Origin of the sequence: Nocardia thailandica NBRC 100428 (assembly GCF_000308795.1) — a bacterium.
GTDB classification, from domain to species: domain Bacteria; phylum Actinomycetota; class Actinomycetes; order Mycobacteriales; family Mycobacteriaceae; genus Nocardia; species Nocardia thailandica.
The window spans coordinates 1-52,464 of record NZ_BAGK01000045.1; the positions used below are offsets into that span (position 1 = coordinate 1).

The following is a 52,464-nucleotide window of genomic DNA, read 5'->3' on the forward strand; positions in this document are numbered from 1 at the left end:
GTGGTCGCCGCGGCCGCGCACAGCGGTGCCCGGCACGCACACCAGGAGGCGGCCCCGCTCTGGCGCGCCGCCCTCGACCTGCACGTGCGCGCGGGCCACGAGGACCCGTCCGCCGCCCGCGCCGACCGCCTGGCGGCGCTCGACGCGCGCTGCGCCCTGGTCGACGCGCTGGCCCACGGCGGCAACGACGAGGAGGCGCGGGCGCTGCGCACCGCCGCGCTGGCCACGGCCCGGGCGCTGGGCGCCGCGCGCGCCCCCGCGTCCGGGGACGTGTCGTGGGTGGCCGGGCGGGTGACGGCCGCCGAGGACCCGGTGCTGGCGGTCCTCACCGCGTGGCGCGCGCCCACGATCTGGACGACCCGCCGTCGCGGCCTGCCCGAGGACGAGCTCGTCGCCGCGCTGCTCGCGGCGCTCGACCGGGTGCCCGCCGGGCCGGTGCGGGTCCGCCTGCTGGTGACCACGGTGTTCGAGGTGGAAGGCGCCGACGACGAACGCGCCTTCCTGTTCTCGGCGCAGGCGCTGGCCCTGGCCCGCGAGCTGGGCGACCCCGAACTCCTGTGCGCGGCCCTCAACGCCCGCGCGTTCGTCTCCCTCGGCCCCGACCTGTGGGCCGATCGCGCGCCGCTGGCGGCCGAGCTGCTCGAGGTGGCGCGGGCGGCGGGCCTGCCGGAGTTCGAGGCGGTCGCGCGGTTCCTGCTGTTCCTGGTCGCCGCGGGCGAGGGCGCGCTTGTCCGGGCGCGCGCCGAGATCGATCAGGCCGTCGCCTGCGGCTCCGGCGGGCAGCTCGGGCCGCTGCTCGTGGTGTCCACCGCGTTCCGGGCGGTGCTGGCGGTCCTGCGCGGCGACCACGACAGCGTGCGGACCGTGCTGGCCGGGCTCGCCGCCCACATGACCGCCTCCGGTCACGCGAACGGCGAGGAGCTCCGGATGGTGGGGGAGATGCAGATCGGCTGGGCGGAGGGCGACCTGTCCGGCGCGCTCGATGTCTACGCCGCGATGTACGAGGCCGCGCCGAGCGTGATCGCCTACGTCTACGCCCTCGCCCTGCTCGACGCGGGCGACGCCGCAGGCGCGGCCCGCGTGGTGGAGCGGGGCCATCCGGTGCTGCGCGACTACTACTGGAGCGCGATGTCGATGTTCGCGGCCCGGGTCGCGGCGCGGCTGGGCGACACCGCGCGCGCCCGCCGCCACTACGACGACCTGCTGTGCCGCGCGGGCACCATCGGCGGCCTCGACTCGGGGTCGGTGGCGCTCGGCCCGGTCGACTCGGTGCTGGCCGAACTCGCCGACGCCCTCGGCGACCCGGCCGCCGCCGCGGCCCACCGCCGCGACGCCGACCGGGTGCGCGCGCGGATCGCCGCCGAGCTCGCCGCGTCCGACGCGGCGTACCCGGCCGGGTGAGCCGGGGCGCTACCCGCCCGCGATCGCCCGCCGCCTGCGCCGGTGGCCGACCCCGAACACGGCGAGCATGACCCGCAGCGTCAGCCCGCCGCCGCCGGTCGCGCGCGCCCACTCTTCGGGCGTGCACACCGCGGCCATGCGCGGCAGCTCGAAACGCATCTTCGCGCCCGCCCGCGCGGCCGCCTCGACGTCGGCCCACCGGTCGGGGTGGACGTGCGCGCGCACCGCGGGAAAGACGGTGCGTTCCTCGTCGGCGATGTGCTCGGTGAGGACGTCGTCCAGCCTGCGCAGCGCCTCGGCCAGCGCGGGGGCGCCGGCCGCGCCGCGGGCGACGAGCCCGGCGGCGGCGGTGTCGACCTCGGCGAGCAGCGGGTCGAGTTCGGCGTGGTCGTCGCTGAGCTCGCGCAGGTCGACCGCGGCGCCCGCGGCCTCGGCCAGCACCGGCCACAGGACGGTGTCCTCGATCCGGTGGTGATGGTGGACGGAGGCGCACAGGTCGCGGAGGTAGCCCGCCACGGCGGCCGCGCGGCGCGGTCCGCACGCCGACCGGCCGCGGGCGATGTCGGCCGCGACGGCGGCGAGGTGGGCGGTGTCGGCGAGCATGGCGCGATGGGCGAGGGAGATGCCGAGCAGGTCGGGCACGGCGGTGGGATCGTCGGTCATGACCCGACGGTGCCGCGCGCCGCTTGCGGCCCACTTGCCGCCCGCTCGCGGCGGGCCGCCGACCGGCCCCGACCAGCGATCCTCTACCGTCGAACCCGACGTCTGCGGTCGTCGGCCACCGGCCCGAATTCCGCACAGTGGACCATCCGGTCGCGGTGAGGACGACGGCAGCAGTACGCTCGTCTTGTTTGCACCACACGTCCCGCGGACAACGCGGGACATATACGTTGTCTGTTGGAACAGCTGGGGTCCGCTCACAAGCGTGTTCGCCTGGCCGTGCAATGAGGGCACCATCCTAGGAGGACACGAAGATCCATGTCCAAGATCAAGGTTGAAGGCACCGTCGTAGAACTCGACGGCGACGAGATGACCCGGATCATCTGGCAGTTCATCAAGGACAAGCTGATCCACCCGTATCTCGACGTGAACCTCGAGTACTACGACCTCGGCATCGAGTACCGCGACAAGACAGACGACCAGGTCACCGTGGACGCCGCCAACGCGATCAAGAAGCACGGCGTCGGCGTCAAGTGCGCGACCATCACTCCCGACGAGGCCCGCGTCAAGGAGTTCGGCCTCAAGAAGATGTGGCGCTCGCCCAACGGCACCATCCGCAACATCCTGGGCGGCACCATCTTCCGCGCGCCCATCATCATCTCCAACGTGCCGCGACTGGTCCCCGGCTGGACCAAGCCGATCATCATCGGCCGCCACGCGTTCGGCGACCAGTACCGCGCCACCGACTTCAAGGTGTTCCAGGGCGGCACGGTCACCCTGACCTTCACCCCCGACGACGGCAGCGAGCCGATCGTGCACGAGGTCGTGAAGATGCCCGAGGACGGCGGTGTCGTCATGGGGATGTACAACTTCCGCAAGTCCATCGAGGACTTCGCGCGGGCCTCGTTCAACTACGGCCTGCAGCAGAACTACCCGGTGTACCTCTCCACGAAGAACACCATCCTCAAGGCCTACGACGGCATGTTCAAGGACACCTTCCAGGAGATCTTCGACGCCGAGTTCAAGGCCGAGTTCGACGCGGCGGGCCTGACCTACGAGCACCGCCTGATCGACGACATGGTCGCCTCCTCCATGAAGTGGGAGGGCGGCTACGTCTGGGCATGCAAGAACTACGACGGCGACGTCCAGTCCGACACCGTCGCCCAGGGCTTCGGTTCGCTCGGCCTGATGACCTCGGTGCTGCTGACCCCGGACGGCAAGACCTGTGAGGCCGAGGCCGCGCACGGCACCGTGACCCGCCATTACCGTCAGCATCAGCAGGGCAAGCCGACCTCGACCAACCCGATCGCGTCGATCTTCGCCTGGACCCGCGGCCTCGAGCACCGCGGCAAGCTGGACAACACCCCCGAGGTCATCGGCTTCGCGCAGACCCTCGAGGACGTCGTCATCAAGACCGTCGAGGGCGGGCAGATGACCAAGGACCTGGCGCTGCTCGTCGGCGGCGACCAGGGCTACCTCTCCACCGAGGAGTTCCTCGGCGCGCTGGATGTGAACCTGGCTCGCGCGCTGCGCTGATCTCCCGCTCCGACAAGGGCGCCCCACCTACCGGTGTGGGCGCCCTTCGCCGTCCGGGCGGCCGAGGCCGAGCCGGCGCGCGAGCCGGGTGCACAGCCGCGACATCCGCGCGGGGAACGAGTCGGGGGCGGGCACCGTCACCGGCCGTACCCGGCCGTTGTGGATGGCCGAGATGCGCCAGCCCGCGGCGGTGCGCACCAGCACCAGCGTCTGGCGGGACAGTCGGCGCCGCGGCAGTCGCCGCCGCCACGGCATGAGGACCGAGGCGTTGCCGTGGACGAGGGCCACGTCGGCGGTGACCGGTCGCACGGATTCGATCTCGCCGACCAGGGCCGAGCCGGCCAGCACGCCGCGGAACAGGCGGTCGTGGTTGTCCTGGTGCGCGGCCCGGCCCGTGGCGCGGGTGCCGTCGTAGGAGACGTAGTCGGAGTCCTCGGTGAACAGCGCGCCGAAGGCGGCGGCGTCGTTCGCGGTCCACGCGGCGAGGAACCGGTCGAACAGCGCCCGGATGGCGGCCTCGTCGTCGACGGTCGGGGTGGTGGGCATGGCGGCCTCCCTGCGGTAAGGTTTCGATGGTCGAATATTACTATGACAGAAAGGTTCGAATGTCGAAAGATGAGCGGATCGCCGAGATCGGCGCGACGCTGCGCGGGCTCCAGCAGAGTTTCGACCTGTTCGACGAGGTGGTCGCCGAGCGGCTCGGCATCAACCGCACCGACCTGCGCTGCCTCGACCTGGTCGCCGAACGCGGACCGGTGTCCGCGGGCGAGCTGGCCGTCGCCCTGCGGCTGAGTCCGGCCGCCACGACCACGGTCGTCGACCGGCTGGTCAAGGGCGGCCTGGTCACCCGCGCCCCCGACCCGCTGAGCAGGCGGCGGGTACTGGTCCGGGTCACCGGACGGGCCGAGGAACTCATCGCCGGCATCTACGGCCCGTTCGCCGCGGCGGGCGCGGGCGCGCTGTCCCGGTTCACCGACGCGGAACTGGCCGTCATCCTCGACTTCCTCGCGACCGCGCGCACCGTGCACGAACAGCAGACCGACCGGGTCCGCGCGGGCTCCTGATCGCCGGGGTGGGGCAACTCACGCCCCGCCCGGGAGGCGGAGCGGGGCCGGTGGCTGTTGCATGAAGGCGTGACCGCCGTATCCACCGCCGCCCCGGACCGTGCCGAGCTACCGCGCGACAGCTGGCACGTGCCCGCAATGCTGGCGCTGGCCCTCGGCGGCTTCGGCATCGGCACCACCGAATTCGTCACCATGGGCCTGCTGCCCGACATCGCCGCCCGGTTCTCGGTCTCCGAGCCGACCGCGGGCCACGCGGTGTCGGCCTACGCGCTCGGCGTGGTCGTCGGCGCCCCCGTGATCGCCGCGCTGTGCGCGCGGGTGCCGCGCAAGGGGCTGCTGATCGCGCTGATGGCGGCGTTCACCCTCGGCAACGTCGCGACCGTGCTCGCGCCGACCTTCGGCACGCTGGTCGCGGCGCGTTTCGTCTCCGGGTTGCCACACGGCGCCTACTTCGGCGTCGCCTCGCTGGCGGCGGCCACCCTCGCGCCCGCGGGCATGCGCGCCAAGGCGGTCGCCGCGGTCATGCTCGGCCTGAGCGCGGCCAACGTCGTCGGCGTGCCGGCGGCGACCTGGCTGGGCCAGCACTTCGGCTGGCGGGACGCGTTCGTGGTCGTCGCCCTGATCGGCCTGGCGACCGTCGCCGCGATCGCCCGGTTCGTCCCCGCCCTCACGGGCATGAAACTCACCAACCCGATGACCGAGCTCGGCGCGCTGCGCCGCCCGCAGGTCCTGCTCACCCTGGCCGTCGGCGCGGTCGGCTTCGGCGGCATGTTCGCCGTCTACACCTACATCGCCACCACGCTCACCGACGTCGCGGGCATGGCCACGGGCGCGGTGCCGATCGTGCTGGCGCTGTTCGGTCTCGGCATGGTCGCGGGCAACCTCGCCGGCGGCGTGCTCGCCGACCGGGGTGTCGACCGCGCGATCCTGACCGGGCTGGTGGCCATGGTCGTCATCCTCGCGGTCTTCGTCGCCGCCGCGCACAACCCGGTCACCGCCGGGATCGGCGCCTTCTTCGTCGGCGCGTCCGGCGCGGCCCTCGCCCCCGCCCTGCAGACCCGCCTCATGGACGTCGCCGCCGACGCGCAGACCCTCGCCGCCGCCCTCAACCACGCCGCCCTCAACATCGCCAACGCCGTCGGCGCCTGGCTCGGCGGCCTCGTCATCGCCGCCGGGCTCGGCTACACCGCCCCCGCCGTCGTCGGCGCGGCCCTGGCGACCAGCGGCGTCGTGCTGTTCGCGATCACGGTGCGGATCGCGCGCGGGTCGGCCGGGTACGCCGCGGCCTGAGCGGGTCCCCGCGCACGCCGCGCCCCGAACCTCGCCGGCGACCGCCGGGGAGCGACTAGCGTGCAGCCATGGAATCGCTACGCCACGCACCGGACCGTTTCGCGCCGGGGGCTGTCTCGTGAGCGGGGGAACGGTGCTGATCACCGGCGCCAGCTCGGGCCTCGGCGAGGAGATGGCCCGCCAGTTCGCCGCCCTCGGCTACGACCTCGCCCTCTGCGCCCGGCGCACCGAGCGGCTCGAGGAGCTGCGCGCGCAGATCCTCGCGGCCCATCCGGACCGGACGGTGTCGGTGCGGGGTCTCGATGTCACCGACGACGACGCGGTGGCGGCCGTCTTCGGCGAGTTCGCCGCGGAGTTCGGCACTATCGACCGGGTCGTGGTCAACGCGGGCCTCGGCAAGGGCGCGCCGCTCGGCACCGGCAGGCACGCCGCCAACCGGCAGACCGCCATGGTCAACTTCGTCGCCGCGCTGGCCCAGGCCGAGGCCGCGCTCGAGATCTTCCGCGCCCAGGGCCGCGGCCACCTGGTGATGATCTCCTCCATCTCGGGCCTGCGCGGCATGCCGAAAACCCTGACCACCTACGCGGCCACCAAAGCGGGCGTCGCCGCGCTGGCCGAGGGCCTGCGCGCCGAGGCGATCCCGGGCGTCGACGTCTCGGTCGTCTACCCGGGCTACATCCGCTCGGAGATGACCGACCGGACGCAGCACGCGCCCAAGTTCATGGTCGACACCGAGACCGGCGTCCGCGCGATGGTCGCCGCGATCGAGAAGCGCCGCGCCAAGGCCTACGTGCCCGGCTGGCCGTGGATCCCGTTCGGCTACGCGCTGCGGCTGCTGCCCCTCCCCGTGGTCCGGAAGATGATCTGAGGCGGCGGGCCGCGGCCCGCCGCCTCGGCACTACCGCTGCGGCGGCAGCAGATGCCGACCGTCGCGGTCGGTCGAGAGCGCCAGCGAGCTGATGTACTGGATCTCGCCGGCGGGGCCGGGCAGCGCGGAGGCGATCATGTCCGGCCGCTCGAACTCCATGCCGGTGACCGCGCAGGTCAGCGTCGCGCCCGACGGGTTGCCGTGCTCGTCGAACATGGGCGCGGCGATGCCGTCGTCGGTGCGGCGCAGGTAGTAGCGGCCCTTGGTCGCGATCGCGGTCAGCGGGGTCGCCACGAACGCGACCGCCACCGCGACGAGCGGGGAGTACGGCTTCAGCAGCTCGCCGAAGAGGCCGAAGAAGGTCAGGATCGACAGCACCGCCGACGCGCCGAAGCCGACGAGCCCGACCGGGTTGTAGTCGTAGAGCATCCCGCGCCGGAACTCCGGCACCTTGGGCGAGATCTTCAGCAGGTACTTGTTGACCGCGATGTCGGTGGCGACGGTGACGATCCAGGCGATACCGCAGTTGGCGTAGAAGCCGAGGATGTTGTTGAGGAAGTCGAACATGTTCGCTTCCATGAGGATCAGCGCGATGGCGAGGTTGACCACGAGGAACACCAGCCGCCCCGGGTAGGTCTTGGTGACCCGCGTGTAGGAGTTGGTCCAGGCCAGCGAGCCGGAGTAGGCGTTGGTGACGTTGATCTTGATCTGGCTGATCACCACGAGGACGACGGCCAGGGTCATGGCCAGCCAGCCCGGCACCATGTCGCGGTAGATCTCGAGGAACTGGTGCACCGGCTGGTTGGCGATGCCCTGGGCGGCGGGCAGATTCGCGATCAGGTACACCGCGAGGAACAGGCCGACGATCTGCTTGAGCGCGCCGAAGAGCACCCAGCCGGGACCGGCGAGCAGCATCCAGCCCCACCAGCGGCGCGCGTTCTCCGGGGTGCGCGGCGGCATGAAGCGCAGGTAGTCGATCTGCTCGGCGATCTGGGCGATGAGCGACAGGCAGACGCCCGCGGCCAGCAGCGCGCCCGACAGGCTCACCCCCGAGCCGTTCTCCCCGCCGTAGGCGAAGAAGGCACCCACCGAATCCGGGTGCCGCACGAGCAGGAAGCCGAACGGCAGCACCATCAGCAGCAGCCACAGCGGCGTCGTCCACACCTGCAGTTTCGCCAGCGTGTTCATCCCGTAGATCACCAGCGGGAAAATGATCAGCGTGGAGGTGAGATAACCCAGCCAGAGCGGGATACCGAGCCCCAATTCGAGGCCCTGCGCCATGATCGAGCCCTCGAGCGCGAAGAAGATGAACGTGAACGAGGCGAACACGATATTGGTGACGATCGACCCGTAGTAACCGAATCCGCTGCCGCGCGTGATGAGATCGAGATCGATGTTGTAGCGCGCGGCGTAATAGGCGAGCGGGAAACCGGTGAGCATGACGACGACGGCGAAGATACCGATGCCGATCAGCGCGTTTCCGGTGCCGTGCGCGATACCGATATTCGCGCCGATGGCGAAGTCGGCCAGATAGGCGATACCGCCGAGGGCGGAGATCCCGACCACCGCCGGACTCCACTTGCGATAGCTGCGCGGCGCGAACCGCAGGGTGTAGTCCTCCAGCGTCTCCTTCGCCGCGGCGATCCCGTCGGCATTCGGCGGGCGGATATCGACTTCGGTCACGGAACAGCTCCCTCGACGGCATCGGGTAATTCGGCTGACCCGTCGAAGGTTCTCCATCGATGTGCCCGCGGCGTATCCGGTCGATTGCCACGGTGTTACGCCGACCTCACTGTGGCGCGGCTCACAGCGGGATCGGCGGGGCGGTGATCAGACCGCGCGCAGGTGGGTGCGGCTGGCGTAGATGTGCTCGGCGATGAGGGTGGCGATGCGGTCGGGCGCCTCCAGCATCGGCACGTGCCCCACCCCGTGTACCAGGATCCGGTCGGTCGGTTCGGGCAGTTCCCGCAGGTAACGGCGGGCGTAGGTGCGGTTGGGGATGATCCGGTCGTGCTCGGCGAGCAGCAGCCGCACGGGGGTGGCGAGCTCGCCGAGATCGTGCATGGCCGGCGTGCGCAGGCTGCCCAGGATCATCGGGACCATCGCCCGGCAGTGCACCGCCGCCTCGATGACGGTGGCGACGTCGCGGCGGTCGGCCGCGCCGGTGTTCTTCGTCAGCAGCAGGGCGACGGCCTGCTGGACGAGCGCGTTGTTCCAGGCCAGGCCGCCCAGCATGCGCCCGATCTCCACCAGCGGGACCATCGAGGCGAACTTCAGCCCCACCCGGACCTGGGTGAACGACGGGCTCTCCCAGCCGCCCGCCGGGGCGATCGCGGTCAGGGTGCGGGCCCGGCCGCGCCGGGCCAGTTCGAAGCCGACCCACCCGCCGAGCGAGTTGCCCGCGATATGACAGGTGCGCCAGCCGAGGGCGTCGAGCTGGTCCTCGATCCGGTCGGCCAGGGTGTGCACATCGGCGGACCAGCCGTCGATCGGCGCGCCGCCCCAGTGGCCGGCGAACGCGGGCGCGTAGACCTCGCAGTGGCCGGACAATCGGCGCGCGACCCGCTCCCAGCAGTGCGGCGAGAGCATGAACCCGTGCAACAGCAGCACCGGGTCGCCGGACCCGAGATGCAGGGCCTCGACGGGCCCCGGGCGGGCGGTGGTTCGGGTCTGTGACGACGGCATTGTCATCACCCCTTTCCTGGACGACGGTGTCCTCAGGGTGCGTTCCTGACCTGCCATTGTACGGTTTCGGGGTGTCGAAAATCGTGTCAACAGACAATTGTCAATAGGGGGAGTACGGTAGACCCATGTCTACCAGGCAAAACGCGACCGGCGATGGCGGACAATGGGTCTTGTACGTCCGCAAGTCGGGCCCCGGGGACAAGTCGGTGGCGGACCAGGAGCGCGTCGGCCGCCGCGACATCGCGGGCATCGGCGGCGAGGTGGCCGCCGTCTTCAAGGACAACCTGTCGGCCAGCCGGTACCGCCGTGTGCAGGACCGTCCCGGCTTCCAGCAGACCCGCGAGCTGATCGAATCGGGAAAGGTTGTCGGGCTGTGGACCTTCGCGAACAATCGCGCCCATCGAGACCTCGACGACTATGTCGCGCTGCGACGCCTGTGCATCGAGACCGGCACCCTGTGGCGATACGGCAACCGCACCTACGACCTGGCGAAGGCGGGGGACCGGCGCAACGCCAACGCGGATGCGCTGCGCGCCGAGGAGTTCTCGGACGACCTCAGCGAGGCGATCCAGCGCGGCATCCAGACCGCCCTTGAGGACGGCCAGGCGCACGGCCGACTCCCTCGTGGCTACCGCATCATCCGCGACGAACTGACCGGCGCGCCGATGACTCGCGTCCCGATCCCCGAGCAGGCTGCCGTCATCACCCGGTGCTGCGACCTCGTCCTCGGCGGGGCGACCATGAGCGCGGTGACGCGCACCTTCAACGAGGAGTGGGCGCGGGCAACCGGCGCGGCGCTGGACCTCTCCAGCAGCCAGGTCCGCCGCCTGCTGATGTCGCCGACGTACGCGGGCCTGCGCACATACAAGGGCAAGGTGGTGGCGCAGGGCACCTGGACTCCCATCATCGACCTGGACACGCACGAGGCGGTGGTCCGGATCCTCAGCGATCCCGACCGGCGGATGCAGCGCGGGACCGAGCCGAAATGGCTGCTATCCTACCACTCGCGCTGCGGGGAGTGCGACAGCCGGCTGACCGTGCACCGCGAGCTCGGGTACGCCTCGAAGGAACGCCCGCCGACCTACCGCTGCCCGAAAGGGCACGTCGGCCGCCGGGTATCCATCGTCGACCCGCACGTGACCGCGGTGATCCTCCGGCTGCTGAGCAGGCCGGACGCCTACAAGCTGCTCGCGACCGACCCCGAGGCGCCGAAGGCGTCGCTGAAGGCCGACATCGCCGAGCTGAATCGCCTCCAGGCCGAGCGCGACTCGGCGCTGCGCGACGCGGGCCAGGCCGGGCTGACGATGGCTGAGGCCGCGGTGTTCGTGGCGGGACTCAAGCAACAGATCCAGGTGGTGCAGGACCGGATCGACACGGTCACGCGCGCGGTGCCGCCGGACGTGCGGCGGCTGATCGAGGAGGGGCCGGACCTGTGGAACAGTCCCGACTTCACCCTCGCGCAGAAGCGTGATGTCATCCGCACCACCTTCTACGTCAGGATCTCGCCGATCCCGCGCGAGCTGCGCGGCAAGGCGGGCGTGCATGGCGTCGAGGTGCTACCGGCGCGCTTGGCGCCGGGCCGCAGGTCCGGGTCCCTGAAGTAGGCCGGCCACGGTGATTCCCACCAGCCCGGGGATCGTCCAGTACTGCCCGTATCTGGTGAGCCAGTCGGCCATTCCGCCGTGGTCGGCTGCGAACCGGCCGAGCACGTAGGCGGCGACGAGCGCGCTACTCGCCCCGGCCGTGCACATTGCTACGAGCTGGCTCTGCGGGCCGAGGTCGATGATCGAGTACGAGGCGGCCGTCGTGACCAGCAGTGCGGTCACGACGATGACGCACCAGAAAACCAGCGAATAGCTGCGTCCTGCCACGTCGTCGAAGACGAAGTCACTCGCGGCCGGTGTTGTCCTGGACTCGGACAGGCGCGACAGGATGATGAGCAGGACAGCAACGACCGCGCACACGATCAGCGCTAATCGCCGCACGTCGTAGTTCTTGTCGGTGATCCGCTCCTGAATCACGACGGCCGATTGTCCCGCGAAAAACGCACACGCGAGTACGAGCCACACGGTCTGTGCGAGATCGGAGATATTCTCGCCCAGACCAATTCGTGCGAGGGCGGGGTCGATTACCTCGTCTCCGGCGTCGGTGATACCCAGTGCGGTCGCGGCGATGACGGTGGCGATCGCAGTGGTGAAGCGCGCCGCGTCGATGTCCGGCGCGAGATTGACCCCGGTCGGCCTGAAGGTGCGCCACCGGTAGACGACGACGGCGGCCGACGCGAGGAGCAGTGCGCAGATCGGTAGCCAAGGTAACACTCCGCGAGCGTATCCCCTGGGTGTGACACGTGAAGGTGGATTCGCTCGGCTACCAGCCGAGGAAGTTGCGCCAGGACTCGGCGGCTCGCTCTGCCTGCGAAGGGATTTCGCCGTCGGCGACCATGGTGCGCGCCTCGCTGGCGAGCACCTCGGTTTCGACTCCGTACACCCCGGCGATGATGTCGAGCTCGGGGGCGGTCACCTCGCGCTCGCCCATCTCCGTCCGGCGATAGGTGTTCATGCTGAGGCCGACCGCGCTCGCGGCTTGCTTCATGTTCCATCCGCGATCTTCGCGCAGCCGCCCGAGTACTCTCCCGTAGGCGATTCTCAGTTGCCGTCGTAGCTCTCCGAAATCGCTCATAGCGCACCGGCTTTCAGCTCCGTATGGTTCCGGGTGGTATCGGTAGCTATTTCCCAGCGTGACGTCTGGTCGCTGGATTGTGACGTTTCCGGAATTCCATTTCTGGAAACACGGGTTTGCCACGGACTAGCGTGTTCGTCAACGAGATCGCTCCCATCGTTGAGGGCGGCGGAAGTTGCAGGGGAAATCGTGCACGGTGCAGGGGAATCCGATTCAATCGCCGGTTTGCTGGGCGTCGTCGAGCTGACGCCGGCGGGACACATGACGATCGAGCGAGACGGCCTCCTCGTGATCGGCGCGCTGATGCTGCGCGACGGGCGGGTCTTCATACTGCCCCGGCTCGGTGTGACTCATGAGCACTTCCGATCACTCCGGACAGAGGCCGAGCACGCGGTGCTCAACGGGCCCGGGCCGGACTGGAACCACCGCGATGGCGTGTGGATCACCGGCGTGCGCGCTCACTCCTCGGGGGGTAGTGCGGCGAGGGCTGCCTGCTCCTCATCGGCCGGCAGTGGGCCGAGCTTGGCGCGCCGGTTCCAGGCGAGGTCGTAGTCGTCGCCCCATCGGGCATCCCAATCGCTGTACCGGGCGCGGCCCAGTTCGTCGATGAGATCCTGCACCGTCGCGATGTCCTCGGCGGTCAGGGCCTCCATCCGCTCGGCAGCCACCGCGATGTTCGCCGCGCGCAGCTGATCGGCTGCGGTTCGCCCGTCTGGGGCGGCGGCCGCTGGTCCTCCGACTGCGGTCTCTACTTGGGCACTCGGCGTCTCGGCTAGGGGTGGTTCGGTGCCGTCGTACCAGCTCTCGATGGTGCCGATCGGCAGCTCGAGGGCGACTTCGATCTTGCGACGGGTCAGGTCTCGCGGCCATTGCGTGCCGTTCTCCAGTGCGCGCAGGGTCTTCGGATCCACCTTCGCGACGCGCGCGAGGGTGGTCGCATCGATGCCCCGCTGCATGCGGGCAATTGACACCTTCCTGCCAGCCTTGCGCAGCTGCGGGTTCGGCTCATCGTCCCTCGTCACCCCTACATCTTGGGGGGAAACGTAGGGAACATCAACCATCTCAAGGGGGAAATGGCGGTAACTTCTCGCACCTCTGGCCTGCGGCGATGGCGCAATCTTGCGTTTCGCTCGGCCGATCCTCGCCTGCTGCTGTAGTCGACTTCGGGGAGCTGCCGGTAGAAATGTGGATGTATGTCCACCTGCGGCAGTGCGACATGCGGAAGTTGTGGGAGTCACAGTCTTGCAAGTTCCCTATAGTTCCCTTAATCTCCTAACTGTGGCTAATCGCACGATTCGAGACGGGCAGGCGAGCACGCCGTTCCCGCGAGAGACATGGGAACGCGTCGGAGAAACGCTGCGCACCATCCGCGAGCTTCGCGGGATGTCGCCACGACAGCTGGCGGAAGCCATGGGGATCAGCACGGTCTACCTCCACAACATCGAGGCAGGTCGCAAGAAGTTGACGAACTTGCTCCTCTCTCGCGCTGCCGAGGCACTGGCGATCCCTCAGATCGCCATCATGCTGCCCAGCGCGCCGCCGAACCCGACCGCGAAGGAGCAGTCATGAGCAGGTCGCGTGAAGGGGCGCAGGCAGTCCCGAGCTGCGGAGAGTCCGAAGGCCTCGATGAGGCGTGGATCGCCGAGCAGATGTCGCACTTCACCCTGACTGACCTGCTGCCCGCGATCCAGATCCTGCGCGACTTCGCGCGGAGCCGCCCGCAGCCCGGCCGGACGGAGGCGGCGTGATCGCGCTCCTGATTCTCGGCGGCCTGTTCATCGGCTGCCTCTGCGTGGCCGGCGCCGCGGTGATCACGCTGCTCGCCGCCTACACGTCCTCCGGCCCGGTGCTCACACCCGAGCTGGAGGAAGGCCCTGTCGCGGGGGATGCGGCAGGGCTCACCAACTTTCACCACCACTGAAAGGAGTTCGGCCGCCGGGTGGCACCCCAGCGGCCGAGCGTCACAACACTCACAGAGGAGTCTACCCAATGACGCCGACCCAGTATTCCACCAGCCTCGACGCGGCGCTGCGGTACGTCGGAGCTCTGCTCACCGCGCCCATCGGCTCGACCGAGTTCCGCGTCGGCCGCGCCCTGGCGCCGCTCACCGACACCGAGCGCGTCCGCTACCTCGCCCGGCTCAAGCAGTCCACCTCGTCGCGGGAGTCCGAGATCGGCCTGGACCTGTGGATGATCCTCGCGGGCACCCAGGAGACCCAGCTGGCCACCCTGACCGGTCAGGCGGTGGCGCTGTGATCGGCATCTTCCGCCCGGGCCGCCGGGCCCGGCACACCGTGGACACCCGGCCGACCGTCGCCGAGATCGAGGAGCGCATCGACGCCGAGTACGCGCACGCCGTCGGGCCGGACGAGTACCCGACCGCCAAGCTGCCGGTCTACACCGCGGCCGTGATCCGCACCCGCGCGCTGGCCGTCGACCCCGAGGACGAGATGCGCTGGACCCCGGCCGACCTCGGCGCGGGCGCGATCGACCCCGACGGCACGCCGGTCCGGCCGCGGCCCCGCCACGAGCTCGACGCCGCGATCGGCGGTGCGCGATGACCTGCAAGCACTGCGGCACCAGGTGCCGACGCCCCGACCCGATCCTGGCTGGCGCGACCCTGGCGACCTGCACCGAGGGGCGCGCCGAGGACCGCCGCCTGCGCGGCTGGGACATCCAGTCCGCACAGGGCGGCCGCGTCCTGCTGGCGGTGCGCAGTGCCTGACTACACCGAGGCCGAACGCGCCGACCACGTCGACGAGATCCACCGGCTACGCGCCGAGCTGGAAATCGCGACCGCCAAGAACTCGCACCTCGCGATGAAGGTGCTCAAGCTGACCGGCTCCCTGCAGACCGCTCACGGCCGCCGCGACGCGGCCGAGCGCGACGCCCGCCGCGCCCGCGCGCGCTGGCACGAGATCGACCGCAAGCTCCAGGCGCTCACCGGCGCCGCTGATCCCGGAGGTGCATCGTGACCCCCCTCTCCATGTTCCTGAACGGCGCCGCCTTCGGTGGGGTGCTCTCGGCCGTCGGCTGTTGGCTGATCGCCCTGGTCAGGTCCGGCCTGCGCGCCAACCCGCCGAGGGAGCGCGCGGCCGAGTGCGACGGCGACGCGGCCGTCAACCTGCAGGAGGCGGTGTGAACGCCGAGGACTGGACGACCGTGGCCTGCCGCAGCAACCCCGAGCTGTGGTTCTCAAAGCAGATCCACGACAAGGCCAGGGCCAAGCGGTACTGCGGGGATTGTCCGCTGCGCCGCGCCTGCGCCGAGGCGATCGTCCCGAAGACGCGGTACGGCATATTCGCCGGTTTCGACCTGGAGTCGCCCGCCGAGCGCCGCGGACTCGACGCCTGGTTGAACGGCGTGGAGCCCGTGATTCCGCCCCCGCCCGCGCTGGCCCACTGCGAAGTGTGCGGGCAGGAGTTCCGCCCGGGCGCGCAGCGCTCGCCGAAGAAGTGCATGCCGTGCAGCTCCGGCTTCGTCGACGCCCGGCCGCTGTGGCCGTTGCTGGACATGCTGATCAACGCCGGGTGGAGCCGCAGCCGCATCGCCCGAGAGGCTGACGTCAGCGCCAACAGCGTGATCGGGCTTTGCAAGAAGGACGATCGGCAGCGCTGGGCGTCGCCGCAGACCTTCGCCGCGATCGAGGCCGTGTTCGAGTCCGCGGTCGAGTCCGCCGTCGCGAAGGCGGTGGCCTGATGCCTGTCGAGGATCTGCGGTCCGGTGCCGTCATTGAGATCGCCGAACTGTCCGAGGAGTTCAAGCAGCGCGCCCGGCTCACCGTGGCCCGCAACGCCACCGGCCCGGCCGACGGGCTGCAGCTGCTGCGGATGCTCGGCCTGGACGAGGTGCCGCGATGAGCCAGACCTTCCGCGACGGCACACAGTCCCTCGTCATCAGCCCCGAGCCCGACGGCCGTGTCGCGGTCGAGGTGTTCGACGGCGAGCTGCCGCTGGCCCGCATGACGTTCAACGCCGCGACCGCCGAGGGCGGGATCGCGTTCGCCATCACCGAGGCAGTGAAGGGATTGCGATGACCGCTGACCTGTTCGACGCCCCGGCCGTCACCATCGAGCGTGACGGCTGGGGTCGGCCGAAGATCATCCCGCCCGGCGGCGGGAAGCCGGTGGCCTACACCCGGTGCACGACGTTCGTCGACGCGCTCGAGGACAAGCACGGGCTGACCCAGTGGAAGATGCGCCAGGTCGCCCTCGGCCTGGCCGACCGGCCGGACCTGCTGCTCGCGGTGTCTGCGCACCGCGACAGCAAGGACGAGCTGAACCGCATCACCGCCGCGGCGATGGACGCGGCCGGCGCAGGGTCGGCGGCCACCACAGGCACCGCGCTGCACACCCTGACCGAGCGTCACGACCTCGGTCAGGAGATCGGGCCGCTGCCCGCGGCGGCGCACGCCGACCTGGCCGCCTATATCCGCACGACCGGCGGCCTGCAGTACGCGGCGATCGAGCAGTTCCGAGTGCTCGATGACCTCAAGGTCGCCGGGACGCTGGACCGGCTGCTGGAGTTCTCCGACCGCTACGTCATCGGCGACATCAAGACCGGCGACATCACCTACGGCATCGGCAAGATCGCCATGCAGCTGTCGGTGTACGCCCGCGCCCAGACCTACGACCCGGCCACCGGGGCGCGCGGCGTCGACGCCAAGCCGATCGACCTGCAGCAGGCGCTGATCATCCACCTGCCCGCGGGCAAGGGCACCTGCTCGTTGCACTGGGTCGACATCGCCGCCGGGTGGGACGCCGTGCAGCTGGCCGCCCAGGTCCGCAAGTGGCGCGGCCGCCGGAACCTGACGAAGGAGTTCGTCCCGGCCACCTCGCCCGAGCTGCTGACCGAGATCTCCGCCGTCGCCGACATCGACACGCTGCGCGCCCTGTGGCTCGACCTGGAATCCCAGGGCCTGGCGACCGACGAGGTGACCGCGGCGTGCAAGGCCCGCGCCCTGGAGCTGGCGGGCATCTGATGCCCGGGCCGCGCAGCAGCACCGCCAAGCCGACCACGTGCCACCGGTGCGGCCGGGCCGTCGTCGAGTTCACCACCGACTACGGCATGGCCTGGCGGATCGAAGCCGCTGCGCTGCCCATCACCACAGACCTCCGTGACCTGCGAGCACGCGGGATCACGGTGTGGGTGTTCAACCCCGACACCGGGTGCTGGACATCGAAGTTCGGGCCCGACCGCGACTGGCGAGACACGCGATCGGAGCACCGTTGCACCCCCTCCGAGTAGACCTCTGCCCGGAACCGCACGAGAGGAAGCGAAAGCACATGAGCGACATGTTCGACAACCCCGGATCGGCCACCGGCCTGGACTTCTCGTCCATCGAGGGTCGGCTGCTGCTGATCAAGCCGCTGGCGCTGGAGACCGGCATCAACACCAGCCTCGGCGAGAAGGACGCCGTCCGCGCCGACATCACCGTGCTCGACGGCCCGGACTCGCCGGAGGAGCACCGCGACATCCTCATCTTCCCGAAGGTCCTGCAGGGCCAGGTGAAGGCGAACATCGGCACCGGCCGGATGAACCTCGGCCGCCTCGGCAAGGGCACGGCCAAGCCCGGCCAGCAGGCGCCGTGGAAGCTCGGCGACCCCACCGACGCCGACAAGGATGCCGCGCGCGCCCACCTGGCCAAGAGCACCCAGCCCCCGTTCTGACCGTCGAGCCTCGCCCATCGGCCGCCGCGCCGGTGGGCGGGGCCCGACCGCCAGACCGCTCGATGAAGGAGACCGCCGTGGACCTGTTCACCACCTGCCTGGCGTGCCGGGAAATCCTCACCGTCACCGACGAGTTCGCTCCCGCGGTGCACGGCCTGTGCGCCGACCGCTACCAGCCGACGATGCTGGAGCAGCTGATCGCCGACTTCGTGGCCGCCGTCGAGGCCGGCCACACCGACGACGCCGACCGCCTGGAAGCCCAGGCGATGGCCATCCACACCGCGCCGCCGCGCCTCGGCGAGGCCGCGCTGGTGTACGCCTCCTGGGGCTGGCCGGTGTTCCCGCTCAAGCCGGGGGACAAGGCGCCGATGACACGGCACGGCTTCAAGGACGCCACCACCGACCCCGCCGTGATCCGCCGCTGGTGGTCCGCCGCGCCCGGCGCCAACATCGGCTTGCCGACCGGGCACGCCTTCGACGTGATCGACGTCGACCCCGCGGGGTGGCCCGCCTGGCGGGAGATGGTGGCCGCCGACGCGCTGCCGCCGGTGCACGGGCTCGTCTGCACCTCCCGCGCCGGGCTGCACGCCTACGTCGAGCCAACCGGCGGCGGCAACCTCGCCGGGGTCCGCCTGGGCATCGACTACCGCGGCCGCGGCGGCTACGTCGTCGCGCCGCCGTCGGTCCGCCCGGGGGTCGGCACCTGGTTCTGGCGATCGAAGCCCTCGCCGGTGCTGACCGCCGCGACTCGGGCGGCCGTCGCGTGACCGACGTCCACCCGTTCGTGCAGCGCCTCGCCGACCGCGGGGTGCTGCAGGTCGAGCCCGCAGCGCCGCGGCCGACGATGGACCTGCCGTGGGCCCCGCCCGGCAGCGACCGCGCCACCACCTACGCCCGCGCGGCGCTGGTGAAGGAGTGCGAGAAGGTCGCCACCGCGACCGAGGGCGGCCGTAACCACACCCTCAACGCCGCGGCCTACAACATCGGCCAGCTGGTCACCGGCGGCTACCTGCCCGAGGCCGAGGCATTCGACGCGCTCGTCGCCGCGGCCCGCACCGCCGGGCTGGAGGAGGGCGAGACCATCAAGACCACCACCTCCGGCATGCGCGCCGGTGGCCAGCACCCGCGCACCGTGCACCTGCGCGCCGTCGGCGAGGACGCACCGGCCGCGTTCACCCTCACCCCCGAGGAACTCGACCACGAGGTCCCGGCCGCGCGCCTGGATGAGGTGCACCGCGGCCAGGCCCGCTTCGCCTACCGCCTCGCCAACAGCTACGGCGGGCGCCTGCTGCACGTCTCGGGCATCGGCTGGCACGCCTGGGACGGCCAGCGCTGGGCCAGCGACGGATCCGGCGCGTCTACCCGCGCAGTGCTCGACATCCTGCGCCGCGCGATGACCGAAGGCGACACCGAGCTGCTCAAGGACGTCCGCAAGTGCGAATCCAGCGCGGGCATCAACGGCACGCTGACGATCGCCGCGGCGCTGGATCCGCTGACGGCCACGGTGACCGACCTCGACGCCGACCCCTACCTGATCAACGTCGCCAACGGCATCCTCGACCTGCGCACGACCGCGCTGCGCGGTCACGACCCGCAGGATCGGCTGACGCGGGTCTGCCGCGCGGCCTACCGCCCGGACGCGCAGGCGCCGCTGTGGACGGCGTTCCTCGAGCGCGTGCTGCCCGACCCCGATGTGCGCGCGTTCGTCCAGCGGCTGGCCGGTGTCGCGCTGCTGGGCCGCGTGGTCGAGCAGATCCTGCCGATCTTCACCGGCACCGGCGCGAACGGCAAGAGCGTGTTCATCGCCGCGCTGGCCTACGCCCTCGGCGACTACGCGTTCACCGCCGAGCCAGACCTGTTCATGGCACGCCAAGGCGCTCACCCCACCGGCGAGATGGACCTGATGGGCCGCCGGTGGGTGAGCGTCAGCGAGTCCGACAAGGGTCGCCGTCTGGCCGAGGCCACGATGAAGCGGCTGACCGGCGGCGACACCATCCGTGCGCGCCGCATGCACCGCGACTTCGTCGAGTTCTCACCGAGCCACACCGCGGTGCTGGTGACCAACCACCTGCCCGAGGTCTCCGGCGACGACGAGGCCGTGTGGCGGCGCCTGCGAGTGGTCCCGTTCGATGTCGTGATCCCCAAGGGCGAGCGCGACCCACACCTGTCGGAGAAGCTGCAGCTGGAGGCCGACGGCATCTTCGCCTGGGCGGTGCAGGGTTACGCCGCGTGGATCGCCCACGGCGGCCTCGGCGAGCCACAGGGCGTGCTGGCGGCCACCGACAGCTACCGATCCAACAGCGATGACCTGAGCCGCTTCCTCGACGAGTGCTGCTTCCTCGACCTCAAGGCCACCGTCGGCCCGAGCGAGCTGCACACCAGGTTCCTGGACTGGGTCCGCGTCGACGGTGACGCCCGCCCTCTGTCGCTGAAAGGGCTCTCGGCCGCCCTGGCCGACCGCGGCTACAACACCGCCAAGTCCAACGGCCGGCGCATCTTCCGCGGCATCGGTCTGCTTGCCGAGGACGGGCTGCTGTGAGGGCCGCGGCGCAGGGACGCAGAGGGGCGCACAGGGACGCATGGGGTCGCGGGCAAGCGCTCCACATCGCCGCGCCCGCAGCCCGTTCCGCTCTCCGGTTGTCCGACAGGGACGCATTTGCGTCCCTGCAGGGACGCATCGTATCCCCTTGCGTCCCTGTGTTTTCTGACCTGTTTCCCCTGGTAGATGAGTTCTTTTATCTGTTACAGGGACGCAAGGGACGGATAACGCACACAAAAAAGTTCCCACGCGAGGGCACCCCCTCCCTCACGTATAGAGAGATTTTTCCACCTTTCTATGCGTCCCTTGCGTCCCTGTTTTCCGATATCCGCAGGTCAATACCGGTTTTCGACAGGGACGCATCGAGCCCGACAGGGACGCAACGATTTCCGCGCCCACCTCGCACCGCTCTGACCTGCACATTCGTCCGTCCCGACAGGGACGCATCGCAGGGACGCATGCGTCCCTGTCCGATCCACTCACTCAAGGAGTCCTGATGACCGACAACCCGCCCACCCCCGCCGAGATCGACGAAGCCCTCGCCACCCTGCGCCGAGTGCCGGGGGTGCGAGACATCGACAGCCTCGGCGTGATCGCGCGCGCCAACAGGCCGATGCATCGATTCGCGGCCGAGCTGCGCGTCTGGCTCGGCGAGGAGCTGCCCGACACGGCAGCCGAGATGGCGTGCGAGCTGATCGAACGGGCCGCTCGTCACGGCCTGCGCATCACCGCCGACCCCGACCCCGACCGCGGCGAGGTGATCAAGCTCGCGCTCGTCCGCCAGGGCCCCGACGACGAGACGTGGCGAATCTGCACCTACCTCCACCCCGGCGAGGAGATCCCGGCGCACCTGATCGCCGACGGCCTGCGCGTCGCCACCATGTATCTGCTGCCCGAAGGCGGTGCGCGATGACCCAGACCCCGCGCCCAACGCCGCCGCCCCCGCCGATCACCGCCGCCGTCTACCTCCCGACCACCGCACCCCTGCCTGCCGACCCGACCCGCGCCGCCCGCCGGTGGTGCGCCGATGTCGCCGAGGCGGAGTCCCTCGGCCACGCCGCGCTGGTGCTGCGCTACGCCCACGCGCTGGCGGCGCTGCGGGCGGTGTGGCGCTCGAGGTCCCGGCGGATCGCCGCGGCCGCGCCGCGAGTGATCACCGACCCGGCCGAACTGGACGCGCTGCCGGAGTTGTCGATCGTGCTCACCGCCAACCAGATCGGCTGGCAGATGACCGACCGCGACTACGACGACAGCGCCATCTGGGAGGCGGGCGCATCTGGAGCAAGCAGCGCGGACCTGCTCGCTCACGGCCCCGTCGCCGCCCTGTACGTCCCCACCGAGGAGTCCCGATGACCGACCCCCGCACCTTCGCCGAATCCCTCGACGCCGCAGCCGCGGCCGACGACACCGGCGCCACCTTCGGCGCCGTCCTCGGCGCGGGTCTGGCCGGCCTGGCCGCCGCGGTGGAGGCCGACGCCGAGGAGGAGGGCTCCGATGCCTGAGATCACCGTCTACGGCAAGCCTGGCTGCCAGGGCTGCCGCCTCACCACCCGCCGCCTCGCCCACCACGGCCTGCCCCACCGCTACGTCGACGTCACCGAAGACGCTGACGCCGCCCGCGAGGTGGCCGCGCTCGGCTACATGAGCCTGCCCGTGGTCACCGTGGGCGACGTCCACTGGTCCGGGTTCCGGCTGAACAAGCTGGACTGGCTGGCCGAGATCCACGCCAGCGCACCGGACCTCGTGGGGCTGGACGCGGCGGCCGTGACCTACCTGACCGAGGAGGAGTGATGACCAGCCAGCTGACAGACGAGCAGGTCCGCTCTGTCGGTCAGGGTGTCTTGTCCCATACGTGGCTGCAACCGATGGCCGCCGAGCTGCTCGCCCTGCGTGCCCGCGTCGCCGAGCTGGAGGCCGCGCAGCAGGCGCCGCTCGGCTACGTGGTGCTCGCCAAGCGGCCGAGCCGATCTCGGCCCGGCGGATTCGAGTACGCCCCGGCCGGATCGGTCTGGCCCGACCTCGATCCCGTCGAGAACCACCAGGGCTGGTGCGCAGACTCCGCGGAGGCCGATCCGGAGCGGTTCGGCGACGTCGAGTACGTCATCGCCGAGCTGCGGGAGCGGGGGGTGGGCGAGTGAGCGCGGAGTTCGCTGTCGGCGACAAGGTCCGGAAGGTGACCGGGGACTACCACTGGTCCGGCGTGGTCTGCGCTGTCTTCGACACCCCGGCGGGGAAGCGGCGCTACGTGGTGGGCCACTCGGTGGATACCGGCTGGGTGCTCCACATCTACGGGCCGGCGAATCTGGCGGCTGAGGCGACCGATGGGGTGACCGAGTGAGCGACACCGACATCGCGAACCAGCTGGCCGTCGCCGGCCATCACCGGCCGACTCTGCGCACCGTCGAGTTGCCGCCGTACCCCGGGGTCCTGTTCGTGCCCGGCGACGCCGCCCCGCAGGGCAGCAAGCGGCACGTCGGCCGCGGTCGCATGGTCGAGTCGTCGAAGGCCGTCGGGCCGTGGCGCGAGCGCGTCGCCCTGGCCGCGCACCAGCACGGCTGGACCCTCGCGCCGGCGGGCGTGCCCGTGGCCGTCGACCTCGTATTCGTCCGGCCTCGGCCGGTCTCGACGCCGAAGTCGCGCACGCCGCCCGCGACGAAGAAGCCCGACGTCGACAAGTTGGCGCGCGCGGTGCTCGACGCGCTGACCGGCATCGCGTGGGTCGACGACTCGCAGGTGATCGAGCTGCGAGCAGGGAAGCGGCTGGCCGAGATCGGCGAGCAGCCGGGCCTATATGTCACTGTCTCCACGGAGGAGCGGCGATGACCCGCCAGCCCTGGTTCGCCAGCTACGAGGCCGCGCCCGGCCGCCCCACCGGCACCCACGTCGGCCAGGGTGGCATGACCCTCATCGACGACCCCGACGACCCCGACGACGCCGACCAGCTCGTCCCCGCCATGCCGAGCCTGCTCGGCTGGATCGTCTCCCTGATCACCGCACGCTGAGGAGGAGCGATGAACTCGAACGTCTGGCCGATCGGCATCTGGGCCGCCGTCACGCTGGCTGGTCTGCTCGGAACCCGCTGGATGCCTGCACCAGCGCGGGAGATCGCCTTGGCGATCATCGGTGCGCAGGCGTGGGCGGCTGTGACGATCTTCGCGGTCGTCGGCCTGATCCTGGTGGTGACCGCGTGACCGACCACCACCTGTTCATCACCGATGACGAGCGCCTCGAGATCATCGACGCCCTGCGCGAGATTCCCGACCTCATCGAGCGGCTGGCGCTGGCGATCGTGCGCGGCGACCGCCACGGGCTCACCGACGCCACCACCCGCCGCGCACCCCAGTCCACCCCGCCGATCGACTACGCCGCCCAGGCGCTGGCCGAGGAGGTCCACAACGAGCTCACCGGCTGGGTGCGGGTGGTGTGCGAAGAGCGCGCGCTGCGCACCCCGCCGCTGTACTCGATCATCGAGGCCGCGCGCTGGCTCGACCTCAACGCCACCGCGCTGGCGATGTCGGAGGCCGCCCCGGAGGCGCACCGGACGATCTGCGCGGTCGTGCGGCGGCTGCAGCAGCGGCTGCGGCGCGACGACGGCGGGCTGACCGAGGCCGACATCGCTGCGGCCGACCGGCAGATCCTGACCTCGTACCAGATCGACAAGGTGGTGCCGCTGCTCGGCCCGCTCGGCGAGGGGCTCAACCGCCGGCGGGTCGAGCTGCTGAGCAAGGCGGGGGTGCTGCGGCCGGCCTCGGTGGACCGGGACACCGGCACGCGGTTCTTCCGGCTCGGCGCGATCCTCAAGGCGCATGCGATGCACCCGCGGCGGCGAGGCACCGTGGCCTGACCCCCTCCTCGCGCGCGTAGGCCCCCTCTTCCCAGTACCGTCAACCCCTCAACTCCGCAGGTCAACCGGGTTGAGGGGCTCAACCTCACAACCGCCGGGTCAACCCCGGCTCCGCCCCCGAAACAAGGCGGCCCCGCCACCCCGGCCAGGGGGTGACAGGGCCTATCCACGACCTTCAGGAGAGACCCGTGGACCGCAAGAGCATATCCAGCGCACCCCGCCGTGTCGCCGACGCGCTCACACCCCGCTGCGCACCCATCGCCGCGCTGTGGGACGCCGAGTCCCAGCGCCGCCGCGACCTGCGCTCCCCCGAGCACCTCGCCGCGCTGATCGCGGCACAGGGCGCTCACCGCGCCGCGCGGGCGACAGCGACCCGCGCGCGCCGCGAACGCAAGTTGGCCAAGGCGTCGACGCGGTGGCCGCTGGCGTCCTCGCGCCGCGCCGCCCGCACCTCGCACCGCGCCGCCCGCCGGCACCTCCGCGTCACCCGCGCCGCGCTGCGCACCGCCCACCGCCACTACCCGCCGACGCTGTGGGCGGTCACCGGCCGCGTGCACGCCGTGCACACCGGCGCCACCGCGCTGGCCGCGTGGTGGTGGGCATGGTGGCCGCTCGCCATCTCGGCGGTCGTCCTGGCCGGCCACCTCGCCGTGCTGTGGCTCGGCCACCGCAGCCCCGGCCCCCTCGACCTGCCCGACGGCCTCACCGCCGAGGAGCGCCGCCTCGCTGGCCGACTCGACCCCCGCTGGTGGACGGCCGCGGCCGAGGAGCGCGGGCTGGCGGGCACCCTGCCCGTACCGGCCGAGCTCACGGCGGCCGGGCTGGTCTCGCACGTGCGCCTGGACGGCCGATGGACCCCCGCCGCGCTGCGTGCTCGCACAGCCGAGATTCGGGCGCTGCTCGGCGCCCGCACGGATCTGCGCATCGAGGTCTCCGACGGCAGCCACGGCGACCGCGCCACGATCACGCTGCGCACCCGCTCGGCCGCCGACGGCATCGACCTCACCGGCTGGGAGCCCGGCGCACCGTGGGGCGTCGACACGGTCACCGGCTCGCCGGTGCACCTCCTGCTCGGCGTGCGCCTCCTGGTCGCCGGGGTGAGCGGCGCAGGGAAGTCCTGGTCGCTGCGGCCGCTCATGGCCGAGGCGTCCGAGCGCCCTGACCACCGGCTCGTGCTCATCGACCTCAAGCGCGTCGAAGCCCGCTGCTGGCAGCACCGCGCCCGCACGGCCGTCACAGTGGACGAGATCGCCGCCGTTGTGGACGAGTTGGTCGTTGAGATGGACGACCGTCTGGCCGTGATCCCGGCCGGCGAGGACGTGATCGAGATCAACACTGACCGGCCGCGCATCACCGTGGTGGTAGACGAGGGCTCCGAGCTGCTCGCGGTCGCCCGCGGCGAGTACGCGCGGATCATGGACGGCCTTCGCTCCATCTCCCGCATCGGCCGCGCCGTCGAAGTCATCGTCGTGTGGACCACCCAGAAGCCGACCATGTCCGGCCCGACGCCCGGTCTGGATCCGCAGATCAGCGGCCAGATCACCACCCGCGTCGCCCTCGCATTGTCCACGGCCGGGGAGTGCCGGGTGGTGATGGGGGAGGACGCCACAGAGCTCGGCTGGCACGCCCACCAGCTGCCGAGGCCGGGGCATGCGCTGATCCGGTCGGGGCCGGAGTCGCAGCCACACCCGGTGCGCGTGCGGGCGATCTCTCCGCGCGAGGTGATCGCCCTGCCCGCCCGGCCGATCTGGCAGGGCCGCGCGCCCCTGTTCGCGGTGCCCACTGTCGAAGCGGCGCAGGTGGACAGGCCGGCCTCGAACCAGGATCGCGTGCTCGATGCCGTGCGCGAGGGACACACCACGGTGGCCGCGGTGGCTGCCGCGACCGGGCTAAACAAGGGCACAGTGTCCGCGCAGATCAAGCGCCTGGTCGGGGCGGGTGATCTGGTGCGCAGTGGGACGGGGATCGTGGCCATTGAGATGGACCCACCGGACCGGTTGGACACGGTCCGCACCGCCCATGCGGCGAGCTGACCACCTAGCGGGGCAGGTGCTGAAGTACCGGTTGGTATTCAGCACCATCCCGGCTGGTCGCGATCAGATTGTGGTCACATCCTCATGCTGGATCATGCAAAGGCGCGCTATGGTGGCCGAATGGGCAGCGAGAAGGCAGCGGGGGCGCAGCGACGGGCAACGGTCGACGTCACGAGGGTACGTCGTGGCCAGATCGAGCAGATGCGGGCAGAACGACCCGGTCCGAGTGCGCAATTCAAGGCGACCATTCAGAAGGTGGCTGCGAACCGCCATCGCTGATGATTGAGCAGTACAAGGTGGCCCGTCTTCGGGAGGACCACTACATCAACATGTTCGACTGCGGCGAGCCATCAATGGACGACTGGCTGGTCAAGCATGCCTTTGCCGATCAGGAGGCCGGTATCTCCGCTACCCACGTCTGGGAGCAGGAGGGTGGCATGGTCTTCGGGTACTTCACCCTCGTGCCGACCATCGTGGGCGAGGAAGACGGCCCGTTCTGGAAGAAGCTCAAGCCCCGGTCGTTCCCCAGGCAGCAGGCGCCCGGCGTACTCATCGGCAAGATCGCCCTCGACCAGCAACTGCGCGGCCAGGGGCTCGGCGAATGGCTGTTTGCCGAGGCGTTCGTTCTGGCCATCGACGCGATGCAGATCATCGGCGGAGTGTTCCTGGTGATCGAGCCCATGGACGGCCGGCCCAAGCTCCGTGCAATGTACGAGAAGTTCGGCTTCAGGACCCTCGATGGGACCAACCGCATGTACATGGAGGTCAAGGACTTCATGCAGGGCACGCCGTTCTGACCCGGCCGGATCAAGATCGGCGTGTCCGGTGCTTGACACGCTACGTCTGCTGTAGTGTCTAGAGTGCGCGAGGAGTGGGCCACAGGCTCACTCCTCGTTCGCGTTTCTGCCGCGCGCTCGTCCCATCGACCCGACCTCGCCCGGCCGGCGCGCGGCTCTCAGCAGAGTGGAGCAGCTCGGTAGCTCGCCTGGCTCATACCCAGGAGGTCGCGGGTCCGAATCCCGCCTCTGCTACGACAGCGCGTCAACCCGAATCCACCGGCGCGACCATTGGCGCACCGGCACAGCTCGGCAAGCAGCCCAATGCGGGCCCGGCTCTCTACGACGGCCGCGCCCAATCCAACCCGTGCTGCACGCGCGGGGGCCTCGCTGCGCGCTGCCCATCCCTCGCCCTCCTGAAGGAGATTCGCCATGCTCAGCACCCTCTCGGCCATCGCCGGTGACATCGACTGGAAGCTCCTCGGCCAGGCCCTCGTGGACGTGGCCGGCGCCATCATCGGCGCGCTGCTGTGACCATCGTCGATGCGATCGGCACTGCGGCCGAGAGGCTGTGCCTGATGCTCGGCATCGGCCTCGACCGGTCCGCCATCGACGAGATCCTTAGCCCTGTCGCTGAGGATATTCAGCTGGCATACACGCACTGGGTGGCGTTCTCGTGATCGCTACCCTGCTCGCTTGCCTGCTGCACCAGCCGGTCCGCACGCTGGAACAGCCGCTGGTCTACACCACGCCGCTCGGCGTGTGGAGCTGGTAGCTGTGACCGCCGAGGAGATGGCACTGGCCACGGCCGAGGCTGTGCTGGACATCTCCTTGGCGAGCATGGCCATCGGCGCCAGCGAGGAACAGACCGACGCAGCGCTGGAACTCGCCGAGGACATGGCGCTGGCGTTGCTGCAGGACGAGGCCGACGATGCCTGACTGGCTCGACCGAGCCGTCGTAAGGCTCGTCGCCTGGCTGATCGCTGTGGCCGGCTGGAGCCGCTGGCCGTGAGTTGGTCGACCGAACCCGGCCGATACCGCGGCGTCCCTCGCGCCCTAGCCGACGACATCCGCGCCCGCGACCAGCACACCTGCCAGGCCGCGGACTGCGGTGCCTTCGGCCACGAGGTCGACCACATCACCCCGGTCTCGGCCGGCGGCACCGACGACCCCGGCAACCTGCGCACCCTGTGCGCCGAGCACCACCGCGCCAAGACCCAGGCCGAGGCCGCCGCTGCGCGCGCCGCACGCCAGGCCGCCGGCCGACTGCCCGTCGAGCAGCACCCCGGGCTCATTCGTTAGACCGAGGCGAACCGCTCGCCGGTCACCGCGATGAACCGGGCCCGCGAGTAGTACGAGACCCGCTGCCCCACAACCGCCGGCCCCTCCTCGCCCCGCACGAACACGTGCAGTCCGCGGCCCGACATCGACCTCTCCACCCACAGCGCTCGCGGCCCCACGCGGCACAGCACCGCGGCCGCGTCAGGATGCAGCCGGCCGTCCTCGTCCAGCACGCCGTCCAGGTCCCAGCACGCCAGCCCAGCACCCAGCATCACGCCACACTCACGGCCGGCCACGTGCCGATGCTCGGTCCAGGTCGACGGGTCCGTGGTCGAGGCGGGACGACCCGACAGCTGGACCGGCCGCTTGCCCTGGCGCCTGGTCCACCGAGGCAGGGCCGTCAGGGCCCCGGGCACCTCGACAGGCAGGCGCTGCTTGCGCTTGCGGCACCGCTGACCGCACACGGCCGGCCGAGGACCACGGCCCGACCACGCGAAGGGTCGGCCGCACACCTGGCACGAGCACTCGATCATGCCCTCGATTCTACCCGGCTGACCTGCGGTTTGTCCCGAGTAACGCCAGGCTGCCAGGGACAGGCACGAGCAGCCGGCCAGGGTCGCCGCGACCCCCTCGCAGCCACCAGGCCAGCCCACGAGCCAGCCAGCCCCCCGCAGCAGGGGAGGGGGTGCACCCCCCGCCCTCGCCCAGCTCGGGCGGAGCGCATAGCACCTCCGACCATGCGTGCGCCGTCTGGGGGATTTGCCCAGCACGACCGATCAGCCAGCCGCCCAGGAGGCGGCCACGACCCAGGAGGTCACATGGCACCCAGGACACCTCGACAGACCGCACCGAAGGGGCTCGGCGCTCCCGGCCGGGCGCTGTGGCGTGACGTCACCGCGAAGTACCAGCTGCGCGCCGATGAGATGCGCGTCCTCGAGGCGGCCTGCCGCGAGGCCGACCTCATCGACCGGCTGGAGACGGAGATGCCGGCCGCGAAGCTGATCGTCACCGGGTCGCAGGGGCAGCCGGTGATCAACCCGATGATCCCCGAGCTGCGGCAGCACCGCGCCACCATGGCGCAGCTGCTGCGCCAGCTGAAGCTGCCCGACGAGGGCGCCTCGGCCGAGCAGCGCTCCAACGCCGCTCGCGACGCCGCGAACGCCCGCTGGGGCAACCGTGGCCGTACCGCGTAACGCCGGCCCGGCGCTGATCCACACCCACGAGGACGAGTACCGGCAGATCATCCGCTGGTACGAGGACATGCTGGCCTCGACTCCGCCGCCGGTCGACCTCGAATGGGAGCCGGTCCGAATCGGTCCGACCTGGCAGTGGGACAACGGGTGGCACCTGCCACGGATCTCGTTGGGCTGGACTGTCCTGGCCTGGTGCGGGAAGTGGCTGACCGACAAGCACGGGCGCCAGTGGCAGTTCACGCCCGAGCAGGCGCGGTTCCTGCTGTGGTACTTCGCGCTGGACGAGACTGGCGACTTCACCTACCACTCGGCCGTCCTGCAGCGCTGCAAGGGACACGGCAAGGACCCGGTCGCGGCGTGCCTGGCCGCGGCCGCTTGCTTCGCCCCGGTGACCTTCGACCACTGGGACGGTGACCGGCCCGTCGGCCGGGAAGAGCCGGCCGCCTGGGTCCAGGCCGTGGCCGTCAGCCAGGAGCAGACGAAGAACACCATGCGGCTGTTCCCGTCGCTCATCCCGGCAGCGACCCGGCGCCACTACGGCATCCAGATCGGCAAGCTGAATGTGTACGGGCTCGGCGACACTCGGCAGATCGAAGCCGTGACCAGCTCGCCGCTGGCGATCGAGGGTGGCCGGCCGACCCTGGTAATCCGCGGCGAGACCCAGAACTGGGTCTCCAGCAACGGCGGCCACGAGATGGCCGGTGCGCTCGAGGGCAACGCGGCCAAGTCCGAGGGCGGCGCCGCGCGGATCCTCGACATCTGCAACGCCTACCGGCCCGGCGAGGACTCCGTCGGCGAGCGAGTGCGCGACGGCTACGAGTCCACCCTGGGCGACAACCCCCGCGCCATGGAGTTCGGCCTCCTCTACGACAGCCTGGAGGCCCCACCCGACGCCCCGCTCACCGCCGAGGCCGCACCGGCCGTGGTCAGGTCGATCGCGGGGGACTCGTACTGGCTCGACACCCGCCCCGGCGGCCGCATCGTGAAGTCGATCCTCAACCCGGCCAACTCGCCGAGCGAGTCCCGCCGCAAGTGGTACAACCAGATCGTCGCCACGGCCGACGCCTGGATGACCCGCCAGCAGTGGGATGCCCTCGAGGAGACCGGCTACCGGCCGGCCGCAGGCGCGCGCGTGTTTCTATTCGGCGACGGGTCCAAGAGCGACGACGCCACCGTGCTGATCGGCTGCGACCTCGACACGGGCAACGTCTGGCCGGTCGGCATCTGGCAGCGGCCCGTCGGCCTGGACGCCAAGGACCGCTGGATCATCGACCGGGACGCCGTCGACCACGCTGTCCGGGACGCCGTCGAGCACTGGAACGTCCTCGGCCTGTGGTGGGACCCCTCCGACGCCCGCGACGACGAATCGGGCGAACGGTTCTGGGAGTCCTACTGCGACGCCTGGGCCAAGCTCAAGGACTGGGAGCTCCCCGCGGTGTCCACCGGCGACTTCCGCCACCCGGTCATCTGGGACATGCGCTGGATCCGCCACCAGAAGCTGTTCGTCGAGGCCGCGGAACGGTTCGTCTCCGACGTGCTGGCCAAAGCATTCCGGCACTCCGGCGACAAGCGCCATGCCCAGCAGGTCTACAACGCGCGGCGCCGGCCGAACAAGTACGGCGTCTCGCTCGGCAAGGAACACCGCGAGAGCGCGAAGAAGGTGGACGCGGCTGTCGGCTCTGTCGGCGCGCGCCTCATGCGCTGGATGTGGCTGTCCGTCGATCGCGTCGAACAGACCGGCGAAGCCGTCTTCTACTGATGAGCGAGGTGAAGTGAACCGCCAGCAGGCTGTAGACGCCGCCCGAGAGATGCTGCAAGCCCGCGCCTTCGAGGCGCCGCGGCTCGACGGGATCGATGCCGCGATGAAGCCGTGGGGCGAGGACCGCGCCCTGGCGACGCTCGGTCTGTCCGGTGTGAACCAGGCTGTGAAGCCGGCCATCACTCGTCTGGCGCGCAAGTCACAGACGAACTTCCTGCCGCTGATCCTCGACATCTTCGGCCAGGCGCTGAAGGTCACGAACTACATGACCGGCGGCGACGAACCACGGACCGCGGCGCCGTGGCAGTGGTGGCAGCGGAACAAGCTGGACGCCAGGCAGACCGGCATCCACCGCACCGCGCTGCAGTACGGCGTCAGCTACGCGACGGTGCTGCCGTCGCTGACCTCCGGCGACGACGTGAGCCCTGCCGCGTATGTGCGCGGGGTGTCGCCGCGGCAGATGACCGCGCTCTACGGCGAACGGCTGGAGTGGGATCCGCGCAGGGGCGGCCCGGTTGACGACGACTGGCCGATCATGGCGCTGGAAATGAAGGGCCCGATGATCCGGCTCTACGACGAGACCGCGGTGCACTTCATCGGCGTGAAGCACTTGCCGGAGTCCGCGCTCGGCTGGACGCAGTACACCTACGCCAACACCGGCAACTTCGAGTACATCGAGGGCCGCAACCACGGCGTCGGCGTCTGCCCGGTCGTGCGCTACCAGGACCGGATGCTGCTCGACGGCGAGGAGTACTTCGGCATCATCGAGCCGCTGCTGTCGATCCAGGAGCGCATCGACGAGACGATCTTCGCCGGGCTGGTCAACCAGTACTATGCGGCGTTCCGACAGCGGTGGATCACCGGCTGGGTGCCGCAGAGCGAGGAGCAGGCGCTGCGCCAGGCGGTGACCGACACGTGGACGTTCAAGGACTCCACCGTCAAGGTCGGGCAGTTCGAGCCGAGCGATGGCAAGGCCTACCAGGAGGCGCAGGCCGGCGCGATCCGTGACCTGTCCGCCATCGCGCAGACTCCGCCGCAGTCGATGGGCGTCGCCGGGATCAGCAACCTGTCCGAGGCCGCTCTGGCCGGGCTGGAGGCCGGCCGCGAGCGCAAGGCGAGCGAGATGGAGACCAGCCTCGGCGAGTCCCACGAGCAGATGCTGCGCACCTGCGCGCACATCACCGGCGACACCGATTCGGCCGCCGACTTCGGGTCCGAGGTGAAGTGGGCCGCGGCCTCGGCGAGAACCTTCGCCCAGACGATCGACGGACTCGGCAAACTGGCCACGATGCTCGGCGTCCCGGATGAGGTGCTCTGGGAAGACATCCCGGACTGGACCGCGAGCAAGGTCAAACGCGCCATCTCGGCGCGCCTCGCCGCCGGCGACGTCCAGGACGTGCCGCTGCCCGACGACGGCGAGTAGCCCATGCTCGACCCCACGCAGCTCGCTGCGTGGACCGCGCAGCTGTCCCGCCTGATCCTGCGGTGGATGTCCACCTACGGCGTCCCGGTCACCCGGGACGAGCGCTGGCAGATGGCTCGAAACCTGCACCCGCACGTCGAGCGGATCCGCCGCCAGGCCTACGAGCAGACCTCCGCGCAGCTACGCGAGCAGGGGCTCCGGCCCGCGCCGATGCGCCAGTACCGGCCCTCGGCGCTGGTATCGGCCATCGAGCGCGCGACCGGTGCCGAGCCTCCCGCCCAGGCACGCCGCGCGCGCCCTGAGGACCGCGGAGTCCAACCGGCCGAGGACCGCCGCAGCGCGCCCGCCCGCCAGACGCCGCCCGCGCCCGCCGAGCAGCCCGCCGCGCCGACGGCCGAGCGACCCGCACCGGTCCAGCGACCCGCACCGGCCGAGGAGTCCCGCCGCGAGGACCGCGCCGAGCCCGCGCCGGAAGCCCCGCGCCAGACCAGCTCCCGCGCCCGCGTGAGCGTCACCCCGACACCGGCCGAGCCGCAGCGGCCGCGCTCACGTGTCAGCGTCACCGCGCCCGAGCAGCAGGCCGGCCCCCGGGTCAGGGTCAACGATCTCGACCCCGAGTCCCGCCGCCAGGCGCGTAGCCGCGTCGAGGTCACCGGCGAGAACCGCAGCGAGCCGACAGTGGTGCGCGCCGTCACCGACCGCGTAGCCGCCACTGTCGAGCGGCACGTGCGCAACGTCGACCGCGACACCGTCGTCGCGACCGCCAACGCCGCCGGTGACGAGATCGGCTGGGCGCGCGTACTGTCCGGCGGCGAGAACTGCCCGTTCTGCGCGATGCTCGCCAGCCGCGGCCCGGTGTACCGCTCGGACAAGAGCGCGCTCACCGTCGTCGGAGACCGACGCGGCCGCGCCCGCGGATCCCGCGCCGTCGGCGAGTCCTACCACGACCACTGCGACTGCTCCGCCGTCCTCGTCCGCGAGGGCCAGGACTGGGATGGCCGCGAGGAGTTCGAGCGACTCGAGCGGATGTGGGTGGCTGCCAGCGCAGCCCACCCGCGCGACACCACCCGCGCCTTCAACCGGGCCTGGCGTCGGATCCAACGGGAGCCCGCGCTGGAAGACGACTACACCCGCCTGTGGGAGGAGTCGACCCAGGGCCTGGAGGGCAGCGCAGCACTGCGCGCGTTCGGGCAAGCCGCAGCGGAGAACCCGCCCGAGGCTCTCGATGCCAGCCGCCGCAGCCCGTCTCGCCGCGGCGACGACCCGCCGGCCGACCCCGAGCCGACCACCCCGGATCCCGGCCCCGACGACAACCCCCCGCCGGGCCCGCCGGGATCCGGCGACGCAGGACCCGCCGCAGGAGACCAGGACCCGTTCGACGGGCTGCCGTTCCCGCACCCGTGGACCGTCAGCCAGGACCTCGGCAGCCTGAGCGCCGAGGAGCGGAACGAGCTGCGGCACTACGCCGTCGGCGGCTACCGCGACGTCAACGACGCGATGCGCGGCCGTCGGGAGATGACACCGGACCTCGAGCGGCGCATCGACCTGCTGCGCTCGGCGATCGACGCGCGACCGCTCACCCGCACCTACCGAGTCACCCGCACAGCCGAGACCGCGGACCTCGGCCTGGACGGCCGGACGATCGACGAGTCGCTCATCGGCGAATGGCTCCGAGAACCGGCGTTCATGTCGACCAGCGGCCACCGCAACCCGCCGTACCTGATGAACCGGGCGAACCCGGTCATCCTCGACCTGATCGTGCCCGAGGGCACCCCCGGTGTCGCCATCGACGATTCGCTGACGACACAGGAGATGGTCGAGAAGGAACGCGAGCTGCTGCTCACCGACGGTGTCCGGATCCTGATCATCGGAGTTCGGTACGATGATGAGCGCCAGGCGCCGCGGCTACAGGGCCGCGTGGTGCACGAGAGCAGGAGGGATAGCTGATGACCGCGCTGCGTGACGATCGGCTCGCCCTGCACCCCATCGACGTGCCGCCCCAGGAGACCACCCGCGTCCGGCGGGAAACCGAGCAGCTGATCGGCAAGAAGCTGCCACCCGGCCCCGCCGAGATCGCCGCCTACCAGGCGGCCGGCCTCGAACCGCCAACCGAATAAGCCCGACCCCCAAACGAGCCCCGGAGTGCATCTGCACCCGGGGCTTTGTCATGCCCAGATCCGCCCAGGAGACGGACCCCGACAGCCCCAGGAGGGCACATGACCGACGCTCCCGCCGCACCGAACCCGCTCGCCGCCGACGCCGCGCCCGCCGCCCCTGCACCGCAGGATCCGCCCGCCGTGCCGACCCCGGCCGCGCTGGCGACCCCGGCGCCCGGCGCACCGGCCGCTCCCGAGGACGCCGCCTCGATGACGCCCGAGGACATGCAGAGCGTCATCGAGCGGCTCCGCAAGGAGAACGCGGGCTGGCGCACCAAGGTGCGCGACCTCGAGCCGAGGGCGAAGGCGCACGACGAGGCCATCGAGGCGCAGAAGACCGAGGTCGAGCGCGCTACCGACCGCGCCGCCGCCGCCGAACAGGCCCTCGCCGAGCGCGAGCGCGAACTGAACGTCCTGCGGGTGGCCGCCAAGTACGGCATCCCCGAAGAGGACCACGACTTGCTGGGGTCAGGCACCCCGGAAGAGCTGGACGCCCGCGCCGCGCGCATCGCGGCCATGCGGCAGACCAGCGCCCCGACACCCCCGCCGCCGAGTGATCGGCCGGTCGAGGGTCTGAGGCCCGGCGCCTCACCCACTCCGCCCGCACCGGCGGACACCTCATACCCCGCGGCGTGGGCGCCGCGAGGCAAGCAGAGCTAGGAAAGGAGAGATCAGTGGCCAACGAATGCACTCCACTGCTCCGGCCGGGCCGCGACATCACCGTGCTCACCACGGCAGGTGTTACCGGCAAGACCTTCGTCGACGTCTCCGCAACGCGGGACGCGACCACCGGCCTCATCAAGGTCGCCACCGCCGCCGCCGGCGTGAAGGCGCTCGGCGTCGCCGTGCGTGACGCGGCCTCCGGCGCGACGGTCGCGATCCTGCGCGGCGGCATCGTCCCCGTCACCGCAGGCGGCGCGATCACCGCGGGCGCCGAGGTCGAGGTCGGCTCGTCCGGCCGGGTCATCACCCTCGCCTCCGGCAAGGCCGTGGGCAAGGCCGTCGAGACCGGGACCAACGGCGCCGACGTCCTGATCGCCGTCTACGAGTAGGAAGGAGAACCCCATCATGGCGAACACCCCGTACACCCCGGAGTTCCCGCTCGGCGTCCCGTCCGTCTCGGGCAACAGCATCACGGTCGACCTGATGCTCAAGGAGCCGACCAGGATCAACCGGTACATCTCCGACATCGCGCTGCAGAAGTTCTTCGCCGACCGGATCTTCGCGACCGGCGGCGGCGTCAGCGGCGGCGCGCTGCTGTACACCCAGCTGACCACCAACGACCTGTACGCCACCCGCGACGTGCAGGAGATCGCGCCGGGCGCGGAGTTCCCGGAGCTGACCTTCGACCGGCCCGAGCCGAAGGTCGCGACCGTGAAGAAGATCGGTGGTCGCTTCCGGGTCACCGACGAGGCACGGGATCGCAACGACCTCACGGTGATCCAGAACGAGGGCACCAAGGTCGGCAACAACATCACCCGCACCATCCACGCCCGGGCGATCCAGGCGCTGTCCGACAGCGTCACCGCGATCGGCTCGGACGTGCAGATCACCGGTGTCTCGTGGGCCGACGCGGCCGGCCTGACGCTGACCACCACGGCCAACAACATCCAGCCCGCGGCCGACTTCGCCAAGGCCTCGCTGAAGGCCGAGACTTTCGAGCTCGGCGGCGAGTTCAACCTCTGGATCGTCAACCCGCAGGAGATGACGAACTTCCAGATCACCTACGGCGACCGGTGGCGCGACGTCCTCACCAACAACGGTGTCGACATGATCGCCTCCAACCGCGTCACCGCCGGCGAGGCGTGGGTCGTGCAGGAGCGCATGGTCGGCGAGATGCGTTTCGAGCAGGCGCTCAAGACCGTCACCTACCGCGACGACTCGACCGAGTCCGAGTGGGTGCAGACCAGCATCCGGCCGGTCTTCGCCGTGACCAACCCCTACGCGGTGCTCAAGGTCACCGGTCTGGCGGCCTGACCATGGAGCGCACAGTCCGCGTCGGCCTGACCACCTACCGCGCCGTCGACGGCCGGTACCGGCTGGCACAGACCGGACAGGTCGTCGACGTCCACCCCGACTACCTGCCGCGCTTCGACCGGCTCAACGTCCTCGCGGGCCAGACGCCCGCCGACACACCGCCGGCCGAGTCCACCGCGGCCGAGCCTGCCGCCCCGGCGCCGAAGCGCACCAGGGCACAGCGCAAGGAGGACTGATGGCCTTCGCCACCACCCCGGATCTCGCAGCGCGATGGCGCCCCCTCTCCCCGGCGGAGCAGGACCGCGCCGAGGTGCTACTCGACGACGCGGCATGGTGGCTACAGGCATGGTTCGTCGCGGCGGGCGACCTGACGGCCCTGGCGGCCGACGACCCCGCCCTCGCCGACGGACTGAAGATCCTGTCCTGCGCGATGGTCAAGCGGGCAATGACCTCCGCCGGTGACGGCGTGGGCCAGGCGCAGCAGGTCATGGGCCCGTTCACGGCCCAGATCTCCTACCGCAACCCCGACGGCTCGCTGTACCTGTACGGCTCCGAGCGGGATGCGATCTGGGCGCTGCTCGGCGGCAACGTCTCCGGCGCCGTGTCGATGACGTGTCCGGGGCTGTGATGGAGTCCATCGGCATCGCCTACGGCCAGACAATCTCGGTACTGCGCGGTCCCGGCGACCGCGTAGGCGACCGGAACCTGACCGTTCACCACACGATCGACGACGCCGTCTTCTGGCCGGAGTCGATCTCCGATGACGACTACCGCCGTGACACCTCGACGGTGTACGGCTACGTCGCGGTACCCCGTGGTGGAGATCTGCTCCCCAACGACCGCGTGCGCCTGGCCGACAACACCGTGTGGGCGCTCGTCGGCGCTCCCCAGTGGGACCACGTCCATCCGATTACCGGCTGGAACCCCGGCTACAAGGTCGCCCGCGTGAAAGGGGTGAGCTGATGAAGAATCACATTCCGGCACCGAACAACCCGGCTGTCGTCGGGCTGCTCAAGTCCCGTGAGATGCGCGCGGTGATGTTCGAGCGAGGAGAGATCGCGCAGGCGATCTATCGGGAGATCGTGTCGAAACGAACTGCGCGGCTGGCACGCTCGGCCCGGGTCAGCACCTTTATCGGCGGCGAGAGAAACGACCGCTGGTGTGCCGAGCTCACGATCGGCGAGAGCGTCCACTACGGCCTGCCGCATGAGTTCGGGTACGACGACGGCGACGCCCACGTCGAGGCTGGCTTCTTCGATCTCAACGCCACCTTGAACATGCTGGGGTCCCTGTGATCTCGTTCCCGGACTGGTACGAGGGCGGCTACCCCGACCGCGAGCTGCTGATGTGCGACCTGCTGCAGACCTTCCTCGACCTTTGCACACCGGCCGGACTGGCGTGCACATGGCTGCCCGACGGCTACCGCGACATGGTCGACGGCGGCACCCCGGTGGTGCGCGTCTACCGCGGCGGCCTCGGCGCCGACGGTCAATGGGATGCGGCGGCGATGCAGGTCGCGGTCATCGCCTCCACCCGCGCCGACAGCTGGGCGGTGCTGGAGTATCTGCGCCAGATCCTGCTCAGCTTCGACCGCGGCGGGAAGGTGCGTCGCGCCGACGGCGAGATCAACACCGTCACCTCGATCACCGAGATGGTCGGTCCGCAGCAGATCCCCGAGCTGAACCCTGATTTCCGGATGGTCTGGACGACCTTCCGCGTCGAGTGCCGGCGGGACCGGCACCTGCCGGATTACGCGGCCATCCGCGAATCCCTGCCTCTCTGACATCCCCTCGCCTCACCCCGCGCGCACCGCGGGGCCATCGGCGTACCCACGAAAGGAGCGGTCATGGCCGCCACCGATTTCCGGACCCTTAAGGACAAGAACGACGCGCTGGTGATGTCGGCGCAGGACTGGCTGGTCCTGATGCACGACTGGGAACCCGGCGCGCCCTACATGCCGACCGACCTCACCGACTCCAGCGGCGTGCTGCAGACGCTGCCCGCCGGGTGGTTCACCTCCGGTGAGCTGCAGAAGGCCGCCGGTGTGAGTCTGGCGCCCGACACCCAGACCTCCGACATCGAAGGCTACGGCTCCTCGTCGGCGCGCCGCACGATGGTCACCGCGGAGAAGTTCACCATCGACTACTTCGCGCAGGAGTGGCGCAAGAAGAACTTGGAGCTGTGGCACAACGTCGACCTGTCGGCCGTGGCCGCTGCCCCGGGCAAGGGTTTCCGCGCGACGAAGACCTCCAGCTTGAAGGTGCGCTACTACAGCGCGATCCTCATCGCCCAGGACGAGGGCGTCGGGTCCCTGTACCCGTTCTTCCTCTACCCCAAGGTGTCGGTGTCCAAGCGGTCGCCGATGGCTGGCGAGCAGGGCAAGGAGCTCGGTCTGCCCGCGACGCTGACCGTGTTCGACGACCCGGAGTTCGGTGGCATGTACGACTTCGGTGTCGCCGGCGCGGGCTTCGACGCCATCGCCCAGGACGCGGGCTTCGCCGCGGCCGCGACCTCGATCAACATCACCCCGGCCGCGGCGAGTCTGGCGGTCGGCGAGCAGGCGCAGCTGCTGGTGATCGACAACAACGGCTTCGACCGCACCGCGGAGTGCACCTACGGCACCTCCAACGCGGGCCGCGCCACGGTCTCACCCACCGGCCGCGTCACCGCGGTGGCCGTCGGCTCGGCGGCCACGATCACCGCCACCCTCGGCGCGCTGAACGACACCGCCGCCATCACCGTCGCCTGACCGCGGCCCCGATCGCCCCCCGCGCCGTTCCTGGTGCGGCGCGGGGCGGCACCCACCAGGACCACCAGGGACCAGGAGAGAACCATGACCACCCCCCGAAAGACCACGGCCCGCAAGGCCTCCCCGCGCACAGCCCAGCCGAAGACCGTCGAGGCGAAGGTATCGGCCTTCGCCGCGCTGCGGGCCCGCGCCGGCGACCGCGAGCTCGGAGTGCGCGCCGCGACCACCCCGTACGAGATCCCCGGCTTCGAGCCCCCGATCACCGTGACCTGGCCGACTCTGCTGAGCGAGGAGGTCGCCCTCGAGATCGCCAGCCGCAACGGTGACGTGATCGGCTACCTGCACACGCTGCTCGGCGACGTCGACTTCGTGCGCGTCCTCGCCCGCTTCGAGCAGGAGCCGGACGGCAAGAAGCTGCTCGTCGGCCTGCAGCTCGCCATCAGCGACCACTTCCTCGGCCGCGGCGCCGGTGATGTGCCGGGGGGTACTCCGGCCTCGTCGACCTCGTAGGGGGCTACGGGGCCGAGCTCCGCTGGGATCTGCACGAGATCCTGCGCCTGGACCTCAACGACTGGCTGCGCGGCGACGCCGACTGGCGTGACCTCTGGGAGTACGCCGAGCGGATCCGGCGTCGCCCCGGCTCGGCCCTGAACGCGGCCGTCCTCCAAGACCCGGACGTCGTCGAAGAGCTCGCCGCGCTGCGAGACGACGGCGTCGGCCTGCCGATCGAGGGATTCACCCCGATCCTTGCCCGGCTGGCGTCGCTGGAGGACCGGCTGACCCAGCTGCTCTACGTCGCAGCGAAAGCCCCGACGGGCTCAGCCCCGACCGCGCCCCGGCCGACGTACCCCCACCACGAACGTCGCGAGGAGCTGCGCCGCAGGCGCATGACCCGTCTCGAGCTGCAGCTGATTCCAGGAGGTGACGACGACTGATGGCGACCTACTCGGCAGGCTCGGCGAGCGTGCGGATCAAGCCGGACTTCTCCGGCTTCATCCGCCAGCTCCGCGCCGATTTGGCGGAGGTCGAGGCCAAGTACGGCGTCGAGATCAACCCGGACATGACTGGGTTCGCGGCCGCGCTCGAGACGCGCCTCGGCGAGATCCAGGCCCGCCTGGGTGTCGAGATCTTCGCCGACATGACCGGGTTCGCCACCGACCTGGAGGCCCGGCTGGGCGAGATCCAGGCGAAGCTCGGCGTCGAGATCGAGCCCGACACGGCCGGGCTCGAGACCGAGCTGCAGACCGAGCTGGCCGGTGTCGACGGCAAGGTCGAGGTCGAGGTCGGCGTATCCGAGGACAGCCTGACCAGGGCTGAGGAGAAGATCAGGACACGCCTCGGCAAGATCTCCGTCGAGATCCGGGTCTCGGCCAACACGCAGCCGGCCGCGGCCGAGATCGCCGCGCTGCGCCGCCTCAACAGGCGCTTCACCATGCGCGTGGACGCCGAGACCAACCCGGCCGCGCGCGAGATGGAGGCCCTGCGCCGCCTGAATCGCACGCACACGATGCGCGTCGACGCCGACACCTCGCGCGCCGCCGCGCAGATGGCCGCGCTGCGTGCCGCGAACGCTGCCGCGTCGGCGGGCAGCGGCGGGGGTGCGGGCGGGTCGGGCCTGCAGCTGACTGCGCTGATGAACGCCGCGGCGCTCGGCGTCGGCCTGCTGCCCGCGGCCGCCAGCGCGATCGCCGAGATCGGCGCCGACGTCCAGTCGCTGTTGCAGAACATCGTGCTGATCCCTGGCGCTTTCGCCGCGGCAGGCGCCAGCTTCTTCACGCTGTCGGTCGGCCTCGACAAGATGAAGGACGCCTTCTCGGACTCCCCGAAGAAGGCGGCCAAGGCATACGCCGCGCTGTCGGACGAGGGCAAGAAGACCGTCGATACCCTCAAGGGGTTCGGCCCAGCGTGGGACAAGATCAAGGACTCCGTCCAGGACACCACGCTGTCCGGGCTGTCTCTGCCGCTGAAGGACCTGCTGACCACCCAGCAGCCGGTCCTACGCGACGGCATGACCCAGCTTGCCGGCCAGTTCAACGGCATCTTCAAGACCGTGATCGCCGAAGCGGGCAGCGACAAGAGCGTCGGCGCGCTGCGCGGGATCTTCGGCAGCACCTCGGCCGCCGCTGGTGAGCTGAACCGGGCTGTCGTGCCGATCATCTCGACGATCCGGACCCTGGCCACCTCGGGCTCCAGCGTGATGCCGCAGCTCGCCGCCAGCTTCGCGACCGCGGCCGCCAAGGCGGACATCTTCTTCGCCAAGGCCAACCAGTCCGGCGACCTCTCGCGCTGGATGCAGGAGGGCATCACCGCGGCCGGGCGGCTGCTGTCGGTGCTGGGCAATCTCGGCTCCAGCCTGGCGTCGATCTTCCGCGCCACGAAGGGCGACGGCGACGGCTTCCTCCTCACGATGGACAAGCTCACCGAGCGGATGGCGACCTGGCTCAAGAGCTCCGAAGGCCAGGCCGAGCTGCGCACCTTCTTCTCAGAGGGCAAGCAGTCCCTCTCGGAGTGGAAGCCGGTGCTCGAGTCGGTCGGCACGATCATGGGATCGCTGTACTCCGCTGCGCAGCAGTGGTCCGCGATCCTGCTCCCTTTCCTGCAGGCCGGAGCGAGCCTGCTGTCGAGCCACAACGGCATGCTGCAGACGATCCTGGTGAGCTACTTCGCCTTCCGGACCATCTCGCCGATCCTGAGCGCGCTCCAGGCCGGATTCGGGTCGGCCACCGCGGCAGCCGGCCGCTTCCAGACCGCCTTCGCCGCCGCGAACACCTCGGCCAGCACGCTGTCACGCACCGGCTCCGGCCTGGCCGCCATGCTCGGCAGCGGCGGCATGCTCGGCATCGCCGTGGCGGGCGCCGCCATCGGCCTCGGCCTGCTCGCCCAGAAGCACCAGGAGGCCGCGGCCGCGGCGTCCGAGCAGAAGCGGCAGCTCGAGCAGCTGCGCGAGACCCTCGACGACCAGACCGGCGCGGTCACCGAGGAAACCCGCGCCACCGTCGCCAAGGACCTCGAAGACCGCGGGTTCCTCAAGCGCGCACAATCTCTCGGCGTCGACCCCGGCCAGTACGTCAACGCGGGCATCGGCATCGACGAGGCGGGCAAGGCGAAGATCAACGAGCGCCTCACCGCGATCATCCTGGAGCAGATCCCCAAGTCGACCTCGACCGGCGCCCCGGCCCTGTTCGAGCAGACCGCGGCCGGCCTCGGCCTGTCACAGACCGACCTCGCTCAGGCCGTGCAGGGCATCCCGGAGGCAGTCACCAAGTTCGAGCAGGCGTGGAGCCGGACCGGCGGCGGCATGGGCGGCAGCCTCCAGGACCTGGCCGAGCTCAAGGCGGCCCTGAACGACGTCGGCGAATCGGCAGGCACCCTCGGTGGTGAGCTCAACGGCCTCGACACCAGGACCGGCCAGGCCGCGGAGGGTCAGCGCCGCCTGTACGCCGCGCTGAACGGGACCTTCTCGCTCACCGATGAGGGGCGGCAGAAGTTCAAGGACCTCGGCGTCGAGGTGCTGAACGTGCCGAACGAGAAGACCGTGCAGGTCAAGACCAACAGCCCGGAGGAGATCCAGCGGCTGCGGGACCTCGGCTACACGGTCGAGGCGCTGCCCGACGGCACGGTGAAGATCATCCTCGACGACGCCGCGGCGAAGGCGTCGATCGCCGCGCTGCAGGCACCGGGCACCAAGGTCATCACCATCGAGCAGCGCGTCCAGGCGGGCATCGACAATCCCTCGCTCCGCGAGGGCGCTGCGCCCTACAGCCCGGAGTCCGGGTACGTCCACTACGCCTCCGGCGGCTCGATCACCGGCGGCGTGGCCGGCCGCGACAGCGTGCCGATCCTGGGCATGCCCGGCGAGCACATGCTGACCACCTCCGACGTCGATAAGCTCGGCGGCCAGGCCGGCGTCTACCGCTTCCGTGCCGCGCTGCAGGCCGGCCTGGTCAAGCCGATGGCCACCGGCGGCGCGGTCGAGTGGACCGACAAGAACGAGATCGACCTCCAGCAGGCACAGGTCGCGGTCACGCAGGCGCAGGAGAAGCTGACCAAGCTGGAGAACAACCCGAAGGCGTCGGAGGCCGACAAGGAGCAGGCCCGCCTGAAGGTGCAGGAGGCCCAGCTCAAGGCCCAGGAGCTGCAGAACAAGAAGGACGGCATCTCCACCGCGCCCGCGCCGCAGGCACCCCTGCCGGGCAAGGTCTCGGCCGAGGAGCTGGCGATCGCCGACGCCGAGGACGCCGTCGACCAGGCCAACGCCAAGCGCAACCAGGTCTACAACGACCCGGCTTCTACCGACGCCGACAAGGCGCGCGCTGACCGTGACTACCAGAAGGCGCAGAACAGCCTCGAATCGACGAAGACCTCGAAGTCGGGGTCGTCGAGTTCGCTGCCGGAGAGCTACTCCGCGCAGGGGATCGGCAAGGCGGCGGGCGAGATCATCGCGACCGGGATCCTCAGCTTCTTCGGCCTGGAGAACAGCGTGCTGTCCAGCACGAACACGTACAACAAGGCCGCCAACACCGTCTACTCGTACTACAACGGCACCGGCTCGTCGTCGTCCGGATCCTCCTCGACCGGCACTTCGTCGAGCACCACCGGCGGCGGCTACTCCTACACCCCGAAGGAGACCACCACCGGCACCGGGACCGGGACGTCGAGCAAGAGCACCACCGGTGAGTCCACCACCGGCGGCTCGACGACCGGCGTGGAGCGCTGGCGCAGCACATTCGCCTCGGTGCTCTCGGCGCTGGCGATGCCCTCGAGCTGGCTGGAGCTCGGCCTGAAGCAGATGGCCACCGAGTCCGGCGGCAACCAGTGGGCCATCAACAACAGCGACTCGAACGCCGCAGCGGGCACGCCGAGCAAGGGGCTCATGCAGGTCATCGACCCGACCTTCGCGCGCTACCGATCGAGCCTGTACGCCAACAACATCTGGGACCCCTCGGCCAACATCGGCGCCGCCCTGCTCTACACGCAGGCCCGCTACGGCAGTCCCGTCGGCGTGTGGGGCAAGGGCACCGGCTACGCGACCGGCGGCTGGGTCAGCGGGCCGGGGTCGACCACGAGCGACAGCATCTTCGCGCCGTGGCTCAGCGACAAGGAGTTCGTCGTCAACGCCGCGGCGGCCGCGCAGCACGGCGGCCTGCTCGAGGCGATCAACGCCGGCCAGGTGCCGACCCTGCCTGCGGGCTTCGGCGCGTCCTCCTCGTCTTCGACGTCGACCTCGTCGACCACCCGCGACCACTCGATCAATTTTCACGGCGACATGCACGTCATGGACAACGAAGGGCTGGTCCGAGAGATGAACCGATTCACCGACATCCAGTCGGTCGGCGCGCTGGCGGCGTTCTGATGCCTTCGCAGATGCACATCTGGATGAAGGGCTCAGACGGATCCCGGTGGGATCTGTCCGGCCCGGGCCAGGGTGACCAGGGGGCCGAGCTGCGCCCCGGTCCGAAGAAGCTCATCGACGCCCCCGCCAAGACGTTCTGGGTCCAGGGCGGTGCGCGGATGCACTACCAGGGCCACCAGTTCGAGCGCCGCGACCCAGTGTTCGTCGTGAACATCTTCGACCCCACCGGCAGAGGCAACCCCGACACCTGGCGCGACATCGACAGCCGATTCCGGCTGGCCCTCGGGATGTATGACGAGGAGTTCCAGATCGTCGTCGAGATCGGCTCCGATGTGCGCACTCTCAACATGCGCCTGCTGTCGGAGCCGGTGGCCTACGAGAACGGCGGTCACGAGGGCAAGGACCCTCACCTCTACGCAGAGTCCACGCTGCTGATCAACGCGGCAGCGAGTCAGCCGTTCTGGTCCGGGCCCGACATCGTGCAGGAGTGGGAGCTGCCCTCCGGCACCTCCGGCAGCACGAGCTTCGTCTACCAGAACCGCGGCGATGTGATCATCTGGCCGCGGTACTTCGTCACCGCCCCCGGCACCTGGACACTGCCGGACCGGTCCTGGGGCCAGGAGATCGCACACCAGCGCCCGGTCGGCGCAGACCTCGGCCGCGACGTGCCGCTGCCCGCGCTGCTGGCCGGCGAGGACGCCGACGTGAACTCCGACCCGGACGAGGAGTACATCGTCACAGCCAACAACTCCCCGGCCTGGGCACGCGCCAACGGGAAGTCGCTGCTGTACCCGATCAAGGCGCGGACCAAGCCGGTATCGCTGCCCATCTCGGTCACCGGCGCGACCGCAGGCGCGGCGATCCAGCTCACGCTGCCGCAACGTTTCAGCCGACCGCTGGGGGTGAGCCTGTGAGCACCGGCCTCGCTGACATCCCCCGGCTGCGCCTGCAGTGTGAGGCGATCCGCGAGCAGCACCGCGAGATGCGCGCGGCCAAGCCCCTGATCCGGCTGTGGGCCAACCGCCCCGACGGCGCGCCCGGGCTGGTGCTGCGCGGCATCGCGGCCGACAACATGGCCGGCCAGTTCCCGTTCCGCAAGAACAGCTTCGGCACCGGCGGCACCCTGAAGCTGCGGCTCGATCATCACCTGGCCCGCTGGATCGTCCGGGTCCCCAACGACGCCACCGCGAAGAAGAACATCGTGATCACGGTGGACTTCATGGGCGGCAAGCTCCGCTGGTCCGGGCTGCTGAAGAGCTGGAAGGTGATCCGCGACAGCGCGGGAATCCGCTACCTGGAAACCACCTGGATCGACGACCTGCAGTTCCTGCAATTCATGCTCGGCCCGCCGAATCCGCTGCTGCCGATTCCCCTGTTCCAGTTTCCACGGGTGCTGCCGATCTTCGGGCCCGCGAAATGGGCGATCTCGATGCTGATCCTGATCAACCTCATCCGGTTGAACGGGAACCTGTGGACCCTGCCCGACGACCCATTCGCCGTCGAGTCCTGGGACGACCTATTCGACTGGTCGGACTGGCAGGTCCTCATCAAGGCCAACCCGTTCGACCTCGACGACAGCTCGCTGTGGACGATCCTCGCGACCCGCATGAACCGCATCGACGAGGTGATCGCCGATGCGCTCGACGACGCGCAGCTGGTCATGACCTACCGGCGCATCCTCACCGTCGATGGCGAAACCTCCGATGTCCCAGGCGTCCCCGAAGTCGCCAACGGCGCGCTCGTCCTCGAGGTCCAGGACAAGTCGGGGTATTGGAACGCCGACGGCACCGGCACCGGCGGCGGCGTCGCCGGCGGATTCATCCGCACTGTCCAGGCGTTCACCGCCGGGTTCATCGAGGACTCCTCGGTGCTGGTCATGGACGACCCGACGGTCCACCCCGAGGAGTACAGCACCCCCGGGTTCGTCGGCACCAAGCCGGGATTCCCGTGGGTGGTCGTGCGGGATTCGCAATGGACGGCGATCCAGTCATCGCAGCTGGTCTACTCGCCCCCGACCGCCGTGGGCGTCATCGTCGGCGGCGACAATCCCATGGCGGACTCGCTGGCCAAGCTGGCCATCGAATCCACGGCCGCCTTGATCGGCTATTTCCTCCTCGGAGGGTTCTCGGCGCTCGGATCCATCGCGGCAGATATCGCGATGCCGTTCCTGCAGGGAACCATTCTGGCCTGGCTGCAGTGGGAGAACTATGGCCGCGGCCACAACCTCGGCTGGGTCCACCTGTACGAGCTGTACCAGCAGGGCGCCGAGAACAACGCCTGGAGTTTGAGCGCGATCGCCGCACTGCGCGCCGGGTTCCTCGCATCGAGAGCCGAGACCGCCCACCAGTTCTCGATGGGCATCGGCGCTCAGCACCTACCCGGCCTGCACTTCGTGATCGGTGACCGGATCGGTTCGGTCGACTCCTACGTCGATGAGCGGATCTTCGTCGAGCAGGTCGAGGAGATCGACCCCTCCTGGGACTGGACCAGCGGCAAGCAGCTCGACATCAAGGTCACCGTCGGCCAGGCCAAGGCCGCCATGTCCCAGGCCGAGCGCAGCAGCCGCCTGCTGTCCAAGGCACTCACCACGCTCAGCAACATCGGCGTGCACCTCGTCTCGTGATGGAGATCCCCATGGCCACACCGCCCCCGCCACCTGGCTTCGAGCACCTGGACATGAGCGACCCTCAGCAGGCGCTGGCCTGGGCACTCGGCTCGATGCCCTCCCATCAGCCCGGCGGCCAGCCGGTCGGCATCCCGCCCAAGGTCGTCCCCGCCTGGTCGGAGTTCCTGACGAAACTCGGGCTGGTCTACGACCCGTCCCGCCAGGTTCTCTTCCCCGTGGTCGACGACAAGCCGAACCCGATGGGCTGGCTCTCACCGGTGCAGTGGGTCAGCCGCGAGGAATACGACAAACACGAGGCCGCGCGCGCCGGCCGCGTCGCCGACATGGAGGCCGCGCTGCAGCGCATGGATCCCGGTCTCGCGCAGCGCATCGCCGACATGACCGACCCGGAGAAGCGCGACGCGATGGCAGCTCAGGCCGTCGCCATCGGCGACGTGCTCTCCCGCATCCAGCAGCAGCACGGAGGTGGCCAGAATGGCTGAGAAGGTTCTGCCCTACGACCGCCGCTGGGTCACGCAGGAGACGGGCTGGTACTGCGGCCCGGCGTCGGCGCAGACCATCCTGCAGTCGCGGGGGATCTTCGTCGAAGAGTCCCAGCTCGCGCGCGAGATCGGGACCACCTGGAACGGGACCGACTACGTCGGGCTCATCGAGCCGGTACTGAACGCGCACCTCGGCCAGGACGTCTACGTCTCCCGCTACCTGGAGGTCGACCCGGCCGCGCCCGAGCAGGTCGAGCGGCTGTGGCGCGACATCGTGGCCAGCATCGAAGCGGGCTTCGGCGTGGTGGCCAACATCGTCGCGCCGGTGGACAACTACCCGCGCGGCGTCCGCGGTTCGGTCTCGCCGTCGTACTCCGGCGGCACGGTCTACCACTACATCGCGGTGATGGGCTACAGCGACGAGGACGGCGCGCGCTCGGTGTGGATCGCCGACAGCGGCTTCCGCCCGTTCGGCTACTGGCTCAGCTTCGCCCAGCTCGCCACGCTCATCCCGCCGAAGGGGTACGCAGCCGCGCCGGTCGGTCCGCCGCCGCCCCCGCCGCCGGGCCTCACTGCCGAGGTGCTGTCGGATGCGATGGGCGCGGCGCTGCCCCTCGAGCGGTACCGCGAGCTGCTGCCCGCCGTCACCGAGGCCCTGCGTGCTGCGGGCTGCACCACCGTCGACCGCGCCGCGATGTGGATGGCGCAGGTCGGCCACGAGTCCGCTGGCCTGCGGTACATGGAGGAGCTGGCTGACGGCTCGGCCTACGAGGGCCGCGCCGACCTCGGCAACACCCAGCCCGGCGACGGCCGCCGCTTCAAGGGCCGCGGTCCGATCCAGATCACCGGACGCCACAACTACGCCGCGGTGTCCGCCTGGGCTTTCGCGCAGGGCCTCGTACCGACGGCTACCTACTTCGTCGACAACCCGGCCGAGCTCGGCACCGACCGCTACGCCTTCGCCGGCGTGACCTGGTACTGGACCGTCGCGCGCCAGATGAACCGCTTCGCCGACGCCGCTGACATCGAGGGTGCCACCCGCGCCGTGAACGGTGGGCTCACCAACCTCGACGACCGCGTCGACCGATGGAACCACGCCCGCGCACTCGGCGCGGCGCTGCTACCCGAGGAGGACTCCACCATGGCCGCACTCACCCCCGAGGAGCAGCGAGAACTGCTCGACGGCGTGCGCTACATCCGCGACCAGCTCGGCCCCGGCGTCGACGACTGGGGCGAAGACGGAGACCTGGGCCGAAACGCCAAGGGTCAGCGCCTGACCCTGCGGGCCGGCCTCGCCAAGCTGATCCGGAAGGTCGGTGCCTGATGAACTCCCGCGTCCCCGAGCCTGCGCTGGTCCGCTCCACGCTGGTCGCCTTGTCCGGCGTCGTCGCCTTCATCCTCGGCAAGAACATCGACGTCAGCTGGATCGAGCCGCTGGTTACCCTCTACGGGCTCGCCGCGCCGGTCATCGCCGGCTTCCTCATCCGCCGCGCGGTTACCCCGGTCTCTGACCAGGTCGGTCTACGGAGCGGCCAGTGAGCCCAGAGCAAATCACTGCCTTCGGTGGCATCATCGCTGCGATACTCGCTGCCTGGACCGCCTTCCAGGGCAAGAAGGTCGCCGAGCTGCAGGGCCGCATCGAGAAGCTCGAAGAGGAACTGTCGGCCGCCGAGGAGCTAGGCCGCGCAGCAATGCGATACATCCGCAAGTTGTGGCGGTGGAGCGATCAGCGCGACATCGCCCACCAGCGCGGCGTCGAGCCCCCGGAACAGCCGCCTCTGCCCGACCTCCTCAAGGATGAGCTGTGACCTTCCCGGTCGGCGCGGGCGGCACGAACCCCGGCAACTGGGGCGTCTCGGCCGGTGGCGGCATCCCGCGGATGAACCAGCTCAGCCAGGGCGCGGTCACCGACCAGATCGCCAACGAGGCGCTGCAGGGCAGCTCGTGGGGCGGCCTCGGTGGGATGCTGATCAACCTCGTGCTGTCGCTGGTCGCCGGGGTTGTCGGCGCGATCCTCGGCGGCTTCGCCTCCGTGCTGGACGCGATCTTCGGCACCGTCGATGACGCCTACATCGCCGGCATGCCGACGATCAACGACCACACCCAGTCCATCACCGAGCTGGAGCAGGCCGTCGAGGCGCTGATCCTGCAGGGCGTGGCGATCAAGTTCACGTCGAACAACACCTACGTCCCGAGCGAAGGCATCGTCTCTGTCGACGTGATCCTGATCGGCGCTGGCGGCGGCGGGTCGAGCGGAAGCTATGACGCTCTGATCGACGGCACGCGCTCCGGCGGTGGCGGCGGTGGCGGTGGCGAGACCCACGTGAACGTGCCGGCCTCGCTGCTGCCGACGAACATCGACGGGACCTACAAGGGAATCCAGATCATCGTCGGCGCGGGCGGGGCCGGCGCGACGTCGGACTCCGGTGTCGGAACCGGCGGCGGTCACACCCGGTTCGGGCCCGAGGTCGGCAGCATCGCGCAATCGTGGCTGCTCGGCGGTGGAGGCAACGGCGGCGCCTGGGGCAACTCGGGCCCGGTCGCCCCCGGTGGCGTGGGGATGATCCCCGGCGGTGCTGGTGACCGCGGCCTCGGCCCGGCTGGCGCCGGAGTCGGCGCGGGGCACTCGACCAGCGCCTACGACCTGCACGGTGGCGGTGGTGGCGGCGGCCGCGGCGGCGCACAGGGCCGTGGCGGCGGTTCACCCGGCGGCGGCGGCGGCATCTCGCCCGGCGGCGCTCCCGCAACGCCTGGCGCCGCAGGCGAATCGCCGTCGACCATCGTGGCCACCGGCGGTGGTGGCGGTGGCGGCGGTGCATCAGGCTCGGCCGGCGGCGGCAACGGCGGCTTCCCCGCCGGGGGCGGCGGAGGGTCGGCCTGCGACACCGGCGGCGCAACCTTCGGCGGCAACGGGGCCAACGGGGTTGTCTACGTCATCGAGCGGATGGCCTGATGCAGGTCGTCGCGGTGATGCGCGTCTACACCACGTCCGCCACCTGGACGAAACCTGTCGGGCTGCGCGCCCTGGACGTGATCGTCCGCGGCGCGGGCGGCGGCGGATCGGCCAGCACCGGCGGCGGCGGGGGAGCGCTCGCCATCAACACCGCCAGGCGGATCTCACCACTCGAGCTGCCGGACACGGTAGCCGTCACCGTCGGCGCTGGCGGATCCTCCGGCGGCAACGGCGGCAGAAGTGCCTTCGGCAGCCTGCTCACCGCGCCGGGCGGATCCGGCGGCACCAGCGGCGGCGCAGGAGGACTCACCTTCGCCCGCGGCGGCAACGGTGGTACGAGCGGCCAGCCAGGGGAGACGGTGACCGCTGGAGTCGTACGCCTGCTCGCAGCAGGTGGCGGCGGCGGTGGATCCGGATCGACCGGCGGCGGCTCCGGCCGCGTCCCCGGCAACACAGACCACCCGATCTGGTGGGAGTGGTGCCAGTCCGGCGGCGGCGGCAACAGCGCCAGCGCCGGCGGCTACCCCTGCGGCGGAGGCGGTGCCGGTGCAGTCGGCGCCGACGGGGTCGTGACCGTCATCGAGTACTACGCAGAGGAGGACTGAATGGCTACCGCCACCAAGGTGCTGGAGAACGTGGCCGGGCACGCAGGCCCGGCGACCGTGTACCGGCTGGACCCGCCGCGGCTGTCGGCCGGTGTCGAGTACGACCACGTCACTATCTGGATCGACGATGCCACCCGCTGGCAGGCCGCCGAGGTCGTCGCGATCTGGAGCACCGAGCGCGGGGCGGCCGTCGGTGGGAGCATCATCCGCCGGGCGGGCAGCTTCGTGCTCCAGGACGATTACGCCGGTCAGCCGGAGTACGTGTCTGGTGCACACCAGTGGGCGCTCGGCATGCTCGGCGGCTACCAGATCGTCGAGCCCGAGCCCGAGCCGGAGCCGCAGCCCGAGGACGACGCGGCGTGAGCGACACCTTCGGGCACGACCCGATCCAGCGGCCGATCGTCCTGTCGACCGCGGCCGCCTTCGTGCACCAGATCCAGCCGCGGACAACTCCGTTCCCGGCCGGGATCGAGGCGCGCATCGAGCTGTGGGACTCCACCTGGGCCACGCTGCTCGACACCTGGGACGCGACCACGGTCACCACCTCGCTGATCGAGTGGGCGATCGAGCCCTCCTCGACCGGCGCGATCCCCGAGCACTCCCGCTACCGGCTGTACCTGACCTACCCCACCGCGCCCGCGCTGCCCTACCTCTGGGCCACCGGCGCCGTGATCCGCAAGTAGCCCACCCCGTCCCCCCTCAGCCCCCGAGCCTTCCGGCCGGGGGCTTCGTCGTATCAGGAGGTCCCCATGGCCATCGCAGTACCCGTGACTCGGCAGGCACTCGCCGACGCCTACAAGACCCGAGGCGGCGCAGGTACCGTCTGGGTGTCCCTGCACACCGGCGACCCCGGCTCAACCGGCA

The 52,464-nt window shown here is 70.6% G+C and carries 72 protein-coding genes, 1 tRNA gene and 1 pseudogene (1 of these 74 only partly in view); 65 read left to right on the top strand and 9 right to left on the bottom strand.

All coding sequences use genetic code 11. The features are described 5' to 3' along the window. Positions 1 to 1,401 (top strand): annotated as a pseudogene (locus ON36_RS04660) (hypothetical protein); the annotation flags it as partial. Between the two features lie 9 nt (positions 1,402 to 1,410). Here ON36_RS04660 and ON36_RS04665 read toward each other — a convergent pair. Next, positions 1,411 to 2,064, bottom strand: coding sequence for a hemerythrin domain-containing protein (locus ON36_RS04665; RefSeq protein ID WP_043647973.1), 654 nt, complete (start codon positions 2,062 to 2,064; stop codon positions 1,411 to 1,413). Between the two features lie 315 nt (positions 2,065 to 2,379). Between ON36_RS04665 and ON36_RS04670 the strand changes: the two genes are divergently transcribed. Continuing rightward, a complete protein-coding gene (locus ON36_RS04670; RefSeq protein WP_043647976.1) occupies positions 2,380 to 3,597 on the top strand; it encodes an NADP-dependent isocitrate dehydrogenase in 1,218 nt (405 codons plus the stop codon). A 27-nt stretch (positions 3,598 to 3,624) separates the two neighbouring features. On the opposite strand, the gene ON36_RS04675 is transcribed toward ON36_RS04670, so the two are convergent. Then, positions 3,625 to 4,143 carry an SgcJ/EcaC family oxidoreductase gene (locus tag ON36_RS04675; protein WP_043647979.1) on the bottom strand — a complete coding sequence of 173 codons (519 nt, stop codon included), beginning with the start codon at positions 4,141 to 4,143 and terminating at the stop codon, positions 3,625 to 3,627. Positions 4,144 to 4,202: 59 nt separating this feature from the next. On the opposite strand from ON36_RS04675, the gene ON36_RS04680 reads away from it, so the two are divergent. From ON36_RS04680 to ON36_RS04690, 3 genes are all read left to right on the top strand, one after another. Further along, on the top strand, positions 4,203 to 4,661 hold the full coding sequence (locus ON36_RS04680) for a MarR family transcriptional regulator (RefSeq protein WP_043647981.1): 459 nt from the start codon (positions 4,203 to 4,205) through the stop codon (positions 4,659 to 4,661). 138 nt (positions 4,662 to 4,799) lie between these two features. After that, on the top strand, positions 4,800 to 5,951 hold the full coding sequence (locus ON36_RS04685; protein WP_043648153.1) for an MFS transporter: 1,152 nt from the start codon (positions 4,800 to 4,802) through the stop codon (positions 5,949 to 5,951). Positions 5,952 to 6,069: 118 nt separating this feature from the next. Further along, positions 6,070 to 6,819 (top strand): SDR family oxidoreductase, encoded by a 750-nt coding sequence (locus tag ON36_RS04690; RefSeq protein ID WP_043647983.1) that lies wholly within the window; start codon positions 6,070 to 6,072, stop codon positions 6,817 to 6,819. Positions 6,820 to 6,849: 30 nt separating this feature from the next. On the opposite strand, the gene ON36_RS04695 is transcribed toward ON36_RS04690, so the two are convergent. Then, positions 6,850 to 8,502, bottom strand: a complete 1,653-nt coding sequence (locus ON36_RS04695) for a purine-cytosine permease family protein (protein WP_052313653.1) — start codon at positions 8,500 to 8,502, stop codon at positions 6,850 to 6,852. A 147-nt stretch (positions 8,503 to 8,649) separates the two neighbouring features. Further along, the gene (ephH, locus tag ON36_RS04700; protein WP_043647986.1) at positions 8,650 to 9,504 is read right to left on the bottom strand and encodes an epoxide hydrolase EphH; all 855 of its coding nucleotides are present in this window, start codon (positions 9,502 to 9,504) and stop codon (positions 8,650 to 8,652) included. 125 nt (positions 9,505 to 9,629) lie between these two features. On the opposite strand from ephH, the gene ON36_RS04705 reads away from it, so the two are divergent. Beyond that, complete coding sequence (locus ON36_RS04705) at positions 9,630 to 11,108, top strand: recombinase family protein (protein ID WP_083884910.1); 1,479 nt, start codon at positions 9,630 to 9,632, stop codon at positions 11,106 to 11,108. Here ON36_RS04705 and ON36_RS04710 read toward each other — a convergent pair. From ON36_RS04710 to ON36_RS04720, 4 genes are all read right to left on the bottom strand, one after another. After that, complete coding sequence (locus ON36_RS04710) at positions 11,061 to 11,822, bottom strand: hypothetical protein (protein WP_043647991.1); 762 nt, start codon at positions 11,820 to 11,822, stop codon at positions 11,061 to 11,063. The genes ON36_RS04705 and ON36_RS04710 overlap by 48 nt on opposite strands. 49 nt (positions 11,823 to 11,871) lie before the next feature. Next, positions 11,872 to 12,183 carry a helix-turn-helix domain-containing protein gene (locus tag ON36_RS04715; RefSeq protein ID WP_083884911.1) on the bottom strand — a complete coding sequence of 104 codons (312 nt, stop codon included), beginning with the start codon at positions 12,181 to 12,183 and terminating at the stop codon, positions 11,872 to 11,874. Between the two features lie 213 nt (positions 12,184 to 12,396). Next, positions 12,397 to 12,537, bottom strand: coding sequence for a hypothetical protein (locus tag ON36_RS34470; RefSeq protein WP_157224771.1), 141 nt, complete (start codon positions 12,535 to 12,537; stop codon positions 12,397 to 12,399). Positions 12,538 to 12,641: 104 nt separating this feature from the next. Further along, positions 12,642 to 13,205, bottom strand: coding sequence for a helix-turn-helix domain-containing protein (locus ON36_RS04720; RefSeq protein WP_157224772.1), 564 nt, complete (start codon positions 13,203 to 13,205; stop codon positions 12,642 to 12,644). Positions 13,206 to 13,461: 256 nt separating this feature from the next. Here ON36_RS04720 and ON36_RS34475 point away from each other — a divergent pair, with 256 nt between their 5' ends. The 32 genes from ON36_RS34475 to ON36_RS04845 all read left to right on the top strand — a co-directional run bounded on the left by ON36_RS34475 (position 13,462) and on the right by ON36_RS04845 (position 28,345). Beyond that, positions 13,462 to 13,752: a helix-turn-helix domain-containing protein gene (locus ON36_RS34475; protein ID WP_157224773.1), complete on the top strand. Its 291-nt coding sequence runs from the start codon at positions 13,462 to 13,464 to the stop codon at positions 13,750 to 13,752. Continuing rightward, positions 13,749 to 13,931 (top strand): hypothetical protein, encoded by a 183-nt coding sequence (locus ON36_RS04730; RefSeq protein ID WP_043648003.1) that lies wholly within the window; start codon positions 13,749 to 13,751, stop codon positions 13,929 to 13,931. Before ON36_RS34475 ends, ON36_RS04730 begins: the two co-directional genes overlap by 4 nt. Then, complete coding sequence (locus ON36_RS34480) at positions 13,928 to 14,104, top strand: hypothetical protein (protein WP_157224774.1); 177 nt, start codon at positions 13,928 to 13,930, stop codon at positions 14,102 to 14,104. Before ON36_RS04730 ends, ON36_RS34480 begins: the two co-directional genes overlap by 4 nt. A gap of 68 nt (positions 14,105 to 14,172) precedes the next feature. Beyond that, positions 14,173 to 14,439, top strand: coding sequence for a hypothetical protein (locus ON36_RS04735; protein ID WP_043648005.1), 267 nt, complete (start codon positions 14,173 to 14,175; stop codon positions 14,437 to 14,439). After that, a complete protein-coding gene (locus ON36_RS04740; RefSeq protein WP_043648007.1) occupies positions 14,436 to 14,744 on the top strand; it encodes a hypothetical protein in 309 nt (102 codons plus the stop codon). Before ON36_RS04735 ends, ON36_RS04740 begins: the two co-directional genes overlap by 4 nt. Next, positions 14,741 to 14,908, top strand: coding sequence for a hypothetical protein (locus tag ON36_RS34485; RefSeq protein WP_157224775.1), 168 nt, complete (start codon positions 14,741 to 14,743; stop codon positions 14,906 to 14,908). Before ON36_RS04740 ends, ON36_RS34485 begins: the two co-directional genes overlap by 4 nt. Next, positions 14,901 to 15,158 (top strand): hypothetical protein, encoded by a 258-nt coding sequence (locus tag ON36_RS04745; protein WP_043648009.1) that lies wholly within the window; start codon positions 14,901 to 14,903, stop codon positions 15,156 to 15,158. Before ON36_RS34485 ends, ON36_RS04745 begins: the two co-directional genes overlap by 8 nt. Then, positions 15,155 to 15,325, top strand: coding sequence for a hypothetical protein (locus tag ON36_RS34490; protein WP_157224776.1), 171 nt, complete (start codon positions 15,155 to 15,157; stop codon positions 15,323 to 15,325). The genes ON36_RS04745 and ON36_RS34490 overlap by 4 nt, the downstream gene beginning before the upstream one ends. Then, positions 15,322 to 15,882, top strand: a complete 561-nt coding sequence (locus ON36_RS04750) for a WhiB family transcriptional regulator (RefSeq protein WP_043648011.1) — start codon at positions 15,322 to 15,324, stop codon at positions 15,880 to 15,882. The genes ON36_RS34490 and ON36_RS04750 overlap by 4 nt, the downstream gene beginning before the upstream one ends. Next, complete coding sequence (locus ON36_RS34495) at positions 15,882 to 16,043, top strand: hypothetical protein (protein ID WP_157224777.1); 162 nt, start codon at positions 15,882 to 15,884, stop codon at positions 16,041 to 16,043. The genes ON36_RS04750 and ON36_RS34495 overlap by 1 nt, the downstream gene beginning before the upstream one ends. Beyond that, positions 16,040 to 16,219 (top strand): hypothetical protein, encoded by a 180-nt coding sequence (locus tag ON36_RS04755; protein WP_043648013.1) that lies wholly within the window; start codon positions 16,040 to 16,042, stop codon positions 16,217 to 16,219. The genes ON36_RS34495 and ON36_RS04755 overlap by 4 nt, the downstream gene beginning before the upstream one ends. Next, entirely contained in the window at positions 16,216 to 17,163 is a 948-nt protein-coding gene (locus ON36_RS04760) for a hypothetical protein (protein WP_043648015.1), read from the top strand. Before ON36_RS04755 ends, ON36_RS04760 begins: the two co-directional genes overlap by 4 nt. A 304-nt stretch (positions 17,164 to 17,467) precedes the next feature. Next, a complete protein-coding gene (locus ON36_RS04770) occupies positions 17,468 to 17,851 on the top strand; it encodes a hypothetical protein (RefSeq protein WP_052313654.1) in 384 nt (127 codons plus the stop codon). A 77-nt stretch (positions 17,852 to 17,928) separates the two neighbouring features. Then, positions 17,929 to 18,618, top strand: coding sequence for a bifunctional DNA primase/polymerase (locus ON36_RS04775; RefSeq protein WP_245557905.1), 690 nt, complete (start codon positions 17,929 to 17,931; stop codon positions 18,616 to 18,618). Then, entirely contained in the window at positions 18,615 to 20,390 is a 1,776-nt protein-coding gene (locus ON36_RS04780) for a DNA primase family protein (protein WP_245557907.1), read from the top strand. The genes ON36_RS04775 and ON36_RS04780 overlap by 4 nt, the downstream gene beginning before the upstream one ends. A gap of 496 nt (positions 20,391 to 20,886) precedes the next feature. Further along, the gene (locus ON36_RS04785; protein ID WP_043648020.1) at positions 20,887 to 21,303 is read left to right on the top strand and encodes a hypothetical protein; all 417 of its coding nucleotides are present in this window, start codon (positions 20,887 to 20,889) and stop codon (positions 21,301 to 21,303) included. Beyond that, on the top strand, positions 21,300 to 21,743 hold the full coding sequence (locus ON36_RS04790; protein ID WP_043648023.1) for a hypothetical protein: 444 nt from the start codon (positions 21,300 to 21,302) through the stop codon (positions 21,741 to 21,743). The genes ON36_RS04785 and ON36_RS04790 overlap by 4 nt, the downstream gene beginning before the upstream one ends. After that, on the top strand, positions 21,740 to 21,892 hold the full coding sequence (locus ON36_RS34500) for a hypothetical protein (protein ID WP_157224778.1): 153 nt from the start codon (positions 21,740 to 21,742) through the stop codon (positions 21,890 to 21,892). Before ON36_RS04790 ends, ON36_RS34500 begins: the two co-directional genes overlap by 4 nt. Next, on the top strand, positions 21,885 to 22,181 hold the full coding sequence (locus tag ON36_RS04795) for a glutaredoxin family protein (RefSeq protein ID WP_052313656.1): 297 nt from the start codon (positions 21,885 to 21,887) through the stop codon (positions 22,179 to 22,181). Before ON36_RS34500 ends, ON36_RS04795 begins: the two co-directional genes overlap by 8 nt. Next, a complete protein-coding gene (locus tag ON36_RS04800) occupies positions 22,181 to 22,528 on the top strand; it encodes a hypothetical protein (RefSeq protein WP_157224779.1) in 348 nt (115 codons plus the stop codon). Before ON36_RS04795 ends, ON36_RS04800 begins: the two co-directional genes overlap by 1 nt. Then, positions 22,525 to 22,728 (top strand): hypothetical protein, encoded by a 204-nt coding sequence (locus ON36_RS04805; RefSeq protein ID WP_043648028.1) that lies wholly within the window; start codon positions 22,525 to 22,527, stop codon positions 22,726 to 22,728. Before ON36_RS04800 ends, ON36_RS04805 begins: the two co-directional genes overlap by 4 nt. After that, complete coding sequence (locus ON36_RS04810; protein ID WP_245557909.1) at positions 22,725 to 23,213, top strand: RusA family crossover junction endodeoxyribonuclease; 489 nt, start codon at positions 22,725 to 22,727, stop codon at positions 23,211 to 23,213. The genes ON36_RS04805 and ON36_RS04810 overlap by 4 nt, the downstream gene beginning before the upstream one ends. Further along, positions 23,210 to 23,392: a hypothetical protein gene (locus tag ON36_RS04815; RefSeq protein WP_043648031.1), complete on the top strand. Its 183-nt coding sequence runs from the start codon at positions 23,210 to 23,212 to the stop codon at positions 23,390 to 23,392. The genes ON36_RS04810 and ON36_RS04815 overlap by 4 nt, the downstream gene beginning before the upstream one ends. Positions 23,393 to 23,401: 9 nt before the next feature. Next, complete coding sequence (locus ON36_RS04820) at positions 23,402 to 23,581, top strand: hypothetical protein (RefSeq protein WP_043648034.1); 180 nt, start codon at positions 23,402 to 23,404, stop codon at positions 23,579 to 23,581. Beyond that, the gene (locus tag ON36_RS04825; protein ID WP_043648037.1) at positions 23,578 to 24,234 is read left to right on the top strand and encodes a hypothetical protein; all 657 of its coding nucleotides are present in this window, start codon (positions 23,578 to 23,580) and stop codon (positions 24,232 to 24,234) included. Before ON36_RS04820 ends, ON36_RS04825 begins: the two co-directional genes overlap by 4 nt. 188 nt (positions 24,235 to 24,422) lie before the next feature. Continuing rightward, the gene (locus ON36_RS04830) at positions 24,423 to 26,267 is read left to right on the top strand and encodes an FtsK/SpoIIIE domain-containing protein (RefSeq protein ID WP_052313657.1); all 1,845 of its coding nucleotides are present in this window, start codon (positions 24,423 to 24,425) and stop codon (positions 26,265 to 26,267) included. A 120-nt stretch (positions 26,268 to 26,387) separates the two neighbouring features. Then, entirely contained in the window at positions 26,388 to 26,546 is a 159-nt protein-coding gene (locus ON36_RS34505; protein WP_157224780.1) for a hypothetical protein, read from the top strand. Next, positions 26,546 to 27,064, top strand: a complete 519-nt coding sequence (locus ON36_RS04835) for a GNAT family N-acetyltransferase (RefSeq protein WP_043648040.1) — start codon at positions 26,546 to 26,548, stop codon at positions 27,062 to 27,064. Before ON36_RS34505 ends, ON36_RS04835 begins: the two co-directional genes overlap by 1 nt. 160 nt (positions 27,065 to 27,224) lie before the next feature. Further along, a tRNA-Met gene (locus tag ON36_RS04840) sits at positions 27,225 to 27,298 on the top strand. Positions 27,299 to 27,573: 275 nt separating this feature from the next. Next, positions 27,574 to 27,723, top strand: coding sequence for a hypothetical protein (locus ON36_RS34510; protein WP_157224781.1), 150 nt, complete (start codon positions 27,574 to 27,576; stop codon positions 27,721 to 27,723). Between the two features lie 97 nt (positions 27,724 to 27,820). Then, positions 27,821 to 27,982 carry a hypothetical protein gene (locus tag ON36_RS34515; RefSeq protein WP_157224782.1) on the top strand — a complete coding sequence of 54 codons (162 nt, stop codon included), beginning with the start codon at positions 27,821 to 27,823 and terminating at the stop codon, positions 27,980 to 27,982. A gap of 69 nt (positions 27,983 to 28,051) precedes the next feature. Next, positions 28,052 to 28,345: an HNH endonuclease gene (locus ON36_RS04845; protein WP_043648043.1), complete on the top strand. Its 294-nt coding sequence runs from the start codon at positions 28,052 to 28,054 to the stop codon at positions 28,343 to 28,345. On the opposite strand, the gene ON36_RS34520 is transcribed toward ON36_RS04845, so the two are convergent. Beyond that, positions 28,342 to 28,596 (bottom strand): hypothetical protein, encoded by a 255-nt coding sequence (locus ON36_RS34520; RefSeq protein WP_157224783.1) that lies wholly within the window; start codon positions 28,594 to 28,596, stop codon positions 28,342 to 28,344. The genes ON36_RS04845 and ON36_RS34520 overlap by 4 nt on opposite strands. A 546-nt stretch (positions 28,597 to 29,142) precedes the next feature. Here ON36_RS34520 and ON36_RS04855 point away from each other — a divergent pair. From ON36_RS04855 to ON36_RS04975, 27 genes are all read left to right on the top strand, one after another. Beyond that, complete coding sequence (locus ON36_RS04855; RefSeq protein ID WP_043648046.1) at positions 29,143 to 29,517, top strand: hypothetical protein; 375 nt, start codon at positions 29,143 to 29,145, stop codon at positions 29,515 to 29,517. After that, positions 29,501 to 31,276 (top strand): terminase, encoded by a 1,776-nt coding sequence (locus tag ON36_RS04860; RefSeq protein ID WP_052313658.1) that lies wholly within the window; start codon positions 29,501 to 29,503, stop codon positions 31,274 to 31,276. Before ON36_RS04855 ends, ON36_RS04860 begins: the two co-directional genes overlap by 17 nt. A gap of 13 nt (positions 31,277 to 31,289) precedes the next feature. After that, on the top strand, positions 31,290 to 32,699 hold the full coding sequence (locus ON36_RS04865) for a phage portal protein (protein ID WP_157224784.1): 1,410 nt from the start codon (positions 31,290 to 31,292) through the stop codon (positions 32,697 to 32,699). Between the two features lie 3 nt (positions 32,700 to 32,702). Continuing rightward, complete coding sequence (locus ON36_RS32550) at positions 32,703 to 34,646, top strand: VG15 protein (RefSeq protein ID WP_052313659.1); 1,944 nt, start codon at positions 32,703 to 32,705, stop codon at positions 34,644 to 34,646. After that, a complete protein-coding gene (locus tag ON36_RS34525; protein ID WP_157224785.1) occupies positions 34,646 to 34,816 on the top strand; it encodes a hypothetical protein in 171 nt (56 codons plus the stop codon). The genes ON36_RS32550 and ON36_RS34525 overlap by 1 nt, the downstream gene beginning before the upstream one ends. A 99-nt stretch (positions 34,817 to 34,915) precedes the next feature. Further along, complete coding sequence (locus tag ON36_RS32555) at positions 34,916 to 35,515, top strand: hypothetical protein (protein WP_052313660.1); 600 nt, start codon at positions 34,916 to 34,918, stop codon at positions 35,513 to 35,515. A 14-nt stretch (positions 35,516 to 35,529) separates the two neighbouring features. Next, entirely contained in the window at positions 35,530 to 35,907 is a 378-nt protein-coding gene (locus ON36_RS04880; RefSeq protein ID WP_043648052.1) for a capsid cement protein, read from the top strand. A gap of 16 nt (positions 35,908 to 35,923) precedes the next feature. Next, positions 35,924 to 36,832 carry a major capsid protein gene (locus tag ON36_RS04885; RefSeq protein ID WP_043648055.1) on the top strand — a complete coding sequence of 303 codons (909 nt, stop codon included), beginning with the start codon at positions 35,924 to 35,926 and terminating at the stop codon, positions 36,830 to 36,832. 2 nt (positions 36,833 to 36,834) lie between these two features. Continuing rightward, complete coding sequence (locus ON36_RS04890; protein ID WP_043648058.1) at positions 36,835 to 37,068, top strand: hypothetical protein; 234 nt, start codon at positions 36,835 to 36,837, stop codon at positions 37,066 to 37,068. After that, positions 37,068 to 37,460 (top strand): Gp19/Gp15/Gp42 family protein, encoded by a 393-nt coding sequence (locus tag ON36_RS04895; RefSeq protein WP_052313661.1) that lies wholly within the window; start codon positions 37,068 to 37,070, stop codon positions 37,458 to 37,460. Before ON36_RS04890 ends, ON36_RS04895 begins: the two co-directional genes overlap by 1 nt. Then, positions 37,457 to 37,795 (top strand): hypothetical protein, encoded by a 339-nt coding sequence (locus ON36_RS32560; protein ID WP_157224786.1) that lies wholly within the window; start codon positions 37,457 to 37,459, stop codon positions 37,793 to 37,795. Before ON36_RS04895 ends, ON36_RS32560 begins: the two co-directional genes overlap by 4 nt. Further along, the gene (locus ON36_RS04900; protein WP_052313663.1) at positions 37,795 to 38,127 is read left to right on the top strand and encodes a hypothetical protein; all 333 of its coding nucleotides are present in this window, start codon (positions 37,795 to 37,797) and stop codon (positions 38,125 to 38,127) included. Before ON36_RS32560 ends, ON36_RS04900 begins: the two co-directional genes overlap by 1 nt. Then, positions 38,124 to 38,615, top strand: a complete 492-nt coding sequence (locus ON36_RS04905; protein ID WP_043648060.1) for a phage tail termination protein — start codon at positions 38,124 to 38,126, stop codon at positions 38,613 to 38,615. The genes ON36_RS04900 and ON36_RS04905 overlap by 4 nt, the downstream gene beginning before the upstream one ends. Positions 38,616 to 38,678: 63 nt before the next feature. Beyond that, positions 38,679 to 39,581 (top strand): Ig-like domain-containing protein, encoded by a 903-nt coding sequence (locus ON36_RS35710; protein WP_052313664.1) that lies wholly within the window; start codon positions 38,679 to 38,681, stop codon positions 39,579 to 39,581. Between the two features lie 84 nt (positions 39,582 to 39,665). Further along, a complete protein-coding gene (locus ON36_RS04915; protein WP_043648063.1) occupies positions 39,666 to 40,091 on the top strand; it encodes a hypothetical protein in 426 nt (141 codons plus the stop codon). 424 nt (positions 40,092 to 40,515) lie between these two features. Continuing rightward, the gene (locus tag ON36_RS36020) at positions 40,516 to 44,934 is read left to right on the top strand and encodes a lytic transglycosylase domain-containing protein (RefSeq protein WP_052313665.1); all 4,419 of its coding nucleotides are present in this window, start codon (positions 40,516 to 40,518) and stop codon (positions 44,932 to 44,934) included. Then, positions 44,934 to 45,848: a hypothetical protein gene (locus ON36_RS04925; RefSeq protein WP_043648067.1), complete on the top strand. Its 915-nt coding sequence runs from the start codon at positions 44,934 to 44,936 to the stop codon at positions 45,846 to 45,848. Before ON36_RS36020 ends, ON36_RS04925 begins: the two co-directional genes overlap by 1 nt. Then, the gene (locus ON36_RS04930; RefSeq protein WP_052313666.1) at positions 45,845 to 47,557 is read left to right on the top strand and encodes a Gp37-like protein; all 1,713 of its coding nucleotides are present in this window, start codon (positions 45,845 to 45,847) and stop codon (positions 47,555 to 47,557) included. The genes ON36_RS04925 and ON36_RS04930 overlap by 4 nt, the downstream gene beginning before the upstream one ends. 11 nt (positions 47,558 to 47,568) lie before the next feature. After that, positions 47,569 to 48,042, top strand: a complete 474-nt coding sequence (locus ON36_RS04935) for a phage gene 29 protein family protein (RefSeq protein ID WP_157224787.1) — start codon at positions 47,569 to 47,571, stop codon at positions 48,040 to 48,042. Continuing rightward, positions 48,035 to 49,366 carry a C39 family peptidase gene (locus ON36_RS36025; protein ID WP_052313667.1) on the top strand — a complete coding sequence of 444 codons (1,332 nt, stop codon included), beginning with the start codon at positions 48,035 to 48,037 and terminating at the stop codon, positions 49,364 to 49,366. The genes ON36_RS04935 and ON36_RS36025 overlap by 8 nt, the downstream gene beginning before the upstream one ends. Beyond that, positions 49,366 to 49,581, top strand: a complete 216-nt coding sequence (locus tag ON36_RS04945; RefSeq protein WP_052313668.1) for a hypothetical protein — start codon at positions 49,366 to 49,368, stop codon at positions 49,579 to 49,581. The genes ON36_RS36025 and ON36_RS04945 overlap by 1 nt, the downstream gene beginning before the upstream one ends. Then, on the top strand, positions 49,578 to 49,850 hold the full coding sequence (locus tag ON36_RS04950; protein ID WP_043648072.1) for a hypothetical protein: 273 nt from the start codon (positions 49,578 to 49,580) through the stop codon (positions 49,848 to 49,850). Before ON36_RS04945 ends, ON36_RS04950 begins: the two co-directional genes overlap by 4 nt. Further along, complete coding sequence (locus ON36_RS36540) at positions 49,847 to 50,995, top strand: hypothetical protein (RefSeq protein WP_052313669.1); 1,149 nt, start codon at positions 49,847 to 49,849, stop codon at positions 50,993 to 50,995. Before ON36_RS04950 ends, ON36_RS36540 begins: the two co-directional genes overlap by 4 nt. Further along, on the top strand, positions 50,995 to 51,600 hold the full coding sequence (locus tag ON36_RS34120) for a glycine-rich domain-containing protein (RefSeq protein ID WP_052313670.1): 606 nt from the start codon (positions 50,995 to 50,997) through the stop codon (positions 51,598 to 51,600). Before ON36_RS36540 ends, ON36_RS34120 begins: the two co-directional genes overlap by 1 nt. Further along, on the top strand, positions 51,601 to 51,963 hold the full coding sequence (locus ON36_RS04965; protein WP_043648075.1) for a hypothetical protein: 363 nt from the start codon (positions 51,601 to 51,603) through the stop codon (positions 51,961 to 51,963). It begins immediately after the preceding gene. After that, positions 51,960 to 52,283, top strand: coding sequence for an LtfC-like domain-containing protein (locus ON36_RS04970; RefSeq protein WP_043648078.1), 324 nt, complete (start codon positions 51,960 to 51,962; stop codon positions 52,281 to 52,283). Before ON36_RS04965 ends, ON36_RS04970 begins: the two co-directional genes overlap by 4 nt. A 66-nt stretch (positions 52,284 to 52,349) precedes the next feature. After that, a protein-coding gene (locus ON36_RS04975; RefSeq protein WP_043648081.1) for a phage tail fiber protein crosses the window boundary here: on the top strand, positions 52,350 to 52,464 show its 5' end (the start). The gene runs 242 nt beyond the window's last position; 115 of the gene's 357 nt are visible here — the first part of the coding sequence; the start codon lies at positions 52,350 to 52,352; its stop codon lies off the right edge, out of view.

What these genes read in the sequence shown, in the direction of transcription:
- ON36_RS04665 (WP_043647973.1), bottom strand. Translation starts at nt 2,064, where the DNA reads ATGACCGACGATCCCACCGCCGTGCCCGACCTGCTCGGCATCTCCCTC.
- ON36_RS04670 (WP_043647976.1), top strand. Translation starts at nt 2,380, where the DNA reads ATGTCCAAGATCAAGGTTGAAGGCACCGTCGTAGAACTCGACGGCGAC.
- ON36_RS04675 (WP_043647979.1), bottom strand. Translation starts at nt 4,143, where the DNA reads ATGCCCACCACCCCGACCGTCGACGACGAGGCCGCCATCCGGGCGCTG.
- ON36_RS04680 (WP_043647981.1), top strand. Translation starts at nt 4,203, where the DNA reads ATGTCGAAAGATGAGCGGATCGCCGAGATCGGCGCGACGCTGCGCGGG.
- ON36_RS04685 (WP_043648153.1), top strand. Translation starts at nt 4,800, where the DNA reads ATGCTGGCGCTGGCCCTCGGCGGCTTCGGCATCGGCACCACCGAATTC.
- ephH (WP_043647986.1), bottom strand. Translation starts at nt 9,504, where the DNA reads ATGCCGTCGTCACAGACCCGAACCACCGCCCGCCCGGGGCCCGTCGAG.
- ON36_RS04705 (WP_083884910.1), top strand. Translation starts at nt 9,630, where the DNA reads ATGTCTACCAGGCAAAACGCGACCGGCGATGGCGGACAATGGGTCTTG.
- ON36_RS04715 (WP_083884911.1), bottom strand. Translation starts at nt 12,183, where the DNA reads ATGAGCGATTTCGGAGAGCTACGACGGCAACTGAGAATCGCCTACGGG.
- ON36_RS34470 (WP_157224771.1), bottom strand. Translation starts at nt 12,537, where the DNA reads ATGAGTCACACCGAGCCGGGGCAGTATGAAGACCCGCCCGTCGCGCAG.
- ON36_RS04730 (WP_043648003.1), top strand. Translation starts at nt 13,749, where the DNA reads ATGAGCAGGTCGCGTGAAGGGGCGCAGGCAGTCCCGAGCTGCGGAGAG.
- ON36_RS04735 (WP_043648005.1), top strand. Translation starts at nt 14,173, where the DNA reads ATGACGCCGACCCAGTATTCCACCAGCCTCGACGCGGCGCTGCGGTAC.
- ON36_RS34485 (WP_157224775.1), top strand. Translation starts at nt 14,741, where the DNA reads ATGACCTGCAAGCACTGCGGCACCAGGTGCCGACGCCCCGACCCGATC.
- ON36_RS34495 (WP_157224777.1), top strand. Translation starts at nt 15,882, where the DNA reads ATGCCTGTCGAGGATCTGCGGTCCGGTGCCGTCATTGAGATCGCCGAA.
- ON36_RS04755 (WP_043648013.1), top strand. Translation starts at nt 16,040, where the DNA reads ATGAGCCAGACCTTCCGCGACGGCACACAGTCCCTCGTCATCAGCCCC.
- ON36_RS04760 (WP_043648015.1), top strand. Translation starts at nt 16,216, where the DNA reads ATGACCGCTGACCTGTTCGACGCCCCGGCCGTCACCATCGAGCGTGAC.
- ON36_RS04770 (WP_052313654.1), top strand. Translation starts at nt 17,468, where the DNA reads ATGAGCGACATGTTCGACAACCCCGGATCGGCCACCGGCCTGGACTTC.
- ON36_RS04785 (WP_043648020.1), top strand. Translation starts at nt 20,887, where the DNA reads ATGACCGACAACCCGCCCACCCCCGCCGAGATCGACGAAGCCCTCGCC.
- ON36_RS04790 (WP_043648023.1), top strand. Translation starts at nt 21,300, where the DNA reads ATGACCCAGACCCCGCGCCCAACGCCGCCGCCCCCGCCGATCACCGCC.
- ON36_RS34500 (WP_157224778.1), top strand. Translation starts at nt 21,740, where the DNA reads ATGACCGACCCCCGCACCTTCGCCGAATCCCTCGACGCCGCAGCCGCG.
- ON36_RS04795 (WP_052313656.1), top strand. Translation starts at nt 21,885, where the DNA reads ATGCCTGAGATCACCGTCTACGGCAAGCCTGGCTGCCAGGGCTGCCGC.
- ON36_RS04800 (WP_157224779.1), top strand. Translation starts at nt 22,181, where the DNA reads ATGACCAGCCAGCTGACAGACGAGCAGGTCCGCTCTGTCGGTCAGGGT.
- ON36_RS04815 (WP_043648031.1), top strand. Translation starts at nt 23,210, where the DNA reads ATGACCCGCCAGCCCTGGTTCGCCAGCTACGAGGCCGCGCCCGGCCGC.
- ON36_RS04820 (WP_043648034.1), top strand. Translation starts at nt 23,402, where the DNA reads ATGAACTCGAACGTCTGGCCGATCGGCATCTGGGCCGCCGTCACGCTG.
- ON36_RS34505 (WP_157224780.1), top strand. Translation starts at nt 26,388, where the DNA reads ATGGGCAGCGAGAAGGCAGCGGGGGCGCAGCGACGGGCAACGGTCGAC.
- ON36_RS04835 (WP_043648040.1), top strand. Translation starts at nt 26,546, where the DNA reads ATGATTGAGCAGTACAAGGTGGCCCGTCTTCGGGAGGACCACTACATC.
- ON36_RS34520 (WP_157224783.1), bottom strand. Translation starts at nt 28,596, where the DNA reads ATGCTGGGTGCTGGGCTGGCGTGCTGGGACCTGGACGGCGTGCTGGAC.
- ON36_RS04855 (WP_043648046.1), top strand. Translation starts at nt 29,143, where the DNA reads ATGGCACCCAGGACACCTCGACAGACCGCACCGAAGGGGCTCGGCGCT.
- ON36_RS32550 (WP_052313659.1), top strand. Translation starts at nt 32,703, where the DNA reads ATGCTCGACCCCACGCAGCTCGCTGCGTGGACCGCGCAGCTGTCCCGC.
- ON36_RS34525 (WP_157224785.1), top strand. Translation starts at nt 34,646, where the DNA reads ATGACCGCGCTGCGTGACGATCGGCTCGCCCTGCACCCCATCGACGTG.
- ON36_RS32555 (WP_052313660.1), top strand. Translation starts at nt 34,916, where the DNA reads ATGACCGACGCTCCCGCCGCACCGAACCCGCTCGCCGCCGACGCCGCG.
- ON36_RS04885 (WP_043648055.1), top strand. Translation starts at nt 35,924, where the DNA reads ATGGCGAACACCCCGTACACCCCGGAGTTCCCGCTCGGCGTCCCGTCC.
- ON36_RS04890 (WP_043648058.1), top strand. Translation starts at nt 36,835, where the DNA reads ATGGAGCGCACAGTCCGCGTCGGCCTGACCACCTACCGCGCCGTCGAC.
- ON36_RS04895 (WP_052313661.1), top strand. Translation starts at nt 37,068, where the DNA reads ATGGCCTTCGCCACCACCCCGGATCTCGCAGCGCGATGGCGCCCCCTC.
- ON36_RS04900 (WP_052313663.1), top strand. Translation starts at nt 37,795, where the DNA reads ATGAAGAATCACATTCCGGCACCGAACAACCCGGCTGTCGTCGGGCTG.
- ON36_RS35710 (WP_052313664.1), top strand. Translation starts at nt 38,679, where the DNA reads ATGGCCGCCACCGATTTCCGGACCCTTAAGGACAAGAACGACGCGCTG.
- ON36_RS04915 (WP_043648063.1), top strand. Translation starts at nt 39,666, where the DNA reads ATGACCACCCCCCGAAAGACCACGGCCCGCAAGGCCTCCCCGCGCACA.
- ON36_RS36020 (WP_052313665.1), top strand. Translation starts at nt 40,516, where the DNA reads ATGGCGACCTACTCGGCAGGCTCGGCGAGCGTGCGGATCAAGCCGGAC.
- ON36_RS04925 (WP_043648067.1), top strand. Translation starts at nt 44,934, where the DNA reads ATGCCTTCGCAGATGCACATCTGGATGAAGGGCTCAGACGGATCCCGG.
- ON36_RS04935 (WP_157224787.1), top strand. Translation starts at nt 47,569, where the DNA reads ATGGCCACACCGCCCCCGCCACCTGGCTTCGAGCACCTGGACATGAGC.
- ON36_RS36025 (WP_052313667.1), top strand. Translation starts at nt 48,035, where the DNA reads ATGGCTGAGAAGGTTCTGCCCTACGACCGCCGCTGGGTCACGCAGGAG.
- ON36_RS04945 (WP_052313668.1), top strand. Translation starts at nt 49,366, where the DNA reads ATGAACTCCCGCGTCCCCGAGCCTGCGCTGGTCCGCTCCACGCTGGTC.
- ON36_RS34120 (WP_052313670.1), top strand. Translation starts at nt 50,995, where the DNA reads ATGCAGGTCGTCGCGGTGATGCGCGTCTACACCACGTCCGCCACCTGG.
- ON36_RS04965 (WP_043648075.1), top strand. Translation starts at nt 51,601, where the DNA reads ATGGCTACCGCCACCAAGGTGCTGGAGAACGTGGCCGGGCACGCAGGC.